This window comes from Saccharopolyspora halophila (genome assembly GCF_039531955.1).
GTDB classification, from domain to species: Bacteria; Actinomycetota; Actinomycetes; order Mycobacteriales; family Pseudonocardiaceae; genus Saccharopolyspora; species Saccharopolyspora halophila.
This window is the reverse complement of the sequence record NZ_BAAARA010000003.1, coordinates 285,944-341,026: the sequence shown is the minus strand read 5'-3', so window position 1 is coordinate 341,026 and position 55,083 is coordinate 285,944. Positions and strand designations below refer to the sequence as shown.

The 55,083-nt window shown below is 67.9% G+C and carries 59 protein-coding genes and 2 tRNA genes (1 of these 61 running past the window's edge); 25 read left to right on the top strand and 36 right to left on the bottom strand.

Annotated elements, in window-relative coordinates; genetic code table 11:
• The 4 genes from ABD289_RS06845 to ABD289_RS06830 form a co-directional block, all read left to right on the top strand.
• Nucleotides 1–27: the 3' portion of a hypothetical protein gene (locus ABD289_RS06845; RefSeq protein ID WP_344127797.1), read on the top strand. It extends 330 nt beyond the left edge of the window; only the last 27 of its 357 coding nucleotides appear in the window; the start codon falls outside the window, past its left edge; its stop codon occupies nucleotides 25–27.
• 303 nt (nucleotides 28–330) lie between these two features.
• Nucleotides 331–999, top strand: a complete 669-nt coding sequence (locus ABD289_RS06840; protein WP_344127795.1) for a hypothetical protein — start codon at nucleotides 331–333, stop codon at nucleotides 997–999.
• Between the two features lie 330 nt (nucleotides 1,000–1,329).
• Entirely contained in the window at nucleotides 1,330–1,692 is a 363-nt protein-coding gene (locus ABD289_RS06835) for an RNA polymerase sigma factor (RefSeq protein ID WP_344127793.1), read from the top strand.
• A gap of 185 nt (nucleotides 1,693–1,877) precedes the next feature.
• Complete coding sequence (locus ABD289_RS06830; protein WP_344127791.1) at nucleotides 1,878–2,606, top strand: class I SAM-dependent methyltransferase; 729 nt, start codon at nucleotides 1,878–1,880, stop codon at nucleotides 2,604–2,606.
• A gap of 74 nt (nucleotides 2,607–2,680) precedes the next feature.
• Here the strand turns inward: ABD289_RS06830 and ABD289_RS06825 are convergent, their stop codons facing one another.
• The gene (locus ABD289_RS06825) at nucleotides 2,681–3,871 is read right to left on the bottom strand and encodes a glycoside hydrolase family 64 protein (RefSeq protein WP_344127789.1); all 1,191 of its coding nucleotides are present in this window, start codon (nucleotides 3,869–3,871) and stop codon (nucleotides 2,681–2,683) included.
• Between the two features lie 512 nt (nucleotides 3,872–4,383).
• Nucleotides 4,384–5,826 (bottom strand): rhodanese-like domain-containing protein, encoded by a 1,443-nt coding sequence (locus tag ABD289_RS06820; RefSeq protein WP_344127787.1) that lies wholly within the window; start codon nucleotides 5,824–5,826, stop codon nucleotides 4,384–4,386.
• 531 nt (nucleotides 5,827–6,357) lie between these two features.
• Here ABD289_RS06820 and ABD289_RS06815 point away from each other — a divergent pair.
• Both ABD289_RS06815 and ABD289_RS06810 read left to right on the top strand, forming a co-directional pair.
• Nucleotides 6,358–6,918, top strand: coding sequence for a helix-turn-helix domain-containing protein (locus tag ABD289_RS06815; RefSeq protein ID WP_344127785.1), 561 nt, complete (start codon nucleotides 6,358–6,360; stop codon nucleotides 6,916–6,918).
• A 97-nt stretch (nucleotides 6,919–7,015) separates the two neighbouring features.
• On the top strand, nucleotides 7,016–7,840 hold the full coding sequence (locus ABD289_RS06810) for a class I SAM-dependent methyltransferase (protein ID WP_344127783.1): 825 nt from the start codon (nucleotides 7,016–7,018) through the stop codon (nucleotides 7,838–7,840).
• Between the two features lie 465 nt (nucleotides 7,841–8,305).
• Here ABD289_RS06810 and ABD289_RS06805 read toward each other — a convergent pair.
• The 5 genes from ABD289_RS06805 to ABD289_RS06785 all read right to left on the bottom strand — a co-directional run bounded on the left by ABD289_RS06805 (nucleotide 8,306) and on the right by ABD289_RS06785 (nucleotide 12,419).
• Nucleotides 8,306–8,378 (bottom strand) — tRNA-Ala (locus tag ABD289_RS06805).
• A gap of 87 nt (nucleotides 8,379–8,465) precedes the next feature.
• A complete protein-coding gene (sepX, locus tag ABD289_RS06800; RefSeq protein WP_344127781.1) occupies nucleotides 8,466–9,356 on the bottom strand; it encodes a divisome protein SepX/GlpR in 891 nt (296 codons plus the stop codon).
• A gap of 204 nt (nucleotides 9,357–9,560) precedes the next feature.
• Complete coding sequence (locus ABD289_RS06795) at nucleotides 9,561–10,226, bottom strand: GNAT family N-acetyltransferase (protein WP_344127779.1); 666 nt, start codon at nucleotides 10,224–10,226, stop codon at nucleotides 9,561–9,563.
• Between the two features lie 7 nt (nucleotides 10,227–10,233).
• Entirely contained in the window at nucleotides 10,234–11,457 is a 1,224-nt protein-coding gene (gene glp / locus ABD289_RS06790; RefSeq protein WP_344127777.1) for a molybdotransferase-like divisome protein Glp, read from the bottom strand.
• Nucleotides 11,458–11,516: 59 nt separating this feature from the next.
• A complete protein-coding gene (locus ABD289_RS06785) occupies nucleotides 11,517–12,419 on the bottom strand; it encodes a UTP--glucose-1-phosphate uridylyltransferase (protein ID WP_344127775.1) in 903 nt (300 codons plus the stop codon).
• A 37-nt stretch (nucleotides 12,420–12,456) separates the two neighbouring features.
• Here ABD289_RS06785 and ABD289_RS06780 point away from each other — a divergent pair, with 37 nt between their 5' ends.
• The 4 genes from ABD289_RS06780 to mscL all read left to right on the top strand — a co-directional run bounded on the left by ABD289_RS06780 (nucleotide 12,457) and on the right by mscL (nucleotide 14,687).
• Nucleotides 12,457–13,053 carry a 5-formyltetrahydrofolate cyclo-ligase gene (locus tag ABD289_RS06780; protein ID WP_344127773.1) on the top strand — a complete coding sequence of 199 codons (597 nt, stop codon included), beginning with the start codon at nucleotides 12,457–12,459 and terminating at the stop codon, nucleotides 13,051–13,053.
• 96 nt (nucleotides 13,054–13,149) lie between these two features.
• Nucleotides 13,150–13,494: an FmdB family zinc ribbon protein gene (locus tag ABD289_RS06775; protein ID WP_344127771.1), complete on the top strand. Its 345-nt coding sequence runs from the start codon at nucleotides 13,150–13,152 to the stop codon at nucleotides 13,492–13,494.
• A 205-nt stretch (nucleotides 13,495–13,699) separates the two neighbouring features.
• Complete coding sequence (locus ABD289_RS06770; RefSeq protein WP_344127769.1) at nucleotides 13,700–14,155, top strand: hypothetical protein; 456 nt, start codon at nucleotides 13,700–13,702, stop codon at nucleotides 14,153–14,155.
• Nucleotides 14,156–14,243: 88 nt separating this feature from the next.
• On the top strand, nucleotides 14,244–14,687 hold the full coding sequence (gene mscL, locus ABD289_RS06765; protein ID WP_344127767.1) for a large conductance mechanosensitive channel protein MscL: 444 nt from the start codon (nucleotides 14,244–14,246) through the stop codon (nucleotides 14,685–14,687).
• A gap of 28 nt (nucleotides 14,688–14,715) precedes the next feature.
• Here the strand turns inward: mscL and ABD289_RS06760 are convergent, their stop codons facing one another.
• Nucleotides 14,716–14,910, bottom strand: coding sequence for a hypothetical protein (locus tag ABD289_RS06760; protein ID WP_344127765.1), 195 nt, complete (start codon nucleotides 14,908–14,910; stop codon nucleotides 14,716–14,718).
• A gap of 73 nt (nucleotides 14,911–14,983) precedes the next feature.
• On the opposite strand from ABD289_RS06760, the gene ABD289_RS06755 reads away from it, so the two are divergent.
• Entirely contained in the window at nucleotides 14,984–15,322 is a 339-nt protein-coding gene (locus ABD289_RS06755; protein ID WP_344127763.1) for an antitoxin, read from the top strand.
• 64 nt (nucleotides 15,323–15,386) lie between these two features.
• Here ABD289_RS06755 and ABD289_RS06750 read toward each other — a convergent pair whose 3' ends face one another.
• The 9 genes from ABD289_RS06750 to mrf form a co-directional block, all read right to left on the bottom strand.
• Nucleotides 15,387–15,887: a MogA/MoaB family molybdenum cofactor biosynthesis protein gene (locus tag ABD289_RS06750; protein ID WP_344127761.1), complete on the bottom strand. Its 501-nt coding sequence runs from the start codon at nucleotides 15,885–15,887 to the stop codon at nucleotides 15,387–15,389.
• A gap of 279 nt (nucleotides 15,888–16,166) precedes the next feature.
• A complete protein-coding gene (locus ABD289_RS06745; protein WP_344127759.1) occupies nucleotides 16,167–17,573 on the bottom strand; it encodes a trypsin-like peptidase domain-containing protein in 1,407 nt (468 codons plus the stop codon).
• Nucleotides 17,574–17,695: 122 nt separating this feature from the next.
• The gene (gene galT, locus ABD289_RS06740; RefSeq protein WP_344127756.1) at nucleotides 17,696–18,769 is read right to left on the bottom strand and encodes a galactose-1-phosphate uridylyltransferase; all 1,074 of its coding nucleotides are present in this window, start codon (nucleotides 18,767–18,769) and stop codon (nucleotides 17,696–17,698) included.
• Nucleotides 18,766–19,563, bottom strand: coding sequence for a DeoR/GlpR family DNA-binding transcription regulator (locus tag ABD289_RS06735; RefSeq protein ID WP_344127754.1), 798 nt, complete (start codon nucleotides 19,561–19,563; stop codon nucleotides 18,766–18,768). The genes galT and ABD289_RS06735 overlap by 4 nt, the downstream gene beginning before the upstream one ends.
• 107 nt (nucleotides 19,564–19,670) lie before the next feature.
• On the bottom strand, nucleotides 19,671–21,098 hold the full coding sequence (locus tag ABD289_RS06730; RefSeq protein WP_344127752.1) for a HAMP domain-containing sensor histidine kinase: 1,428 nt from the start codon (nucleotides 21,096–21,098) through the stop codon (nucleotides 19,671–19,673).
• 11 nt (nucleotides 21,099–21,109) lie between these two features.
• On the bottom strand, nucleotides 21,110–21,805 hold the full coding sequence (locus ABD289_RS06725; protein ID WP_344127750.1) for a response regulator transcription factor: 696 nt from the start codon (nucleotides 21,803–21,805) through the stop codon (nucleotides 21,110–21,112).
• Nucleotides 21,806–21,934: 129 nt separating this feature from the next.
• Complete coding sequence (gene rpmF, locus ABD289_RS06720) at nucleotides 21,935–22,087, bottom strand: 50S ribosomal protein L32 (protein ID WP_344127748.1); 153 nt, start codon at nucleotides 22,085–22,087, stop codon at nucleotides 21,935–21,937.
• Nucleotides 22,088–22,104: 17 nt separating this feature from the next.
• Nucleotides 22,105–22,356 carry a type B 50S ribosomal protein L31 gene (locus tag ABD289_RS06715; protein ID WP_344127745.1) on the bottom strand — a complete coding sequence of 84 codons (252 nt, stop codon included), beginning with the start codon at nucleotides 22,354–22,356 and terminating at the stop codon, nucleotides 22,105–22,107.
• Nucleotides 22,353–23,582 (bottom strand): ribosome hibernation factor-recruiting GTPase MRF, encoded by a 1,230-nt coding sequence (gene mrf / locus ABD289_RS06710; protein ID WP_344127743.1) that lies wholly within the window; start codon nucleotides 23,580–23,582, stop codon nucleotides 22,353–22,355. The genes ABD289_RS06715 and mrf overlap by 4 nt, the downstream gene beginning before the upstream one ends.
• 98 nt (nucleotides 23,583–23,680) lie before the next feature.
• Here mrf and rpmB point away from each other — a divergent pair, with 98 nt between their 5' ends.
• From rpmB to ABD289_RS06670, 8 genes are all read left to right on the top strand, one after another.
• Nucleotides 23,681–23,917 carry a 50S ribosomal protein L28 gene (rpmB, locus tag ABD289_RS06705; RefSeq protein ID WP_344127741.1) on the top strand — a complete coding sequence of 79 codons (237 nt, stop codon included), beginning with the start codon at nucleotides 23,681–23,683 and terminating at the stop codon, nucleotides 23,915–23,917.
• On the top strand, nucleotides 23,917–24,084 hold the full coding sequence (gene rpmG, locus ABD289_RS06700; RefSeq protein ID WP_344127739.1) for a 50S ribosomal protein L33: 168 nt from the start codon (nucleotides 23,917–23,919) through the stop codon (nucleotides 24,082–24,084). Before rpmB ends, rpmG begins: the two co-directional genes overlap by 1 nt.
• Nucleotides 24,085–24,098: 14 nt before the next feature.
• Nucleotides 24,099–24,404 (top strand): 30S ribosomal protein S14, encoded by a 306-nt coding sequence (gene rpsN / locus ABD289_RS06695; protein WP_344127737.1) that lies wholly within the window; start codon nucleotides 24,099–24,101, stop codon nucleotides 24,402–24,404.
• 5 nt (nucleotides 24,405–24,409) lie between these two features.
• On the top strand, nucleotides 24,410–24,634 hold the full coding sequence (gene rpsR / locus ABD289_RS06690; RefSeq protein ID WP_344127735.1) for a 30S ribosomal protein S18: 225 nt from the start codon (nucleotides 24,410–24,412) through the stop codon (nucleotides 24,632–24,634).
• 103 nt (nucleotides 24,635–24,737) lie between these two features.
• Nucleotides 24,738–25,418, top strand: coding sequence for a 5,6-dimethylbenzimidazole synthase (bluB, locus tag ABD289_RS06685; protein ID WP_344127733.1), 681 nt, complete (start codon nucleotides 24,738–24,740; stop codon nucleotides 25,416–25,418).
• A 60-nt stretch (nucleotides 25,419–25,478) separates the two neighbouring features.
• Nucleotides 25,479–26,960 (top strand): GGDEF domain-containing protein, encoded by a 1,482-nt coding sequence (locus ABD289_RS06680; RefSeq protein WP_344127731.1) that lies wholly within the window; start codon nucleotides 25,479–25,481, stop codon nucleotides 26,958–26,960.
• 53 nt (nucleotides 26,961–27,013) lie between these two features.
• Nucleotides 27,014–27,086, top strand: a tRNA-Arg gene (locus ABD289_RS06675).
• 178 nt (nucleotides 27,087–27,264) lie between these two features.
• Nucleotides 27,265–29,913 (top strand): tetratricopeptide repeat protein, encoded by a 2,649-nt coding sequence (locus ABD289_RS06670; protein ID WP_344127729.1) that lies wholly within the window; start codon nucleotides 27,265–27,267, stop codon nucleotides 29,911–29,913.
• Between the two features lie 123 nt (nucleotides 29,914–30,036).
• Here the strand turns inward: ABD289_RS06670 and ABD289_RS06665 are convergent, their stop codons facing one another.
• From ABD289_RS06665 to ABD289_RS06615, 11 genes are all read right to left on the bottom strand, one after another.
• On the bottom strand, nucleotides 30,037–31,182 hold the full coding sequence (locus ABD289_RS06665) for a site-specific integrase (RefSeq protein WP_344127727.1): 1,146 nt from the start codon (nucleotides 31,180–31,182) through the stop codon (nucleotides 30,037–30,039).
• Nucleotides 31,183–31,365, bottom strand: a complete 183-nt coding sequence (locus tag ABD289_RS06660) for a helix-turn-helix domain-containing protein (RefSeq protein ID WP_344127725.1) — start codon at nucleotides 31,363–31,365, stop codon at nucleotides 31,183–31,185.
• Between the two features lie 2 nt (nucleotides 31,366–31,367).
• Nucleotides 31,368–32,774, bottom strand: a complete 1,407-nt coding sequence (locus ABD289_RS06655; RefSeq protein WP_344127723.1) for a replication initiator — start codon at nucleotides 32,772–32,774, stop codon at nucleotides 31,368–31,370.
• Nucleotides 32,775–32,840: 66 nt separating this feature from the next.
• The gene (locus tag ABD289_RS06650; RefSeq protein ID WP_344127721.1) at nucleotides 32,841–33,740 is read right to left on the bottom strand and encodes a hypothetical protein; all 900 of its coding nucleotides are present in this window, start codon (nucleotides 33,738–33,740) and stop codon (nucleotides 32,841–32,843) included.
• Between the two features lie 11 nt (nucleotides 33,741–33,751).
• On the bottom strand, nucleotides 33,752–33,937 hold the full coding sequence (locus ABD289_RS06645; protein ID WP_344127719.1) for a hypothetical protein: 186 nt from the start codon (nucleotides 33,935–33,937) through the stop codon (nucleotides 33,752–33,754).
• A 12-nt stretch (nucleotides 33,938–33,949) separates the two neighbouring features.
• Nucleotides 33,950–34,606, bottom strand: coding sequence for a GGDEF domain-containing protein (locus ABD289_RS06640; protein WP_344127716.1), 657 nt, complete (start codon nucleotides 34,604–34,606; stop codon nucleotides 33,950–33,952).
• A 9-nt stretch (nucleotides 34,607–34,615) separates the two neighbouring features.
• On the bottom strand, nucleotides 34,616–36,031 hold the full coding sequence (locus ABD289_RS06635; protein WP_344127714.1) for an FtsK/SpoIIIE domain-containing protein: 1,416 nt from the start codon (nucleotides 36,029–36,031) through the stop codon (nucleotides 34,616–34,618).
• 167 nt (nucleotides 36,032–36,198) lie between these two features.
• The gene (locus ABD289_RS06630) at nucleotides 36,199–36,378 is read right to left on the bottom strand and encodes a hypothetical protein (protein ID WP_344127712.1); all 180 of its coding nucleotides are present in this window, start codon (nucleotides 36,376–36,378) and stop codon (nucleotides 36,199–36,201) included.
• The gene (locus tag ABD289_RS06625; RefSeq protein ID WP_344127710.1) at nucleotides 36,375–36,620 is read right to left on the bottom strand and encodes a hypothetical protein; all 246 of its coding nucleotides are present in this window, start codon (nucleotides 36,618–36,620) and stop codon (nucleotides 36,375–36,377) included. Before ABD289_RS06625 ends, ABD289_RS06630 begins: the two co-directional genes overlap by 4 nt.
• Nucleotides 36,621–36,826: 206 nt before the next feature.
• The gene (locus tag ABD289_RS06620) at nucleotides 36,827–37,063 is read right to left on the bottom strand and encodes a hypothetical protein (RefSeq protein ID WP_344127708.1); all 237 of its coding nucleotides are present in this window, start codon (nucleotides 37,061–37,063) and stop codon (nucleotides 36,827–36,829) included.
• 208 nt (nucleotides 37,064–37,271) lie between these two features.
• Nucleotides 37,272–37,625, bottom strand: a complete 354-nt coding sequence (locus ABD289_RS06615; protein ID WP_344127706.1) for a hypothetical protein — start codon at nucleotides 37,623–37,625, stop codon at nucleotides 37,272–37,274.
• Nucleotides 37,626–37,753: 128 nt separating this feature from the next.
• Here ABD289_RS06615 and ABD289_RS06610 point away from each other — a divergent pair, with 128 nt between their 5' ends.
• The 3 genes from ABD289_RS06610 (at nucleotide 37,754) to ABD289_RS06600 (ending at nucleotide 40,032) form a co-directional block, all read left to right on the top strand.
• On the top strand, nucleotides 37,754–38,089 hold the full coding sequence (locus ABD289_RS06610) for a winged helix-turn-helix domain-containing protein (RefSeq protein WP_344127704.1): 336 nt from the start codon (nucleotides 37,754–37,756) through the stop codon (nucleotides 38,087–38,089).
• Between the two features lie 176 nt (nucleotides 38,090–38,265).
• Entirely contained in the window at nucleotides 38,266–39,045 is a 780-nt protein-coding gene (locus ABD289_RS06605) for an aminotransferase class IV family protein (protein ID WP_344127702.1), read from the top strand.
• Between the two features lie 51 nt (nucleotides 39,046–39,096).
• A complete protein-coding gene (locus tag ABD289_RS06600) occupies nucleotides 39,097–40,032 on the top strand; it encodes an SUMF1/EgtB/PvdO family nonheme iron enzyme (protein WP_344127699.1) in 936 nt (311 codons plus the stop codon).
• 12 nt (nucleotides 40,033–40,044) lie between these two features.
• Here ABD289_RS06600 and ABD289_RS06595 read toward each other — a convergent pair whose 3' ends face one another.
• Nucleotides 40,045–40,230, bottom strand: coding sequence for a helix-turn-helix domain-containing protein (locus ABD289_RS06595; protein ID WP_344127697.1), 186 nt, complete (start codon nucleotides 40,228–40,230; stop codon nucleotides 40,045–40,047).
• Nucleotides 40,231–40,325: 95 nt separating this feature from the next.
• On the opposite strand from ABD289_RS06595, the gene ABD289_RS06590 reads away from it, so the two are divergent.
• Nucleotides 40,326–40,505 carry a hypothetical protein gene (locus tag ABD289_RS06590; RefSeq protein ID WP_344127695.1) on the top strand — a complete coding sequence of 60 codons (180 nt, stop codon included), beginning with the start codon at nucleotides 40,326–40,328 and terminating at the stop codon, nucleotides 40,503–40,505.
• 1,081 nt (nucleotides 40,506–41,586) lie between these two features.
• On the opposite strand, the gene ABD289_RS06585 is transcribed toward ABD289_RS06590, so the two are convergent.
• Together ABD289_RS06585 and ABD289_RS06580 are read right to left on the bottom strand one after the other, a co-directional pair.
• Nucleotides 41,587–42,297, bottom strand: a complete 711-nt coding sequence (locus ABD289_RS06585; protein ID WP_344127693.1) for a hypothetical protein — start codon at nucleotides 42,295–42,297, stop codon at nucleotides 41,587–41,589.
• Nucleotides 42,294–42,482, bottom strand: coding sequence for a hypothetical protein (locus ABD289_RS06580; RefSeq protein WP_344127691.1), 189 nt, complete (start codon nucleotides 42,480–42,482; stop codon nucleotides 42,294–42,296). Before ABD289_RS06580 ends, ABD289_RS06585 begins: the two co-directional genes overlap by 4 nt.
• Before the next feature lie 1,148 nt (nucleotides 42,483–43,630).
• On the opposite strand from ABD289_RS06580, the gene ABD289_RS06575 reads away from it, so the two are divergent.
• On the top strand, nucleotides 43,631–45,907 hold the full coding sequence (locus ABD289_RS06575) for an EAL domain-containing protein (RefSeq protein WP_344127688.1): 2,277 nt from the start codon (nucleotides 43,631–43,633) through the stop codon (nucleotides 45,905–45,907).
• 1,134 nt (nucleotides 45,908–47,041) lie between these two features.
• Nucleotides 47,042–47,362 (top strand): hypothetical protein, encoded by a 321-nt coding sequence (locus ABD289_RS06570; RefSeq protein ID WP_344127685.1) that lies wholly within the window; start codon nucleotides 47,042–47,044, stop codon nucleotides 47,360–47,362.
• 7 nt (nucleotides 47,363–47,369) lie between these two features.
• Here ABD289_RS06570 and ABD289_RS06565 read toward each other — a convergent pair whose 3' ends face one another.
• The 5 genes from ABD289_RS06565 to ABD289_RS06545 form a co-directional block, all read right to left on the bottom strand.
• A complete protein-coding gene (locus tag ABD289_RS06565) occupies nucleotides 47,370–48,998 on the bottom strand; it encodes a helix-turn-helix transcriptional regulator (RefSeq protein WP_344127683.1) in 1,629 nt (542 codons plus the stop codon).
• A gap of 553 nt (nucleotides 48,999–49,551) precedes the next feature.
• Nucleotides 49,552–50,652: a flavin-containing monooxygenase gene (locus ABD289_RS06560; RefSeq protein WP_344127681.1), complete on the bottom strand. Its 1,101-nt coding sequence runs from the start codon at nucleotides 50,650–50,652 to the stop codon at nucleotides 49,552–49,554.
• 377 nt (nucleotides 50,653–51,029) lie between these two features.
• On the bottom strand, nucleotides 51,030–51,443 hold the full coding sequence (locus ABD289_RS06555) for a hypothetical protein (protein ID WP_344127679.1): 414 nt from the start codon (nucleotides 51,441–51,443) through the stop codon (nucleotides 51,030–51,032).
• Between the two features lie 172 nt (nucleotides 51,444–51,615).
• Nucleotides 51,616–52,452, bottom strand: coding sequence for an undecaprenyl-diphosphate phosphatase (locus ABD289_RS06550; protein WP_344127676.1), 837 nt, complete (start codon nucleotides 52,450–52,452; stop codon nucleotides 51,616–51,618).
• Between the two features lie 427 nt (nucleotides 52,453–52,879).
• Entirely contained in the window at nucleotides 52,880–54,928 is a 2,049-nt protein-coding gene (locus tag ABD289_RS06545; RefSeq protein ID WP_344127674.1) for a putative bifunctional diguanylate cyclase/phosphodiesterase, read from the bottom strand.
• Nucleotides 54,929–55,083 lie beyond the last annotated feature (155 nt).

Genomic DNA, 55,083 nt, shown 5'->3' with positions numbered 1-55,083 from the left:
TCGACCTGGCTGGCCGTCAGCGCGTGAGGACTCGGAGGCGACGCAGCCGGAGTTGATTCGAGGTGGGCACGCCCACCCCGGGCCTGCTCCGGCTGACCACAGCCCCCGTCCCGGCCCGGTGCGCGGTAACACCCCCCATTTGCGGCCGCACGCCGGACCGGTGCTCCCCGAAGAGGAGGTCGGGTTCCCGCGGGACCCCCGCCGCGGGAACCCGACCTCGGATCTCAGCTGCGAACCGCCCGGCGTCGTTTCAGCGCCGGGCGGTACTTTTGCCCGCCGCGGTGCGTAATCTGAGTGCTCCGGTTCCCAACCGTTGCGGGGTTTTTCAACGTGAGCGAGTACCAGTACCACGAATTCCGGGCGCTGGAGCGGCCGCTGGACGACGAAGGGCGCGCGGAGCTGCGCGAACTGGATCCCGACGCGGCGATCTCCGCGCTGCGACTGATCAAGTCCGAGGGCGATCTCCACGGCGATCCGGACGTGCTGATGGAAACCCGCTTCGACGCGCACCTGAACCTGACCGCCTGGGGAACCCGCAGGCTGATGCTGCGGCTGCGTCGCCCGGAACCGGACCGGGTGCAGCCGTTCTCCGTGCCCGGGCTGGTCGAGGCCTGGACCTCCGAGGATTTCGTGATCCTGGACCTGACCAGCGAGGACGAGACCGACGAGGCGCTCGGGGAACCCGATCTGCTCTTCGACGAGCTGCTGCCGCTGCGCGACGAGCTGCTCGCGGGTGACCTCCGGCCGCTCTACCTGGCCTGGCTGGCCGCCTACGGCACCTGGGAACGCGACGAACTCGCCTTCGAGCGGGAAGCCGACGAGTACGTCGAGCCACCGGTTCCGGCCGGTTTGGGCGAGCCGACCACGGCTCAGCGCCATCTCGCCGAGTTCCTGCGCCTCGATCCCGATCTGCTGGCCGAAGCGGCGACGAGCGCTCCGGCCTCCCGCACGGTCGGAGCACTGCTGGACGGAGCCGCGCGCAGGCGCGCGGGAAGCTGATCGAGCTCGCCGACAACCTTCCGCGGCTTCGGATGGCGCCAACCAGCAGCCGGGCCGCAGGGAGGACGACGGAGCCGATGGGTGCGAGATCCGGCTCGGTACCGAATCCACCCAGCACGTGACGTCGGGAGCCCGGTGGCTGCGCCTTTCTGCTGTGCGGGGATTGGCATCGCGCCGATGACCTGACGCGGACCAGTCGCGAAGCTCTGCACCAGCTGGCACCGCGCGCAGCGCGCGGACGACTTCGACGGCAGCGCACCGGCTGGCGCGGGCTCGTCGACCTGGACCGCTCGGCGAAGGAACCGGTCGCCGGCGCCGACGCGCGATGAAGTGCTCGACCTGCGCGAGGCGTTGTCGGAGCTCACGCCGAAGCAGCGGGCGGTGATCGTGCTGCGCTTCTCCTACGACCTGTCCATCGACGAGGTCACCGCGCACGTGGAACGTCCGCTGAACGCCGATTCGGCGAGGCTCAAGACGTCACTCGTCTACGTGTTCAAGGGTTCTTCGGTGACCATCGCCCTCGGCGAGGGCGCCGAGGCGAAGCAGCAGGCGGATGCCCGCACGACCGAGAACGGCATGCAGGCCTGGGTGCCCGCCTTCCTCGATTCCCGCCCTGTGCTGGAGACCCCGAAGGCCTCCTCAACCGAGTCCGCGCCGTCGGTTACGACCGGTCCGAGTGGACCACCCAGGTGATCGGGTAGCCCTCGCCTTCTCGCGTCAGCCGAAGGAATGAACTGGTTTTGGGGTCTGCCACCGATGCGCGAGCGCCGGATGGTCTAGATCGTTGGCCGCGACGATCCAGGTCTCGCGGCGCTGAGGGTGTTCCGGGGCTCGCGCCGAGGCCGGTCGGCCCGTCCAAGCTGACAACAGGAGAAGCCGTGACCGAGGAACAGCAGGGGGAAGGCGCGTTCAGCGCAGCAACCGGCCGTGGGCTGGAGAACGATGGCGGCAAACCGCGCTACATGGCCTATCAGCGCGAGCTCATCGCAGCGCACTGCGGCCGTTCCGTCTTGGAGATCGGCGCAGGGCTCGGCGAGTTCGCCGAGGGGTTCACCAGCCGTGACCGCTACGTGGTCACCGACGTGGACCCGGAAGCCGTGCGCCGGATGAAGATCCGATTCACCAACCGCGTCGAGATCGAGTCCCAGCAGTTCGACATCGACGCCGGATCCGTGCTCGAGGAGCCGGTGGAGTCGCTGATCGCGATCAACGTGCTGGAGCACATCGAGGACGACGCGGGCGCGTTGCGCTCGCTGGCGACGTCGTTGCAGCCGAACGGCAACGTGATCCTGTTCGTGCCCGGCTACATGCGGCTCTACGGGGAGTTCGACCGCAAGGTCGGGCACTACCGCCGCTACACGCCGGCGACGCTGCGCGACGCCTGCGAACGCGCGGGGCTGACCGTCGAGGTCGCCAAGCCGGTGAACTTCCTCGGAGCCTTCGCCTGGTGGGCAGCGGTCCGCAAGGGCGGCGCTGGCGCCCCGAACCCGAAGCTCGTATCGATCTACGACCGCTTCGTCGTCCCGGTCACCAGGTTCATCGAGAAGCTGGTGCCGGTCCCCTTCGGGCAGTCGGTGCTCTGCGTCGCGCGCAAGCCCGGCGCCTGACCACCCGCGCGAACGCGAACGGCGACCAACTCACGTCGCACGCGGGTTGGTCGCCGTTCGTTCGTTCAGCAGGGTCAGCGCGCGGCGCCGAGGGTCAGCGTGAACACCTCGGGCTCGCCCGCGTTGACCTTGCCGCTGTGGTCCTCGCCCGCGTTCGAGCTCACGTCGTCGTAGGCGAACGCGTAACCCTTGCCGTCGGGCAGGTTCTCGTGCACCACGCGCGCGTAGTGGCTGGTCACGTCGTGCTGGTAGAAGGTGGCCGGGTCCTCTCCGTGCGGCTGCTCGTTGTTGATCAGCATCGTGCTGCGGTTGAACGCCGCGGCCAGCCGCGGCACGATCGCCAGCCGCTCCTGCGAGTCGCTGCCCGGGTTGTTGGCGAACGGCCCGCTGTTGCAGCTGAAGATGTCGATCGTGGACGGCTTGGCGAAGCGCTCCCCGCCGAAGACGAGCTCGTTGCCTTCGACCCGGCCTTCCAGGACGCCGAGGTCGTCGCGCTGGGTGTCGACGAACAACGGCTCGGCGGCGTACTTGGAGTACACCTCGTCGACGTAGGGCTCGTAGTAGCCCGCGAAGTCATCGCCCCGGTGCATCGGGCTGAGCACGCGCACGACCCTGCCGTTCGCCTCCTGCACCAGGTTCGACCAGTTGCCGCCCTGGTCGCGCAGGCCCTGCGCGACGCTGTCCAGCCCGCCGGTGGGCATACCGGGAACGTTCTGCTCACCGCTGGCGGCCTTGAGGTGCAGCGAGACCGGCGCGGCGACGAAGTCGACGTAGCTGATGTTGGCGTAGAGCTGCTGCTCGTTGAGCGTGAACTCGGCGAACGTCCAGTCCTTGCCGAAGTTCGAGTCGCTGTCCGAGACGAAGTTCGGATGCACGATCGAGGTCGTGCCGTCGGCCCCCTGCACCGCCTGGAAGTCCAGCTTGTCGTTGGTCACGAAGTAGACCCGCGAGCCGTACATGCGCGGAACGGTGACCTCGACGGTGCCGTCCACCGGGATGGACGGGTCCTCGCCCAGCGGCTGCGGCTCGGGGCCACCGGCCTCCGGGAAGTACGAGGTGCCATCGGGGCGGATGAACACCGCCTTGCCCTCGGCGCCCGAGAACCCGGCGATGTAGGCGTTGGCCGGGGAGCCCGAGTCGTTCTTCAACACGAACTTCAAGCTCTCCGGGGCTGCCGAGGCGAACGGGGCGCTGATCGCCTGGGCCCAGAACGGAGAGGTCAGGGCCGCTGCGGAATATCCGAGAAACCGCCGACGAGAAACCATGGGGATACCTCCTGAGACAACGAGACCACCTCGAAAGGCGGCTGATCCTCTCGTGATCGATCACGAAGTCTGCCGGTGTAGACCTATCTGCCATACCCCCAAAAGGACCGAAATCATCACACCCGAACACCAATAAACTCAAACGCACACGAAGTCCGAGAAAGCAAGCAGCGGACCACATTCAGCCACAGAACTGGGAAACGCCGCCGATAACCCAGGATCAACGGCTCCCGCAGAACCTGTGGTCCGCGCAAGATCAGACGAAAGTCGGTGTGGACGATCCCGCCTTCAACGGCTTTTCCACAGCTATTCCACGGAATTGATGGATTGCCCGATGACGAGGTGCGCATCCCGGGTGTGGTCAGCCACGCGACGGCTCTGGTGACAGTTTTGCCTAAAACTGTGAGCCTTCGGCACGCCGCGCCACTCAAGGAGCGGATCCCGCAGCCACGCGGCGCGTCAGCTTCCGCCACCCGCACCGGCCACGCAAAGCCCCGAGTTGAAATACCGCCTCAGGAAGAACTGCTGCTCTCGCCCGGCTCGGTCATCGGCACGCCCGCCGCTGCAGCGGCGTCGAACGTGTCGTCCACGAGCACGACCGTGCGGCCTGCGGCCTCCAACAGCGAGGTCGCCGCGGTGGCCCGGTAGCCGCTGCCGCAGTGCACCCACACCGCGCCTGCGGGTGCTTCGCCGAGCCGGTCCTTGAGCTCGTAGAGCGGGATGTGCACCGCGCCGGTGATGTGGGACGCGGCGAACTCCTTGTTGGTGCGCACGTCGAGCACCACCTCGGGTGCCGGGAACCCGTCGGAGTCGCCTGCCAGCGCGGCCGCCAGGTCGGAGAAGGTGGCCGTCGGCGTGCTGCGCAGCTGACTCCGGTCGGCGGCCAACTCCTCCGGGGTGCCCGCGGCAGCACCGGCGAACTTGTCGATGCCGATGCGGGCGAGCTCGCGCTGGGCCGCGCCGACCTCCTCGCGGGACTCCCCGAGCAGCGTGATCGGGGCGCCCCAGTCGATCATCCAGCCGAGCCAGGTCACCATCGGTCCGTCCAAGCCGAGGCTGACCGTTCCGGCGAGGTGCGAGACCACGTAGGCCTTGCGGGAGCGCAGGTCCACCACCCACTCCCCATGATCCAAGCGGCTCCGCAACTCCTCGGGTTCGGCGCGCACCGGCTCGCGCAGGTCCAACGGCTCCGGGCCGGTGGTGTTCTGCACGCCCATGTGCGCGTAGTACGCCGGGTAGGCGTCCAGTCCGGCCAGCGTCTGCTCGACGAAGTCGCCCTCGGCCAACGTCAGCGCCGGGTTGATCCACTTCTGCTCGCCGAGCGTGGCCGAGTCGCCCGTTGCCTGGGTGGCCGAGCAGAAGCTGCCGAAACCGTGGGTCGGCCAGATCTGCGCGCCGTCGGGCAGCATCGAGGCCAGCTTCTGCGCCGATGCGTGCTGGTGCCGGGCCAGCTCCTCGCTGTGCTGCTGCCCCAGCAGGTCGGTGCGGCCGGTCGTGCCGAACAGCAGCGATCCACCCGTGAACACGCCGACCGGCCCCTCCGCGCCTTCCAGCGCGTAGGACAGGTGGTGGAAGGTGTGCCCCGGCGTGGCCAGCGCCCGCACCCGCATCCGCGGCGACAGCTGCACCACGTCGCCATCGGCGAGCGGACGCCGTTCGAACGGCACCTCGTCGGCGGCGGCCAACCCGTACTCGGCACCGGTCAGGCGGGCCAGCTCCAGGCCGCCCGAGACGTAGTCGTTGTGCACGTGCGTGTCGAGCACCAGGGCGATCCGCACGCCGAGCCGTCCCGCCACCGCGATCACCCGGTCCACGTCCCGCTGCGGGTCGATCACCACCGCCACTTCACCATCGCTGACGAGGTAGCTGCGGTCCCCCAGCGAGGTCGTCTCGATCACCTCGACGACCAGGCCGCCGGCCTGCCGTTCGTCCTTCACCGCGTTCGTCGCCGTCACCACGCGCACCCCTCTCCACCTCACGTCCGACCTCGCCCAGCCGATACCGGGCACCGGGGCTGCGAACGCACGGCTCGCGAACACCGCGCCGAGAACCGGGCTGGCAAGCCAGCGTGGCAGCACCGCGCAGCCGTAGCGAACCGAAGAACTCACAAAGGCCAAATCAGGCGAGAACACGCCAAGAACAGCCACCCACAGGGCACCTGCCCAGGTCCGACCTAGCCCGCGAAGACGCTCGCGCCCCGCGAGCACGAGCCCGCCTGCTGATCGAGCAGAACGCGCACCGCAGCCTCGCGCTCACCGACATCGCCGAGGCGGCGGGCATGGGCTGCCGCACGGTCACCCGCTGCACCACCGAGGCGATCCGGCACGCCCAAGAGCTGCTGAAAGCTCCGTTCACACCGTCGAGCGGATCGCGGCCCAGACCGGGCTGCCCACGACCAGCAACTTCCACATCCGGACCGTGGGCGTCAACCCCGGCAGCCATCGCAGGATCTTCCGGGTCCAGGCCGCGGCTATAGCATCGCGGGCATGGCGCAAGACGAGCTGGACGGACTGGTGCGCAGGCGGATCCGCGCGCTGCGGGTCGCGCAGGGCTGGTCGTTGGAGGAGCTGGCCGGCCGGGCGACGATGAGCCCGTCCTCGCTCAGCCGGATCGAGAACGGCCAGCGGCGCATCGCGCTGGACCAGCTGGTCACGCTCGCCCGCGCCTTGGACACCTCGCTGGACCAGCTGGTCGAGACGGACACCGACGACGTGATCAGCAGTCCGATGATCGACGGGGCCCACGGGGTGCTGCGGTGGGCGATGAAGGCGGAGCCCGGCATGTCGGTCATGCGCCACCGCATGACCGATCCGCCACCGGACAACCCGGCGCGGATGCGCGCGCACCCGGGGCACGAGTGGATCGTCGTGCTCTCGGGGACTGCGATCCTGATGCTGGGCGATCGGCGCTTCCGGGTGGAGACCAACCAGGCCGCGGAGTTCCCGACGATGCTTCCGCACGCGATCGGCGCGGCTGAGGGGCCGTGCGAGCTCCTGGGCATCTTCGACCGGGACGCCCGCCGCGCGCACTCGCCCGAGAAGTCCTGACCTGGTTCGTTGCGCGTCCGGGCAACGGAACGACGACCTTCTTGCGTTGCAGGCAAAATGCTGTGCTCGCAAAGCACAGTCGGCCTAGCGTGGCGTCATGAGCCACGAATCCCGCAACCACCAGCACTCGCACGGTGACATCCTCGACCTCGACGCGGAGGTGCTCGGCGAGCACAACGCCGACATCGTCGCCTGGTTGCCCGTGCAGACCCCGCCCCGGCATGTCATCGACCTCGGCAGCGGGACGGGCACGGGCACCTTCGCCCTGCTCGCCCGATTCCCCGAGGCGCAGGTGACCGCCGTGGATTCCTCCGCCGAACACCTGCAGCGATTGGCGGTCAAGGCCGACGAGCTCGGTCTGACCGACCGCGTGCGCACCGTCCAGGCCGATCTCGATGCGACGTGGCCCGAGCTCGGCGAACCCGACCTGGTGTGGGCTTCGGCCTCGCTGCACCACGTCGCCGAACCCGAGCAGGCGCTGCGCCGGATCCACGACCTCCTCGCTCCCGGCGGAGTGCTCGCCGTGGTGGAGCTCAGCGGATTCCCCCGGTTCCTGCCCGCCGACGGCCCCGCGCACCAACCGGGCCTGGAGGAACGCTGCCACGCCATCACCGACCGCCGCGCCAACGAGCGCCTGCGGCACCGCGGAGCCGACTGGGGATCCGTGCTCGCCGGCACCGGGTTCACCCTCGCTGGGCAGCGAGCGCTGACGATCGACATCGAGGCCGCCCGCTCGGAGGCGGTCGGGCGCTACGCCTTGCAGAGCCTGCAGCGCATCGGCCGGGCGGTCGCCGAGGAGCTCTCCCCCGACGACCGCGCGGCGCTCGATCAGCTGCTCGACGCCGAGAGCCCGAACCACGTGCTGCGCCAACCCGGTCTCGCCGTGCGCACCGAGCGCACCGCCTGGGCGGCTGCGCGGTAGAAGCTGCGCGCAGGTCAACGGTCAGCCGGGGCGTGCTGGCGCGCGCAACCCCGGGAGTCACGCGGCCTTCGGTGGCGATGTCGTCGTGATGCTCGGGCTCGCCGTCGAAGACGGTGCGGCACGCGTGGTTGAGCGCGTCCAGCACGGTGTCAGCGGATCGACCGGTTCGGCACGGGTCATGGCGCACGTGCCACAAGGCGGTGGCCGCGTCCCGGATCATCGTGCGGTCGTCGTAGTACCTCTAACCGTCCTCGCCGACCAGCGGACCGCAGCCGCGGAGGAACTCCCCCACCCGACGCCGAATCCGGCTCCGACTGCGAACCTGTTCCGCTCCACGACCAACGCGCCCAGCTCGCCAACCCATCGAGCCAGCATCGCGGAGCTCGCGGCGGGATCGGCTCCCGCAATGGATACGCGGAACACAAAAAGGCTCGTGCTCTCCGCGAGCACGAGCCTTTTATTGGGTGGAGCTGAGGGGAATCGAACCCCTGACCTTCTCGATGCGAACGAGACGCGCTACCAACTGCGCTACAGCCCCTCGCCGGATCGCTCCGGCTTTGTTGTGTCGATAGCTTATCAACCGGGGATCGGGCCTTTCGCAGCACCCCCCGAATGGCGGTTGGGGCTACTCCCCGACCGCGCGCCGGTAGGGCTCCCAAGTGCGTTCGTCGAGGTCGTCGAACATGGGGTCCTCGTCGTCGATCTCGACGCGGACACCGCGCTGCACGGGCGGCCGGATGTCGGCGGCCCGGTCTTGGGCGCCGAAGTGGCGATCCAGGTGCGCCTCGGGCTCCATGTCGAACTCGGCGTCGAAGTCGTAGTCGTCCTCGAACTCGTCGAGCTCGGGAACGCGCTCCGCGCGCGGGTAATCGGCCCGGGCTTCGCGGTCCTGCTCCTCCGGGTACTCCTCCTCGTACTCCGGCTCGGCCTCGACGTCGTGTTCGCCGTTGAGCCGGGCGAGGCGGCGAGCGCGGATGTCCTCCTCTATCCGGACCTGCCGACGCAGGTACGTGAGGTATCCCACCAGCGAGAGGTCGACGGCCGCGTGCAGCCACCACAGCACCGAGGTCACCAGAGCGGCCAGGATCCCGGTGGTCACCGCGAGCAGGAGCATGGTCAGCACGATGCGCTGCCTGCGGGCGTACTTGGCGCGAGCGGCCAGCGCGGCCGCCTCCGGGTCGTAGCCGCCGCGGCCGGGGCGGTAGCGCCGGCCCGCGCGGGCGTCGTCGCTGTTCACCGGGCGCCAGTCGGCGTCCTCCGGTTCCTGCTCGGTGTCCAGCTCGGCGTCGATGTCGGCCTGGTCCTGCTCGGTGTCGGGCATGCCGTACTCCTCCACCCGGTCGATTGTCGCGGCTCCGGAGCGTTCCGGTCGCCGATCGCTACCCCGCCGCACGACGCGTGCGGCGAGCGCGGAGTCGGTGGTCTTGGACACTTCCTGCCTGCGGCGGGCGAACATCGGCACCAGGACGACCAGCCATGCCGCCGCCAACGCAGCGAAGATCAATGAGCTCGGCATGCTGCGCCACCTCCCCCTGGCCACCGGCAGTACACAAATCTGCGACCGCCACGCTAGTCACAACCGTCACTCCTGTCTCGCTGCCACGCCGAGCCACACCCGCCTCAGGTCAAGAGAACCGCACCGACCCGCCGATCGTCGGCACCCTCGGCCCCGGCGTGTCGGATTCCGGCCCCGAACGAGCGGCCGGCCGGCGGGGAGCGCTCAGGGACGGCTCGCGCCGCCGGCGCGGATCAGCCGGAACACGGCGCCGTCCGGAACGTCCTCGGTGGTCAAGCCGTAGACGTAGTGATCGCGCCAGGCTCCCGCGACGTCGAGGTAGCGCTTGAACAGCCCCTCGTGGCGGAACCCGGCCTTCTCCAGCACCCGCACGCTGCGGTCGTTCTCCGGGCGCACGGTGGCCTCCAGCCGGTGCAGACCGACGCGGCGGAAGCAGTGATCGGTGGCCAGCGCCACCGCGGCCGTCGCGATGCCGCCGCCAGCCTTGTCCTGCGCGACCCAGTAGCCGATCCAGGCCGAGCGCAGCGCGCCGCGCACGATGTTGCCGACGGTGAGCTGGCCGGCGAACGCACCGTCGACGGTGATCGCGAACGGCAGCATCTGCCCGCGCCGGGCCATCCCGCGCAGCGCGATCCACTGCGCGGGCCAGGCCATTCGCGAGTTGCGCTCCTGCCAGCCGCCGAACGCGGTGGGCTCCCACTCCTGCAGGTAATCGCGATCGCTGAGCCGGGTCCTGCTCCACGCTCCGGCGTCGGCCAGCCGGGGCGGCCGCAGAGCGACCGATCCCCGAGCCGTGATCAGCGGGCCGAGCCGGGCGGGCCACCCGGGGTGGCGGCCGATCGGGAGCCCATCAAGGTCGGTCGGCTGCATCGACGGCTCAGGCGCGCTGCGAGAGGAACCGAACCTGCACGTCCTCGCCCGCGGCGACCTCCGTGGTGTGCTCGTCGATCACGATCAGGCAGTTGGCCTCGGCCAGCGAAGCCAGCAGGTGCGAGCCGGACGTACCGAGCGGCTGCACGAGGTAGGAGCCGTTGTTCGGATCGCGCACCAGCTGCCCGCGCAGGAAGCCCTGCCGGCCGGAGGTCGCGGTGATCGGGGAGAGCAGCTCGGCCGACACCGTGCGCCGGTGCGGGTTCTGCTTGCCCAGGGCGGAGCGAATCAGCGGCCGGACCAGCACCTCGAAGGCCACCAGCGCGCTGACCGGGTTGCCGGGCAGCACGAAGGTGGGAATCTCGTCCGGGCCCAGGCGCCCGAAGCTCTGCACCGAGCCGGGCTGCATGGCCACCCGGTCGTCGTCGAGTTCGCCCAGGTCGGCCAGCGCGGAGCGGACCTCGGCGCCCGAGGCTCCGCCGACGCCACCGGCGATCACCACGATCTCGGACAGCAGCAGCCGCCCCTCGACGACCTCGCGCAGCCTGCGCGGATCGCTGTTGGCGATGCCGACCCTGGTCACCTCGGCACCGGCGTCGCGAGCGGCCGCCGACAGCGCGTACGAGTTGACGTCGTAGACCTGGCCCTGGCCGGGCGTGCGGTCCACGTCGACCAGCTCCTCGCCGAGCGAGATCACCGACACGCGGGGGCGCGGGTGAACCAGCACCTTGTCCCTGCCGACCGCGGCGAGCAGCCCGACCTGCGCGGAACCGATCGGGGCCCCGCGGCGCACCGCGACGTCACCGGTCTGCACGTCCTCACCGGTGCGGCGTACGAACGCCGCCGAGGGCACCGGCTTGCTGAGGGTGACCTTGGCCGGGTGCTGGTCGGTGTAGTCCAGCGGCACCACGGCATCGGCCAAGGTCGGCAACGGCGCGCCCGTGGCCACCTTCACCGCCTGGCCGGGCTGGAGTCTGCGCGGCTGGCGAGATCCGGCCGGGATCTCGCCGACCACGGGCAGCACGGTGGTCTCCTCGTCGGCGGCCTGCACGTCCACGCTGCGCACCGCATAACCGTCGACGGCGGCCTGGTCGAATCCGGGCAGCGCCCGCTCGGCCACGACCTCCTCGGCGCAGAGCAAGCCCTGCGCCTCGGAGATCGCCACGCGAACCGGTGCGGGCCGGACGGCGGCCTGCAGCACTCGTGCGAGCTGCTCGTCCACTGACCTCATGGCTGTTCGCCTTTCCCCGCTGCATCGCGCCGGGACACCGCGTTCCTGGCGCGATCGCCTCAGCTCCTGTTGATCCGCTCGGCGAGCCAGTCCCGCAGGTCCGGCCCGTACTCGGGATCCGCTAGCGCGAAGTCCACCGCAGCTTTGAGGAAACCGCCAGGATTTCCCAAGTCGTGTCGCCCACCGCTGTGGACCACGACGTGAACCGGGTGTCCCTCGGAGATCAGCAACGCTACGGCATCGGTGAGCTGAAGTTCGCCACCGGCGCCGGGCTCGATGCGGCGCAGGGCGTCGAAGATGGCCCGGTCCAGCAGGTATCGACCCGCGGCGGCGAAGTTCGACGGCGCGTCGGCGGGTTTGGGCTTCTCCACCATGCCGTGCACCCGCTTGACGTCATCCTCACCTGTATCGGTGACGTCGAAGATCCCGTAGGAGGGAATCTTCTCGTCCGGCACCTCGAACGCGCACAGCACGCTGCCGCCGTGGTGCGCGCGAACCTCGGCCATGCGCCGCAGGACGCCGGTCGGCAGCACCAGGTCGTCGGGCAGCAGAACCGCGACGGCCTCGTCGGAGTCGGTGAGATTCGCCTCGGCGCAGCCGACGGCGTGGCCGAGGCCGAGCGCCTTGTCCTGCAGCGCGGTCTCGGCGCTGATCAGCTCGGGCGCTCGCTGCACCTTGCGCAGCAGGTCGTCCTTGCCGCGCGCTTCGAGGGTTTGCTCCAGCTCGGGGCTGGATTGGAAGTATTCCGTGACCGCCTTCTTGTCCGGCGAGGTCACGATGACCAGGCGGTGCGCCCCCGCCTCGGCGGCCTCCGCGGCCACCAGCTCGATCCCTGGGGTGTCGACGACCGGGAGCAACTCCTTGGGCACCGCTTTCGTGGTGGGCAGGAATCTGGTTCCCAGGCCTGCCGCAGGCACGATGGCGGTCCGGAACGCGGTCGGCGTGCTCGTCGGGCTGCTCATAACGCCGCAGCTTATCGGGGAGCCCTACAGTGGAGCTGTGAGCACACTGGATGAATTCCGTACGTCCAAATCGCAGTGGCGCGACCAACTGTTGCAGCAGCGCCGTGGGCTCGAGAAATCTGTCCGCGCGGCCGATGACGAGCGACTTCACCCGGTGCTGTCCGGCTGGCTCGGCGAACGCGGGGTGAACACGGTCGCGGCCTACGTGCCGGTCGGCGGCGAACCGGGCGGGGAGCTGCCCGCCGTGCTGCGCTCGGCGGGTCTGCGGGTGCTGCTGCCGATCGTGGTCGATCGCGCGTCTCCGCTGGACTGGGCCGAGTACACGGGCCCGGACTCGTTGCAACCCGCGACCTACGGGCTGCTGGAACCGGCCGGCGATCGACTCGGCGCGTCGGCGATCGCGCAGGCCGATGCGGTGCTGGTGCCCGCGCTCGGGGTGGATCACCGGGGCGTCCGGCTGGGACGTGGCGCTGGTCACTACGACCGCTCGCTGCCGCTGGCGAATCCGGACGCGGCGCGCATCGGCGTGGTGCGCGAGGCCGAGTTCGTGCCCGAGCTCCCCGGAGAATCGCACGACGTGCTGATGACCTGGGTGATCACGCCCAGCGGCGGGGTGCGCGAGCTGCCGATGTGACGCAACGAGGTTTGCGCTGGGTAGTCATCCTGACGCATTATTCTATTAGCACTCCTGTAGTTCGAGTGCCAAGCCTAGTTTCGGAGGTTCGCGGCCGTGCCCACCTACCAGTACGCCTGCACCGCATGTGATCACCGCTTCGAGCAGGTGCAGTCGTTCAGCGAGGATTCGCTCACCGAGTGCCCGCAGTGCGACGGCCGACTCCGCAAGCTGTTCAACGCCGTCGGCGTGGTGTTCAAGGGCAGCGGTTTCTACCGCACGGACAACCGCACCTCGTCGTCGAACTCCAACGGGTCGAGCTCCAACGGCTCGTCCGGGTCGAGCGGCGACTCGGGCAGCGGCTCCGGCAGCGGTTCGAGCGACTCGTCGGGCAGCTCGTCCGCGTCGTCGAGCTCGTCGGCCTCCTCGAGCAGTTCCTCGAGCGCCCCGGCGGCTTCCTGATCGCAGCTCTCCCCCATCGCCGACCGCTCGGACGAGCGGTCGGCGATTTTCGTCTGCGCCGAGCACCCGGCCGTCCACCGGAGGTGTGAGGCGAGTTATCCACACCGGGCCGGTTCATCCACAGATTCGCGGTTCGTCCTTCCCGCCCGCCATCGGCACTGCCTAGCTTCGCCGGAACCGATCCGCCGAACCCGGGAGTGCGCCGATGGTCCGCGAACTCAACGCCAAGTTGCTCGACCGCCTCGTCGCGCTGCGCGGCAGGCGCGGGGCCCTACTGGCCCGGCGCGTCGTCGCCGCTGCGCTGTTGCTGCTGGCGGCCGCACTGGCGATCGGCCAACGAACCGCAGCACCGGACCAACGGGCGGACGCGGCGCCTGCGCACGAGCCCGCGCTGGTCGCGGCGCCGATACGACTGGCCGATCCGGACATCGCGAAGTTCCTCCGGCCGGGCAGGCGGGTGGACATCGTCACGGAGCCCGCAGCATCGGGCGAAGGGTCCGTGCTCGCGACCGATGCGGCCGTGGTTTCCGCTCCGGAGGCCGGTCCCGGCGGCACCGGCCCCGAGCGGGGCGGCGTGCTGTTCGTGAAGCTGCCGGAGCACTCGGCCGCCAAGGTGGCGGCGAAATCCTTGACGCAGCAGGTGACGGTTACGCTTCGCTGAGCATTCGGCTAGCGCAGGTCACCCGGTATCGCGGTTCGTCGCCTGACCGGGGTGGCCCACGGCCCATCACGCGGAGAGGAGCTGCAGCGTGCTCAGCGGATTCAAGGACTTCCTGATGCGCGGCAACGTGATCGAGCTGGCCGTGGCCGTGGTCGTCGGCACGGCGTTCACCGCCCTGGTCACCGCCTTCACCAGCAACATCGTCAAGCCGTTCATCGCAGCCTCGGGCGGCGACAACGTGCACGGGCTCTCCTACCAGCTGGTCGAAGGCAACCCGGCGTCGATCATCGACTTCGCCGCGGTGATCAACGCTGTCATCACGTTCCTCATCACGGCCGCGGTGGTGTACTTCCTGTTCGTCGTGCCCCTGAAGAAGATCTCCGAGCGACGCGGGAAGGACACCGAGGCCGGGCCCGCCGAGCCGACCGAGGTGGAGCTGCTGCTGGAGATCCGCGATCTGCTCCGCCGCGAGCAGGGTCCGCCCGAGGTCGACGGCCGAGCCGGGAGCCCGGTGCCCGACAGCAAGAGCTGACCCTTCCGCCGCGAGTGCGGGGCGGTCGTCAGCCGTGATGCGGCGGGCGGTTCTCCTCGTACCACCGATCGCCGCGCGCCTGCCCCGGATCGGGCCGGTCGTCCGAGGTCTCCTCCGGCAGGACGTCGCCGAAGATCTCGGCGAGCCTGCGCTTCCTGGCTCGTTCGTCGGTGTCCGCGCTCCGGGCCGCCTGCCCGGAGCGGGGCGCTTCTTCGCTGTTCACACCTCCATGGTCCCGCTGGCCACGGGTTCGACCAACAGGCAGGCGTCAACCGCTGTGACTTCCGTTACCCTTGGTGGTGCAGGCATGGCTCAATCCGATGCCGCTGGAGGCGATTATGGGTTTCCTGGACAAGGCCAAGGGGCTGGCGGACCAAGCCAAGGGCAAGGCCGGTGAGCTGGCCGAGAAGGCGGGTCCCGGTGCGTCCAAGGGCATCGACGCGGCCAAGGAACGCGTCGACAAGGCCACCGGTGGCAAGTACCACGACCAGATCGAATCGGTCAGCAACAAGGTCGAGGGCGTCATCAACAAGGACCAGAACGGCCAGTCCCCCAAGGGCGACGAGGGATCGGGCTCCGGCAACGCGGATTCGACCGGGAAACCGGACGACCCGAACGCGGGCCCGAAGAACTGACCGAAACAAAGCGGCGGGGGGCCCGCTCGGGCCGCCGCCGCTGCGTTTCGTCAAGGGCGACTCGTCAGGGAGCGTCGATTCCGGAGAGCTGCTCGATGACGTGTGCCACCAGCGGGGTGAGCGTGGCCATGCCGTCCCGGACGGAGGCCCGCGAACCCGCGAGGTTGACCACCAGGGTGCTGCCGGAGACGCCGACGAGACCGCGCGAGACGCCCGCGTCGACCGCCCCCGCGGCGAGCCCGGAGGCGCGCAGGGCCTCCGCGATGCCCGGGATCGGCCGGTCCAGCACGCCCGCGGTCGCGTCCGGGGTGACGTCCCTCGGGGACACGCCGGTGCCGCCGACGGTGATCACCACGTCCACACCGCCGATCACCGCGGTGTTCAGCGCGTTGCGGATGTCCACTGTCTCGCCGGCGACCGCCACGGCGCCGTCGACGATGAATCCCGCCTCCTCCAGCAACTCGGTCACCAGTGGACCGATGTTGTCCTCCTGCTCGCTCTGAGCGATCCGGTCGTCCACCACGACCACCAGAGCCCGTCCCAGCCGCTGCGCGCTGCGTTCCATGTCGCTCACCGTAGTGCCAAGGTCGGCTTCGGTCAGGTCAAGGGAGTCGGTGAGATCCACCAAATTCGGCGTCCCGCTCGCGGTGACGGTGCTCGGCTTGTCGAACATGGGTTCCTCCGAGTTGCGAAAGTGCGCCCGGTGCACGGGCGCAGCGCCGGCCGGGCCGCGACGCAGGAAGGGGGCAAGCCCGCGGCCCGGCCAACGTTGCGAGCACGACCGGAATCGGCCGTGCGGTCTGAGCGATCCCGCGACCTCGCGCGAAGTCGCGGGACGCGCGGGTCAGCCCGGCTGGCCGGTCAACGTCACCTCGACGGTGCGCTCACCACCGCCGCCGTTGAGCGTGACCTCGACCTTGTCGCCCGGGTTGTGCGAGCGAACCGCCGCGACCAGCGAGTCCGGGTCCTCGATGGCCCGGTCGCCGAACTTGGTGATCAGCTCGCCCGGCTTGATGCCCGCCTTCTCGGCCGCCCCACCGGGCGAGACGCTGCGGACGAGCGCGCCGGGCCGGTCACCGGGCATGATCACCACGCCGAGCGTGGTCTGCGAGGCCTGACCGGTGTTCTTCAGCTCGGTGGCGATGCGCCGGGCCTGGTCGATCGGGATCGAGAAGCCCAGGCCCACCGAACCGGACTGCTGCTGACCCGATCCGGGGCTGTAGATCGCGGAGTTGATGCCGACCACGCGGCCGTCCATGTCCACCAGCGGACCACCGGAGTTGCCCGGGTTGATCGCGGCATCGGTCTGCAGCGCGTTGAGCACGGTGTCCTGGCTGCCGGATTCGCCGCCCGCGCGCACCGGGCGGTCCTTGGCGCTGATGATGCCGCTGGTCACGGTGCCGGAGAGGCCGAACGGCGAACCGATGGCCACCACCGGCGCCCCCACCGGCAGGTCGTCGCTGCGCCCGAGTTCGGCCGGGGTCAAGCCGGTGATGTCGGCCTTGACCACCGCCAGGTCGGACTTCGGGTCGGTGCCCACGACCTCGACCGATGCGGAGCGGTGGTCGTGGAACATCGCCTTGATCTGACCGCCCTGGCCGCCTTCGACGACGTGGTTGTTGGTCAGGATCAGCCCGTCGGAGCTGAGCACGATGCCCGAGCCCTCACCGGAGCCCTGCATGCCTTGCACCTGCAGCTGGACCACGCTGGGCAGGACCTTCTGCGCTACCTGCTGCACGGAACCGGCCGGTGCGTTGCTGGCGCTGCGGGCGGGCGGGGACTGCTCGAGCGCGGTGTTGTTCGAACCGCCGCTGCCGCTGAGCTGGTACCCGATGACGCCGCCCGCGCCACCACCGACCAGGCCGCACACCAGCGCCAGCACCGCCACGCCCGCAACCATGCCGCGGCGCTTGGGCTTCTGCCGCTGGGCCGGAGCGGCCCCGTAGGGCTGCTGCCACGGCTGCTGGAACTGCTGGGTCTGGTGCTGCTGCTGGCCGTAGAACGGCGGCGGTTGCTGGGCCGCGTAGGGCGGCTGCTGACCGGTGTAGGGCTGCTGCGAAGCGTGCGGCTGCTGCGGTGACTCCATCTTGTCCGTCGACTGCTGGCTCAGCGGCGTTGACTGCGGCTGGTCACCCGATTGCGCGGGCTGCTGCGGCGGCACCCCGGCGCTAGGTGTGTCGCCCGCATCCGCGCCCTCGCGCGGCTTGGGTTCGTCCGGCTTGTCGCCGGGTTCCGGGGTGTGATCGGTCATGGTTCTACTCTGCTCCCGGCGTCTGAGAAGTGCCTGAGATCCGGCTGTGGCCACGGATGATAAGTCCCGGAGATTCCGAGTGATCTTCCTCCCGCGCCACCTGCGACCTGTCCTCGACCACCTCAGCGCAAGCGATCGGCGATCTGTTCCGGGGTGACGTCGTTGATCCAGACGGCCATGCCGGACTCCGATCCGGCGAGGTACTTGAGCTTGTCGGCAGAGCGCAGCACGGAGAACACCTCGAGGCGCAGCCAGGACAGATCGCGCCCGGTGTTGACCGGGGCCTGGTGCCAGGCGGCGATGTAGGGCAGCGGGCGGTCGTAGAGACCGTCGAGCCTGCCCAGCACGTCGAGGTAGACGTTGGCGAAGTCATCGCGTTCGGCGTCGGTGAGCGCGGCGATGTCGGGCACCTGACGACGCGGAACCACGTTGACCTCGACGGGCCAGCGGGCAGCGGCGGGCACGAACGCCGTCCAGTGCTCGGAGTCGATGATCACCCGCTCGCCGCTGGCGCGCTCCGCCTCCAGCACGTCGCCCATCACGTGCCTGCCGTGCCGCTGCAGGTACTCCTCGGCGGTGCGCAGCATCTTCTCGGTGCGCGGCGTGACGAACGGGTAGCCGTAGATCTGGCCGTGCGGATGGTGCAGCGTGACGCCGATCTCCTCGCCGCGGTTCTCGAAGCAGAAGACCTGTTCCACCCCGGGCAGCTCGCCGAGCGCGGTGGTGCGGTCGGCCCAGGCGTCCACCACGCCGCGCACCCGCTCCGGGCTCAGCGCGCCGAACGAGGAGTCGTGGTCGGAGGTGAAGCACACGACCTCGCACCGCCCGCTGGCGGGCGCCGACGGAACCATCGGCATCCCGGGCACGGTGGACTCCCCGACCGCGATCCCCTGCGCGAAGGACGGGAACTGGTTCTCGAAGACGGCCACCTCGTAGTCGGGCTCGGGGACTTCGGTGGGACGCTCCGGCGTGCTCGGGCACAGCGGGCAGGAACCTGCCGGCGGCTTGTACGTCCGCGACTGCCGGTGCGCGGCGATGGCCACCCATTCGCCGGTGAGCGGGTCCCGGCGCATCTCCGAGGCGGGTTCCTGCGGCGGCAGGTCCCGGGCGTCCTCGGCGGTGCGGTCCGGTGCGGCGTCGCTGTCGAAGTAGACGATCTCTCGCCCGTCGGCCAGCCGACGCGAGGTGCGCTTCACTGTTGTTCTTCCTCCTCAACACCCTGCTGATCGGCCAGCTCCAGCTCCAAGTGCTCGCCGAGCTCGGCACGCGCGTCCTGCGGCAGGCCCTCGTCGCTGATCAGCAGGTCGACCTCGTCGAAGTCGACGATCGTGGAAATTCCGATGGTCGACCACTTGGAACTGTCGGCGACGACCACGAGACGGCTCGCGGCCTGGGCGAACGCCCGGTTGGCTTCGCTCTCGTCGAGGTTCGGCGTGGTGAACCCGGCGCGCGGGGCCATCCCGTGCACCCCGAGGAAGACCACGTCCAGGTGCAGCGAGCGCAGCGACTGCACCGCCACCGGCCCGACCAGCGCGTCCGAGGGGGTCCGGACACCGCCGGTGAGCACCACCGTGCGGTCGACGCGCCCGCGCTGCTGCAGCGCATCGGCCACCCGCACCGAATTGGTGACCACGGTCAGGTCGGCGACGTCGTCGAGGTGCCGGGCCATCGTCCAGGTGGTGGTCCCGCCGGAGAGCCCGATCGCGGTGCCGGGCTGGACCTGCTCGGCCGCCAGCCGCGAGATGGCCTCCTTCTCGGCCAGCTGGCGCACCGATTTGACCTCGAAGCCCGGTTCGTCGGTGCTGCGCCCGACGGTCGAGGTGGCGCCGCCGTAGACCTTCTCCACCAGGCCGCGGCGGGCCAGCGTGTCCAGGTCCCGGCGGATCGTCATGTCCGAAACGCCGAGTCGCAGCACCAGGTCACCGACCTGCACGGCACCGGTCCGGCGCACCTCGTCCAGGATCACCTCCTGGCGCTGTCGCGCGAGCACCGCCACCCCCTCTCGCCAGAGCACATCAAGTCAACACAAAACAACATTACCTGACGCAATAATGGCAATGAAGGTGAAAGTTCGCGGCAGCGGGTGCTAGTTGATGTTCATTGCTGTTCGGTGTTCGGCGGGTTCCCGGGAAGTGACATGTGCAGCAACGCGCCCCCTTCGGGAGCCGCCCCGGCCCAGACCGAACCGCCGTGGCGCTCGGCGACCTGCTTGACGATCGACAACCCCAGCCCGGAGCCGGGCTGGGTCCGGGCATCCGAGGAGCGGTAGAAGCGCTCGAAGACGTACGGCCGGTCGGCCTCGGCGATGCCCGGCCCGCTGTCGGCGACCTCGAACGCGGCCATCCCGGTGCTCTCCTCGACGAAGAGCTCGACCCGGACCACGCCGCCCTCCGGGCTCCACTTGGCGGCGTTGTCCAGCAGGTTGAGCGCCGCGCGCTCCAGCGCGGTCGCATCGCCCATCATCGTCCACGGCGTGGTGCGCACGGTGAACTCCACGCGCGGCGCGCGCAGCCGGGCCCGGCTCAACGCCCGCTCGATGACCTCGACCAGCTCCAGCGGCTCGTGCACGGCCTGCGGCGCGTCCTCCCGCGCGAGCTCGACCAGGTCGCCGACCAGCGCGGAGAGCTCCTCCACCTGGGCCTGCACATCGGCGAACATCTCGTCGCGGTCCTGCTCGGACAATTCCGGAGCGCCCGGCTTGGCCGAGGCCAGCAGCAGTTCCAGGTTGGTGCGCAGCGAGGTCAGCGGGGTGCGCAGTTCGTGCCCCGCGTCGGCGACGAGCCTGCGCTGGCGCTCCTGCGACTCGGCCAGCGCCGAGAGCATCCCGTTGAAGCTCATGGTCAGCCGGGCCAGCTCGTCGTCACCGGTGACCGGGATCGGACGCAGATCACCGGTGAGCGCGACGCGCTCGGTGGCGGCGTTGAGCCGCTGCACCGGCCGCACGCCCGCGTGCGCGACGGCGGTGCCCGCGGCGGCGGCCAGCAGGATTCCCGCGCCGCCCATGACCACCAGCACGAAGCTCAGCCGCGCGAGCGTGCTCTGGGTGGGCTTGAGCGAGGTGGACATGACCAGCGCGGCGCGGTCGCCGCTCGGCACCGCGATCACCCGGCTGTTGGTCGCGTGATCGGTGCGCAGCGAGCGCTGCGACTCGCCCTTGGCCACCGCCAGCTCGGCGTAGCTCATCGGCGGACGGCGGTCTGGCCCGACCGCGGTGCCGTCGGCGGAGAGCACGTTGATCTTGAAGTTGCTGGCCACGAAGAACGCCACCGGCACCTGCTGCAGGTTGTTGGTGCGCACCAGCGGGCCGTTCGCCGCGTCCACCGCGCGTTCGGTGAGGCTGTCGTCGAGCTGCTGGTACAGGCTGTCCTGCACGGTCACGAAGGCCGCGACCGACACCAGGGCCACCGCGCCCGCCACGCAGACGGCGGCGAGCCAGGTGACCCGGTTGCGCAGCGAAACGCGCTGGAAGCGGCTGCGGCGCACCGGCTGTTCGAGTTCGGGCGGTGGTGGGGCGGAAGCACTCATCGAGTCGTCCATCACGGGGGTGTTTCGCGGAGCACGTAACCGACGCCCCGGACGGTGTGGATCAACCGCGATTCGCCCTCGGCCTCGGTCTTCCTGCGCAGGTATCCGACGTAGACCTCCAGGGCGTTGCCGGAGGTCGGGAAGTCGTAGCCCCAGACGTCCTCGAGCAAGCGGCTGCGGGTCAGCACCTGCTTGGGGTGGCTCATGAGCAGTTCCAGCAGCGCGAACTCGGTGCGCGTGAGGCTGATCGGGCGTTCGCCGCGGCGGACCTCGCGAGTACCGGGGTCGAGCTCCAGATCGGCGAAGCGCAACGCCGCCGGGTGCGAGTCCGGGCCGGTCTCGGGCGGGCCGGTGCGGCGCAGCAGTGCGCGCAACCTCGCGAGCAGCTCCTCGAGCGCGAAGGGCTTCGGCAGGTAGTCGTCGGCGCCGGCGTCGAGCCCGGCCACGCGGTCGGAGACCGCCTCCCGCGCGGTGAGCACCAGGATGGGCAAGTCGTCACCGGTGCTGCGCAACCGCCGGGCGACCTCGAGACCGTCCAGCCGGGGCATCATCACGTCGAGGACGATGGCGTCGGGCCGGTTCTCGACCAGGTGGTCCAGGGCCTGTTGACCGTCCGCTGCGAGCTCGACCTGGTAGCCGTTGAACTGCAGAGACCTCCGCAGCGACTCACGTACGGCACGATCGTCGTCGACGACGAGGATGCGCATGGGCACAGTGTTGCGCGTAGCCCTGAGAACGAGCTGAGAACCCCCGCCCCCTCCGCGCGTCGCGGTGACCTCGCTCACCACGACCGGCGCGCGCCGATCACTCGCCGTGACGGCGCGCGCCGGATCGCGTCAGGACCGGTGGAAGTGCCGGATCAGCGCGCGCGGCACGAGCTTGCGCTCGCCGTCGACCACGATCGGCACCAGATCGGGTGCCGCGGCCTTCCACTGCGACCGACGGGTGCGGGTGTTGGCCCGCGACTTCTTCCGCTTGGGAACCGCCATCGCTGCCTCCGTTTCGCTCAGCGGGTGCGGCCGCCGTAGCGGCGGTGGAACTTCTCGACTCGGCCCTGGGTGTCCAGGACGCGCTGGTTACCCGTCCAGAACGGGTGCGAGTACGCCGTCACGTCGACGACGATCAGCGGGTAGGTGTTGCCGTCCTCCCACTCGACGGCGTCCGCGGAGGTGGCCGTCGAGCGGGTCAGGAAGCTCCGACCTGTGGCGCGATCGCGGAAGACCACCGGCCCGTACTCGGGGTGGACATCTGGTTTCACTGGTTTCCTCCCATTTCGGATTCATCGAGCTCGCGAGCCCCGGAGGACTCGCACGGATCGCGGTGGAACTCGGCGAACGGATCGTCGTAACCGGCCCAGCTCTGCCGGCCCGCGGCGAGTTCGTCGTCGGTGAGCAGCGCGCGCAGCAGGGCCTGGGCGATCTCGCTCGGATCGGCCTCGTGGGCGATCACGACGAGCTCCTGGGCTCGGTCGCCGTAGTGGTCGTCCCAGTTCAACGCGGCCCGCAGCCGCCGTTCGTCGGCGATCCCGGACCAGTCGCCCTGCGCGGCCAGCCACGGCCCGGCGTGCCCGACGCCGAGCCCACCGCCCGCCGACTCGATCCACAGGGCGTCGTCCGGCCGGGTGGCCACCCAGATGCGGCCGCGAGTGCGGACGACGCCCTCCAGGAGCACGTCGATGGCCTCGTGCAGGCGTTGCGGGTGGAACGGGCGGCGCTCCTCGAACAGCAGCGTGGTCACGCCCGCGTCGGTCTCCAGCGGCGGCTGACCGCGCAGCAGGCGGCCGTGCGGCCCGTCGACCTCGCCGCGCCGGGCGTAGTCGGGGATCTCGGCGAGCAGCCGCGCGATGTCGTCGCGAGTTCCCCACGGCGCGGATGGGGCGAGCCGGGCGAGAACCGCCTCGGTGCGAGACCGGGTCCAGCGGTCTTCGGCGGCCCCGGCCAGCACGATCGCGTCGGCGAACTCGACCTGACCGACGGCGACCTGGGCGACGGTGCGCTCGTCGTCGGCGCTGCCTCCCATGCCGCGCTCGACCAGCTCCTCGTCGCCGGTGGCGTCGCGCAACCAGGTCCGCTGGTCGACGGTGGTCAGCACCGCTTCGATGTCGATGTCATCGACGAGCGGACGGCCGTCCAGCTCGACGTGGCGCAGCGCCCAGCAGATCGTCTCCGGCTCCAGGGCGATGTCCAGGCGCACCACTACGCGCCGCACGTCCGGGCGTTCCGCGAGCCGACGCAGCAGCGGCAGCATGTCCTCGCGCAGGGTGCACGACACGCAGCCGTGGGCCAGCTCCAGCACGTGCGCGTCGGACTGCGACCCGTGCCGGGTGTTGCGGCTGACCACGCCCCCGGCGACCGCGCGCAGGTCGTGGTGCACCAGCGCGGTGCCCTGCGGATCCTGCCGCCACAGCGCCTCCGAGGCGTCTGCGACCTGCTGCTGGTCGATCCCGGCCACCATGATCAGCGGGGTCCGCGAGTCGGTGTCCATGCTCACCTCTATCGACAACGGTTTTCATTATCTCCTGCCGCACGCTACCCTGCCTGGCGACATTAATGAAAATGAGTTCCATTATCGAGAGGTAGGTCATGTCCTTTCGCTGCCAGGTGACCGGTGCCGAGCCCGGCTACGGCAACCAGGTCTCGCACTCGAACCGGCGCACCCGGCGCCGCTGGCTGCCCAACGTGCAGAACAAGCGCTACTGGCTGGCCGGCGAGAACCGCTGGATCCGCCTCCGGGTGTCCGCCAGGGGAATGAAGACGATCAGCAAGCGCGGCATCGAGCCGGTCGTGGCCGAGATGCGCGCCCGAGGGGAGCGGATCTGATGGCCAAGTCCACCGACACCCGACCGGTGATCAAGCTCCGCTCCACCGCCGGCACCGGCTTCACCTACGTGACCACCAAGAACCGCCGGAACACCCCGGATCGGCTGCGCCTGAAGAAGTACGACCCGGTGGCTCGCCAGCACGTCGAGTTCCGCGAAGAACGCTGATCGGAGAGGAAACCGTGGCCAAGAAGTCCAAGATCGCTCGTAACGAGCAGCGGCGCGAGATCGTACAGCGCTACGCCGCTCGGCGCGCCGAGCTGAAGAAGATCATCGCGTCCCCGCACAGCGAGCCCGAGGAGCGGCTCGCCGCGCAGCACGAGCTGCAGCGGCAGCCGCGGGACGCCAGCGCGGTGCGGCTGCGCAACCGCGACAGCGTCGACGGCCGCCCGCGCGGGTACGTCCGCAAGTTCGGCCTGTCCCGGGTCCGGCTGCGCGAATTGGCGCACGCCGGGGAACTGCCGGGCGTGACGAAGTCGAGTTGGTGATCACGATGCGAAACAAGCCCGTCCGCCGCCCCAAGCCGAACCTGCTGCGCCGCGAAGGCGTCGTGGAGGTCGACTGGAAGGACACCGCGCTGCTGCGCAAGTTCATCTCGGATCGGGGCAAGATCCGCTCCCGCCGGGTCACCGGGCTCACCGCCCAGGAGCAGCGCGAAGTCGCCAAGGCGATCAAGAACGCCCGCGAGATGGCGCTGCTGCCCTACTCCTCCCGCTGAGACCGGCGGGCCGCGCGAACCCGACCCCTCCCGCGCGGCCCGCCATCCCGTTACCCCGACCCTTAACCCGGTGACTCTGGGCATCCGGGCAGCATTGAGCCCGATGAAGACCGCCGGAAACCGCCCCAGCCTGACCGACTCCGCCCCCGCTGCCGATCTCTACGAGGTCATCAACCGCCGCCGCGACGTGCGCCGGGAGTTCTCCGGTGAGGAGGTGCCCGAGAAGGTGCTGCGCCGGGTGCTGACCGCCGCGCACACCGCGCCCAGCGTCGGCCTGTCGCAGCCCTGGGACTTCGTGCTGGTGCAGGATCCGAACACCCGCCGCGCGTTCCGCGAGCACGTGCTGGCCGAACGCAGCGTGTTCGCCGCGCAGCTCGACGGGGAGCGGGCCGAGACCTTCAGCAAGATCAAGGTCGAGGGCATCGTGGAGTCCTCGCTCGGCATCGCGGTCACCTACGACCCCAACCGCGGCGCCCCCGAGGTCCTGGGCAGGCACGCGATCGCCGACGCCGGGCTCTACTCCGTATGCCTGGCGATCCAGAACCTGTGGCTGGCCGCGACCGCCGAAGGTCTCGGCGTCGGCTGGGTCAGCTTCTACCGCGAGGAGTTCCTCAACCGCCTGCTCAGCATCCCCGGTGACGTCCGGCCGGTCGCGTGGCTGTGCCTGGGCCCGGTCAAGGAGCTCGCCGACACTCCCGACCTGGAGAAGCACGGCTGGCGAAAGCGGATGCCGCTCGACGACGTGCTGCACTACGAAGCGTACGGGCGCAGCCGCTCGCGGTAACCTTTGTGGCGAAGGCGCCGTCACCGGTGGCGGCGAAGACGCGCTCACGGCGAGGTCGCGGTGCAGCTCGACGACCAACTGCTGGCTGGCCACATCCCGGCGCAGGACCGCCGGGTGCGATTGCTGCTGGACTCGGGCCGGTTGCAGGAAGCCGAAGCCGCCTTCGACGAGTTGGTCGCGGTCGGATCGGACCTGGTCGACTCCCAGTGGTGCCGATCAGCGGTGCTGGTGCACCGCGCCTCGCTGGCCTGGCGACTCGGCAGGCTGTCGCTGGCCCTGGAACTGGTCTCCGAGGGCTGGACCGAGATGGACGTGCAAAGCCCGTCCGGCGCCTCCGCGGCGTACACCGTCAGCATGCTCGGCTACCTGCTCGAAGCCGTCGGCCGCCGCGGTTCCGCCCGAACCCTGTTCGCGCTGTCCATCGAAGTCGCCCGCAATTCCGAGGACTCGGACGCGCTGGCGTACTGCTTGGGCAGCGCGGGAATCGCCCGGGGATTCCACGCGGACGACAGCGGCGACCGCGCGGACTTCATCGCCGCCCGCGATCTCTGCGCCGAAGCGGAATCGGTCGCCCGGGCGGGTCGCATCCAGCGCAGTTCCAAGGCCGGCAAGGCCAGCGCCCTGGCGGGCCTCGGCGAGCAGGAGGACGCCGAAGCCGCCGCTCGGGAGGCCCTGTCCCAGGCCAGCCGCGCTCAGGACTACTTCACCGCCGCGCTGGCCAACAGGGTGCTGTCCGGGCTGCGCCGCGAGCAGCACCGGCTCGAGGAAGCCCGCGCCCACGCGCACAACGCCCTCGACGGCGCCCAGATGGTGAACGCCACGAGTCTGACGATGCGGTTCTCCTGGTACCTGGCCACGATCTGCGCCGAACTCGGCGACCCGGCAGCCGAGGCGGCCGCCCTGCGCGTGTCCGTGCAAGCCGGGCAGACTTCGGTGAAGCTCCTCTCGGAGAGCCTCGGACAGGCCCTCGAGCAGCGGCGCGTCGCGATCCAGGCCCGGCGGATGGCCCTGGAAGCGCAGGAAGCCGCGCTGCGCGACCCGCTGACCGGCCTGATCAACCGGCTGGGCCTGGAACGCCTGGCACCACCCATGCTCGACCGGTGCGCCACCAACGGCCGCGCCCCGTGGCTGGTGCTGCTCGACGTCGACTGGTTCAAGGACGTCAACGACATCGCGGGGCACCCCGTCGGCGATGTGGTGCTCCAGGAAGTCGCCAACCTGCTGCTCCGGGAGTGCCGCTCCGGCGACCTGATCTGCCGCTGGGCGGGCGACGAGTTCGTCATCCTGCTCGTCGACGAGTCCGAGGACTCCCGCGGTGCGGGCCCAACCGTGGCCGAACGCATCCGCGCCGCCGTCGACTCCCACGACTGGCGCCTGGTGCTCGGCGGCGTGACCACTCCCCCGACGGTCAGCATCGGCATCACCCGCGGCCAATCCGACCTCCAGCAACTCTTCGCCAACGCCGACATAGCCCTCTACCAGGCAAAACGAGCAGGCCGAAATCGCGTCGCGAGCATCCCGAACAGCGGCGCCCCGAACTGACGACCACCACCTGCCGCCCGAGGTCGATCACCGCCCGGGTACCCTTGCCGCAGGCCCTCGTAGCTCAGGGGATAGAGCACGGCTCTCCTAAAGCCGGTGTCGCAGGTTCGAATCCTGCCGGGGGCGCATCTTCCCAGGTCAGCAAAGTGGGGACTGACCTAGTTCAAGATCAACCCCCACCTTACCCCCACTTTTTGCGTCGGCCGCTGAGCTGGAGTTTGTCGCGCGCTCCGCCGTCGAAGTGCTCTCAGGCGATGTGCCAAACGCGTTCCGACCGTGAGCGTGATACGCGATCATGACCGCCATGAGGTTGGGTGCCCTGTTCCGGTTCGTTTGGTATGCCCTGCTGACAGGCGTGGCGGGATGGGCCGCTACAGGGGCATTTTCCGAGGGCTGGAAACCGTGGGGACCCATCGTGGCCGCTGTGGCGGCTGGTGCCACCGGCACCTTTGTCGGCGAGGCGATCAACGCCCGCCGCAAGTTCGTCGAAGACAAGAGAGCTCACCGCCAGACGCTGTCGGAAGCACAGGCGCACCCGGCGGCGGATCTACGGAGCAAGGCGGCCTTGCTGCGGCCGGAACGTGCTGTCGTGGGGTTCGTTGGCCGTAAGGACGAGTTGCAACAGTTGAAGGCCTGGTGCGGCGACGAGTCTGGCAGTCCGTCGTTGTTGATGGTCGGCGCAGGCGGTGTGGGTAAGACGCGGCTAGCCAAGGAACTCACCGATACGCAGAGCAGCCGAAAATGGACGTGCACCTCGATCAAACCCGAGAAGTCCGTTGTCGAGGCGGTGAATGCGGCAGCCGCGACGAACAAACGCCAGCTACTGGTGATCGACTACGCCGAGACCCGTACGGATCTGCACGCGATGCTGGCTGAGCTCGCGGCTCAAGAAGCTGCCGGGAAAACCGGGAAACTACGGGTGTTGCTGATCGCCCGACACGCGGGTGAGTGGTGGGACGATCTACGGACGACCGACTCAGACGCCACCCGGTCGCTGGTCACGCGCACCTCGATCATGCGTTTGGAACCCGAACTAGACGCGGATCACGACAACCGCCGCACCATCCAGGAAGCCATGCCGTACTACGCGAAAGCGCTCGGCCGGCCAACCCCTGACTTCGAGATCGGCCTTGCGGAAGCCGAGCCCCTACCGGTGCTGGTGTTGCACACGGCAGCGCTAGTTGCCGTCCTCGACGACGCGGAGGGCACTGGTTCGGCCACCCTCTACGCCGATAACGGCGTGTTGGACCGTCTTCTCGGCCACGAGCGCGCACTCTGGAAAAGCAGCGCTCGTCAGGTCGGCATTGCGATCCGACCACTCATCTTGGAGCAGGTCATCGCTGTCATAACGTTGATCTTCGACTCGTCTTCGGACGAAGCAGCGGTTCGAGACGCGCTCCGACGCGTGCCCGAGTTGACCGATTCCGACGAATCAACCATCAGGGCTTTGGAAAGCTGGCTACACCAGCTATATCCCGGCGCAGATCACACGGTCGACCGGTTGCGTCCGGACCTGGTCGCTGAACGTCACGCCGTCACGCAAATGCACGCAGCCCCCGAATTGCGCCAAACATGTTTCGCCAATCTGCCAGATACGCAGGCTACGCAGGCTCTGACCGTGCTCACCCGTGCCACCAGCCACCACCAACGGGCTCGCGATATCCTCGCCCAAGTACTCCGCAACAATCTTCCAGGACTGGCCAGTCCAGCGATTAGTGTGGCCGTTCGCACGGGAACTATTCTCGGTGACATTCTGGCCTCTAGTGCGGCCGATGCTGAGCTGAGCATCGACGAGCTCCGTACGCTCCACGCTAAAATCCCTAATCTCACGGTGGCGCTATCAACAGCCAATGCCGTCGTTGCGCAGCGAATCTGTAACAGCCTTCCCGGCGAGACCACGAGCCATGAGGTCTCATCATGGAAGACCACTTTCTCAGTGGCGCTGGCTGGAAACGGTCGGTGGGAGGAAGCGCTGGAAGCAATCACAGAAGCAGTCACAATCCGACGCGATCTGGCCAAGCAGCGCCCAGAGACCTTCCTCCCCGACCTCGCGATGGCACTGAGCAACCAATCCGCCGACTTGGCAGTTCTAGGTCGACGTGAGGAAGCCCTGGAGGCAAGCACCGAATCAGCCAAAATCTACCGCAACCTTGCCACACAACACCCCGACTCCTTCCACGCCGACCTCGCGATGGCACTAAACAATCAAGCAAACCAAATGGCGAATCTGGGGCGGCGCGAAGAGGCCCTACAAGCAAGCACCGAAGCAGCCGACATCAACCGCGAACTGGCTACACAACACCCCGACGCATTCCTCCCCGACCTCGCAACGACGCTAAACACCCAATCCCTCCAGTTTGCAAGTCTAGGCCGACGGAAGGAATCCCTAGAGGCAATCACCGAAGCAGTCACAATCCGACGCGACCTTGCCAAAGAACGCCCCGACGCATTCCACAGCAGCTTGGGGGGCGCGCTGAGTAACCAATCCATTCAATTAGAATACCTCCGACGCAACGAGGAAGCCCTAGAGGCAATCACCGAAGCTGTTAACATTTTCCGCGACCTTACCAAACAACGCCCCGACGCATTCCTCCCCGACCTCGCAACGACACTGAACAACCAATTGCGACCGTTAGCGCTATCCGGCCGACGGGAAGATGCCCTGGAGGCAATCACCGAAGCAGTCAAAATCCGACGCAAGCTGGCCACACAACACCCCGACGTTTTCAACCCCGACCTCGCGATGTCACTGAACAACCACGCGAGCCTGTTGGCGGCATTGGGTCGGCGAGAGGAAGCCCTGAAGGCAGCCACCGAAGCAGTCAAAATCCGACGCAAGCTGGCTGCGAAGTGGCCTTACGTTTTCAACGATGACCTCGAAAACTCACTGGCTCTGCTGCGCAAAATTCAGGAAGTCGACTCGCAAACCAACCCACACCCTCCGAATCAATAGTCCAATCGGTTGAGCAATACAGCCCCACTAAAGGCTGTAGCACCTCGGCCACGGCCGCAACATCTGCCCTCCAACAGGAAAAGCGGGGACTGATCAATGTAACGATCAACCCCCGCATCACATTCAGCCGAGGACCTGTACGTTCGCCAGCGCCTCGGCTGCCGAGCTTCCCCGCGACTTGCGGGTCATGTAGACGTCTTGGGTCATGCTGACCCGCTCGTGTCCGAGGTAGTCCGCGATCTCTCGGGCGCTGAGCCCGGCAGCGTCAAGCATCGTGGCCACCAGGTGCCGAAAGGCGTGCGGGTGCAGCCCCTCCCACTCGGTCCCCTTGAGCGCCGCCCGCAGATCAGCTCTGGCGTTGTCGGCATCGCGCAACGTCCCCGAAGTCGTCGGAAAGACCCATTCCGAGTCCGACTCCTGGTATCGCCGCTTGAGCATGTCCATCAGCCACGTCGGCGGCTCAACCGTGCGCATCCCGGCATCCGACTTGGTATGAGCCTGCACGAACAACCCCGTACCGGTAATTCGGATGACCGTACCCTCGATCGCGATGGTGCCCGCGGCGAAATCGATCTTCGACCAGTCCAACGCCAGCAACTCGCCAATACGGCAGCCGAGGCCAGACAGTGCGTCCACGACATCTGGCAAATCGCGACGAACGGCCTTGTTGTTCTTGCGGAGGCATTTCCGCAATCCCGGAAGTTCCTCGGGAGCCAAATGCATCCGCGCCTCCGCGGCCTTCCGGCTTGTCTGCGGTAGGACAACCTCGCGGATCGGGTTGGATTCCAGTGCGTCATGTCGGACGTACAAGCCCATGATCCCGCTCAGCACGACCTTGGCGTGCTTGGCGCTTCCTGGCCCGGCCGATTCGTTGATCGAGCGCAGGGCCCGAGTCGCCAGCGAGACCGTGACCTCATTCCCCCGCAGCTGAGCAACGACAGGACTGACATCGCGCGTCCAGCTCTCGTGGTATGTCCGTTTGGTTCGCAGGGCCTTGCTCGACTCATCCAGCTCACGGAGCCACATCTCGGCAACCACCCCGACACGAGTTGACGCGGTGACCTCGTCGCCAACAACGGCGCGGGAACGGTCTCGCAATGCCCCGCGCAACTTGTTAGTGGCTGCGCCCTTGCTCGACCCGTATCGCTCAACGGGTCGGACCTTGCCGTCGTAGTCGCGGTACAGGGTGCGAGCACGCCATTTCTTCGGCCCGACCTGGTAAGCACGTATCTCACCGTGTGTACCCAGCGGCAGCGGAGGGCGCCCCAATCAGACCACCCCCTCAGACAGGCCATCGAACCAGCGTTCCACGTCGTCGGGCTTGTAGCGGACGTGCTTGCCGACGCGCCGACCAGGAGGGCCATCTCCGCGGCTTCGCCATTGGTAAATGGTGCCGATCGGAACGCCGAGAAAGTCGGCGACGTCTTGGGGTCCCCAGAGGTTGCGGATCATGGTTAGTCCTTCCTTTCCGTCTCGTAGCGGTGTTGGCGGGCGGCTCGTTGGCGTTCGGCGATGGCCAGGGCGAGTTCCTGCTCTTCGGGTGATTGGTGACCGACGCTGGTCATCTGCCAGTCGTTGATCACAGCCACCGTGTCGGCGGTGGCGCCAATTTCGGCGAGGTTTTCCTCGAGCCGGTAGGTCTGCCGGTCTCCCCGGATGCGCTTGAAGGTGGTCGAGTAGCGCTGGGACTTGCTCAGGAAGTGGCCGCGGAAGGCGAGCATGTGGCACCAGCGCCGCAGGTTGAGCCCGTCGAGTTCGTCGAGGTCGCCGAGGTCCCAGGCGGTGCGCATGATGCGCTTGTGGTGCTCGCTGACGTCGAGGTAATCGATGTGGTCGCGGGAGCGCACCGGGCGGTCGGCGGCTTCAGATTTGCCGGTTCCCTTGGTCGCGTACTTGGCGACGTAGGAGGCGAGCCGGTCGTCGGTGATCACGCCCTGGCCGTCCTCCACCTGAGGAGCGTCCGCGGTCCGGATCGGCCGGATATCCAGTTGCTCACCCCAGGCCAGCAGCCGATCGGTCCCGTCGATCTCCGGTGCCTCGACCCCGGTTGCCTCGTGTGCGGCCTGCACGGCGTCGGTCAGCAGCTCCGCAGTGGCCCACGCGGGCGGGGCGTCGTGGGCGCCTTCGGGGCCGTCGAGGCGGATCATGGCGTGGAAGTGGATGATGCCGCGCTTTTGGAACTCGGCGACCTTCGCGTAGGACAGGCGCGCGTGGTCTTTGAACTCTTTGACGGTGAGGCCGGCCGCGCGGGCGAGGTGGCGGCGCAGGTAGATGGTGAAGCGGTTCCACAGCTTGCTCGCGTGGGCTTGCCAGAGCACGTGGCCGGTGTAGTCGTAGCGCGAGGGATTGAGCGGCTGTCCCAGCAGTGCGTCGTACTCGTGGTGGGTCTGCCCGCAGCGGCACGGGATCGGCTTCCCAGCGGCAGAGGTGCGGCGGTTGTGCACCGGGCCGAACGACGGAGCGGTCAGGGTCACGAACAGCCGCGGCTTGTCGGCGACCGTGGTGGGCACGTCTTTGGAACCGCCGGACATCCCGGCGCGCACGAGGTGGAAGGCGTCCGCGGCATAGCGGTCCGAGCAGGCGGGGCAGACGCTCTCGCGACGGTTGCCGCACGGGGCGAACAGCTGGCCGGACTTCATCGCCGGGGTGCCGTCGGGCTTGGTGAGCACGGCCCCGGTGGTCTTGTCGGTGAGCATCCAGTGGCCGGAGAGCCGGACGGGGTGGGCACATCCGCCGGTGGCCTCAACTTTTTCGCGCCACTTCTGATAATCCGGGGACTGAATCCGCCGTTGCAGCCGGTCAATGGTCGGGAGCTCGGGTAGCGCCAAGGCGACCTCCAGGAACACGGGCGCGGCGGACACCCGGCCGAGGTCGTCCCGTGCCCGGTGGGTGTCCGCCGAGCAGGGTTGAACTTCGGTATGCAGTTGTCAGGCGAAGGCGTGGCCGTTGTTGACCTGCAGATCAGCGAGGATCTGCGCTGCCATCGGTTCCGGGACGCGTGTGGCCCGGCGGATGTCAGCCGTGGTGATCTCGCGCCCCTCGTTCTTCGCCCTCTCCCAGGCGTCCGACACCGCTTGGACCATCTCCGCCGGGAGCTTCGCCGCCGTCCCCTTCGGCTCTGGTTTCGGCCGGGCCGGAGGTGGTTCCGGGGTGACCGCAGGCATGGTCACTGTCCGCTCGACGTCGGGTTCCCGTTGCGATTCGGGTTCGGGCGGTGTGGCTGCGTCGGAGGCTTCGTAGGCGGCGAGGATGACCTCGCGTTGCCGGGCTTGGATGACAGGGATGACTTCGGCGATGCCGTAGACGATGACCGGGATGATCGCGTGCACGGCCGCCGAGCCCAGGTTGAACGCCTCCCACCGGCCGGTGGCCAGCGGCATGATCTGGGGGATGACGTTCATGGCCATCGTGGAGGCCAGCAGCACGTGCTTGAGCCGTGACCACCACTCGTGATCGGGCTGGATGCCGTGGGAGAGGATCACGGCTTCGAAGTTGAGCAGCACGATCAGCAGGCCCGCGAACATCGGCTCGACGGTCCAGGCGGCCCACCACAGCGGCTCCGCCATCGTGGCTTTCCCGGCGAGGAAGCGCTGCACACCAGCGGTGGTGAACACCAGCCCCAGGCTCAGGAAGAACCACAGGCCGATCAGGGTGCGCCGCCCGTTGCGTTCCATCTCCACGGCTTGCAGGTCCGGGTCGCGGATCAGCCCACGCAGGTGGCGGGCCTCGGAGATGCGGTCTCCGAGCTTGCGCACCCGCCGTGTGTGCCCCTTGTCTGCCTCCGGCTTTTCGGAGCCGGGCTGGTCGGGCTCGTTGGGTTCGGACACGCCAGCCTCCCTTACTCGGCGGGCTTGAACAGCGTGATCAGGCCGCGCACCAGCAGGATTAACCCGATGCCGATCCCGATCGACACGGCCGGGCTGATCACCAGCCACACCAGCGCCAAAGCAGCGATCACCGTCGCCAGAACGGCGATGCTGACCAGGACACCCTTGCCGGAGAGTTCAACGTGGACGATGTGCATGCGTGGATCTCCTTACTGTGCTTGCGGAATCAGAACTTTGGAGCAGTGGTCCGTGTGCTTGTCGCCGTACATGCGGTCATCGGCCGACCCGAGCAACGCGCCCAGATCCGCGGTTTCGGCCGGTGCGGTCATCACCCCGAGCGCCATCGCGACCTCCACGGGCTGACCGTCCACGCAGGTGACCGAGGCAATAGCGGCTTGGAGCTCACGGACCCGGTGTTCGGCGGTGCGGGCGCTGGCCACGTTGGTGAGCAGGACGGCGAACTCGTCGCCGTGCAGCCGTACCGGCATCTCGCCGCGGCGGGTCTCCCGTCGCAGTGCGTGAGCGGTTTCGATGAGGACGCGGTCGCCGAAGCGGTGGCCGTGGGTGTCGTTGAGTGCCTTGAACCCGTTCATGTCACCGACGGCGACTGCCACCAGGCCGTGCTTGGCGCGCCTGCGGAACGCCAGTTCCAGGGCGGTGCGGTTGCCGAGGCCCGTCAGGGGGTCGGTGCGTAACCGGCGGGAGAGCCGCCAGGCGCATCCCGCCGTCGCGATGGTGCTCACGCTGGTGACGCTCAGGGCGAGTTGTGCCAGCATGGTTTTTGCCTCCATTCGAGGTAAGGCCCGCCCGGCTCCGGCAAGAGCTTCCGGGCGGGCCGTTTCATTTCCGCTGGTCATCAAGGCCATACGGCCCGGTTAGGCGATGTCTTCTTCCTCGTCGTCGCCTTCGAAGTACTCGACTTCTTCGACCTCGTCGACGTTCTGGCCGTCGTCTTCGAAGTCCTCGAAATCGACCTCGTAGGGGTTGCTGCTGGTGCCGTCCGGTAGCTCGATCTCCGGGCGGATCGGGGTGACGTTGCCCAGCTCGGTGCAGAAGGCCACCAGCTCGGCGATGTCGTCGTCGGTGGTGAAGGCCGCCCGTACCCGCCGGGGTTCCTTGCGGCCGTCGGTCTTGGCGTAGGCCACGCCGGGCAGGTAAGCCGGAATCTTGTCCGCGAACGCGCCGAGGTCGCGCATCCCTTCGCCGAGGCACATGTCCACGTACGAGGCGGCATCGACACGCAGGGAGATCTTGGTCGGGAACAGCCCGCGCATTGGGACGACGTCCTTGGTCGGCTCCTGCGTCGCGCCGATGATCCGGCCACCCACGGCGCGGTACTGGGTGAGTGCCTTGGACAGCAGCTGGTGGAACTCGACCCGGATGTCGCGGTCGGTGTAGGCGGTCATCGCCGCCAGCTCATCGCAGATCAGCACATCCAACGGGGTTTCCCGCGACGGAGTGGCCGTGCGGATGCCTTGGCGTCCGAGCTCGAACTTGCGCTCATCCAGCGTGGCGACGTACTTGCGCATCAGCCGCAGGCCGTCGCGGTCGCCGTCGGCGAAGTCGTGGAACATCTCCCGCCCGGAGCCGAACTCCATGCCGCCCTTGGGATCGATGACCCACAGCCGGACGTGCCCGGCCCGAATCATCGGGGCCAGTGCCCGCAACAGCGACCACAGCCATGACCCCTTGCCCGCGCCGGACTCCCCCGCCAGCAGCACGTGCAGATCTCGCTTCGCGAGGTCGAGGGAGAACGGCCGACCGAATTCGTCCCGTCCGATCTCGAGCTTGCGCAGGTCCACCCCGGCGATCGACTCCGGCATCGCGGGCAGCGGGATCGGCATCTCGTCGAACGGTTCGCGGCGCTGGAAGTCCAGGGCGATCTTGCCGGGCTTGAGCACCCGAATCGACGCGGCCCGTGCCTTGAACGAGTTCGCCAGCCGGTCGAGCGCCTGCCCGTAGTCCTCCGCGGTTTGGCCTTTGGCCATGCGGATGTGCAGCGAGTCCCACACCCAGCTCGAACGCACCGCGACCAGCTTGGGGACCAGCGCCTCACCGTGGTGATCGGTGGTGGACAGCCCGCAGGCGCTCACTACCCGGAGCCATTGCCTCTGGTAAATCGCCCAGCGTCGCCACCAGGCCCGAAGCAAGCGCCCCGCGAACCGGTCGAAGGTTGGCGCGTCCAGCAGTCGCCAGGAAGCTCCGGCGAGTACCGCGATGCCAGCCGCGAGGAGCACCGTCTGATAGCCCAGCATCACCGTCGTCGGGGTCATCGTTGCCGTAGTGGTCATCGACCGCGGGTGCCGTGCGGCAAACCGTGCTGCCGTGCGCACCGGAGTCCGTTCGGTACCAACTCGCGTGTCCCGCATCGCCCTGCCTACCTTTCGACGAAAGAAGAGCGCCGGACTCCCGTGCTGGGGGGAATCCGGCGCTCTGCCGTGCTTGGTTCGTGGGTGGGTCAGCTTCTGCGCTGCGACATCTCCAAGTGCGCCACCAGATCGCCCACCGCGCGCTTGAGCCCGTTCAACGGGCCGCCGAGGCCCTTCGGGACGCCGAAGTTGGTCACCGTCTTGGTCAGCTCCAGCATCGTGGCGTCGATCTCACGCACCGTGCCGGTCACACCATCCGAATTGCTCACTTCTTGTACTCCTTCGCAACACTCGATCCACCGTGTTCAGCGATGCCTTCCCGCACCGCGTCCGCCGCGGTGGCCACGAACTGGGCCAGTTCCTGGGCCTCCGCGAAGTGCCGGTCCTCGACGAACTCGCCGTCGAGGAACTCGACCTTGCTCACGTCCCGGTTCAGCTGATCCATCAGCGAACCGATCTCCGACAGCCGCTTGACCCCGCGCGAGTTGCGTCGGAACAGCTGCTTGGACATCTCCACCTGCCATCACCTGCTTTCCCAACAACCTCGGGAACGCCCCGAGGAAACTTGTCAACGCCCGCCGAGGCAGCCCGCCCCGTGAAAGCCGAAACCGTCCATCACGCGCCCCCGTGCTCCTGGTAGTACTTGCAGTTCTGATCCTTCGAGTGCCCGTAGAGCCACCGGTCGCAGTGACAAGCCGGGCAGTACGCCAGAGACATTCAGAAACTCCCTTCCACGATCGGAAAGACCCGGTAGGACGGACACCGGATCAACTCGCCCCACGCGTTGCGGTGCGGATCCCAGCTCCCGCAGAACCGGCACGGCAGCACCGGCGGGAGTTCACTGGACAACCCGCACCAGCCCATGTCACCGCCGTGCAAGGCGACAACGACCACGGCGTCACGCCCGCAGGTGCACAACTCACCCGGCACCGCGTCACGCTCCATGCCTTCCATGCGAACTCCCTCCGCTCGCGGAAATGACGGCCATAAAGACCCCCGGAACACCCACAGATGGCCGGGGGCCAATAAGGCCCTCCCCGGCGGATTTACCGCCGGTTTTAGGCATAGCTCGGCCCACTCTGGAATTCTCAAACAGCAAGCAGCCTGAAAAGGCTTGAAAGAAACGTGAATTGAAAGGCTCAGTGTCGAAATGCGCTGCGGGTCAGGCCGCGCGCTTGATGCCGGTCGCCTTCCAGGACAGACCCGACATCTTCCGGCCGTTGATGTCGTTCTCCCAGTGGGAGACCCGAGGGTTGTGCAGCTCGACCACCGCACCGTCGGTGACGTCATCGTCGGGCGCGGTCTCCAGCGTCACCCGGATCTCCTCACCCTTGCCGGGACGCTGACCCTCCTGCGGACGAGCCTTGACGAAGAGGCTCACCACGAACTGCTGGGCTCCCTGCCAGTCCGTCACCGGCACGATCTCCCCCGTCTCGTTCTCGCGGGTCTTCACGACCGGCTCCTCGGTGACCTGCATCTTGTAGTGGCTCATCACGACCGGAATGTTGCGCAGCATCTCTACCTCCGTTGTGTGCTTCTGTGTCGCCGTCCGACATAAACCAGACTATGTCAGTCTATGTCGGTTTGCAAGGGCTCCGCCCGGACGATCTATGTCAGATTGAGTCGGACCGATAGACTCGCCGTATGGAGCAGTCGAAACCTGGGCTAGCCGCCTACCAACGCGTGGTCGAGTCGATCAAGCGCGATATCCGCGCCGGAACGCTGGCGCCTGGTGACCGCTTGCCCGGGAATCGAGCACTGGCGGAGAAGTACGACGTCGCGCTCGCCACCGCCCAGAAGGCCCTTCGGGTGCTCCAGGACGAGGGCTGGCTGACCGCGACTCCGGCAGTTGGGGTTTTCGTCAGCAACGAGACCCCGCCCCGCGAAGAGGACTTCGACGTCCCCGCAGCTCTTGCCGAGCTCAGATCGCAGGTCGCCGAACTCTCCAAGCGGGTCGAAGACCTCGAAGAGCGTTCGTAGCGGTCCGCCGTACTTCCTGCCGTCATGTCTCCAGACTGCGGCACGCAAGCACCGAAGAGAACTGAAGTTGGTGCACTTAGCACCGAAGTTCCGCTGAAGTGCGGGCACTGAAGTTTCACTGCAGTTCGGTGCAGTTCGGGTTCAGCGCCGGAATGGAAAGTGGGAGGCTGCCAGACATGCAGCTGAACGGCACGCCTGCGAACATCGATCAGATCAAGGCGCTAGCGCTCACGAACTTCGGCCACTTCACCTCGATGCTGGTCGAAGACAACGGCGTGCGCGGCTTGTCGCTCCACCTGGAACGGCTGGCGAACGACTGCCGGCACCTGTTCGACGTCGAACTCGACACGGACCGCGTTCGCGCAGATGTGGTGAAGGCGCTCGACGGGAGCGATCAGCCCACCGTCGTGCGCGTGACGATCTACGACCCAGCGCTGGACCTCGGGTCGATCGGGTCCGATGCGGAACCGTCCATCCTCGTGACCACGCGCTCCGCGGCTTCCAGCCAGCCCGCACCGTGGCGACTGCAAGCGGTGTCCTACCGGCGGGACGATCCCGCGGTGAAGCACATCGGCCTGTTCGGCGCCATGATGCAGCGCCGGTCCGCCCAGCGCGAAGGCTTCGACGACGTTCTCTTCCTGAACCCGGACGGCACGATCTCGGAAATCGCCACTTCGAACATCGGCTTCGTCCGCGGAGGCCAGGTCATCTGGCCCCGTTCCGAGTGCCTGCCCGGCGTCACGATGCGCCTGCTCCGCCAGGCCCTCGACGAGCCGGTCACCACCGAGTCGCTGACCCTGTCGGACCTGCAGGGCATGGACGCCGCTTTCGCGACCAACGCGGCAACCGGCATACGGCCCCTGGCATCCGTTGACTCGACCGAGTGGCCGACCGAGCACCCGATGCTCGACGAGCTGCGGGGGCTCTACGCCGAGATTCCGCCCGAACAGCTGTAACGCTCTCGCCGCTGCAGTTAGGCTCGGGCTGAAGATCGTTAAGGGGGTCACGTGGCGACGGTTCAGACGTGGACAGGTGCCGAGATCAAGGGCCTGCGGATGGCCAAGCGGATGAGCCTGAAGGAGTTCGCGGCGCATCTCGGCATCAGCGAGCGCCAGATCTCGAACTGGGAGAAAGCGGGTGAGGACATCACGCCACGCCCCGTCAACCAGGCCGCGCTCGACACCTGCCTCGCGCGGAGCGACCCCGAAACGCAGGCGCGGTTCAGCCACCTCGTCGGCGAGTCCCTGGTCGCAGACGGCGAGCGTGAAACCACCATCGAGCCCATCGGCAGCAGCCAGGTCCAGCACCCCGCGGACGGCAGTGCGATGGTCAAGGTTGACGCCAGCGTCTTCCTTTCCGGGCCGAGCAACGAGCCCGTGTGGCTACCCAGCTTCCACATCGACGTCACGCCGGTCAGCAACGCCGAGTACTCCCTCTTTCTGGCCGCGACCGGCCACGAGCCGCCTCAGCACTGGGAGGACGGGAAGTACCCGGACAACCTCGCGCATCACCCGGTGGTCTTCGTAACCTGGAAAGACGCGGCCGCGTATGCCGAGTGGGCGGGTAAGTCGCTGCCGACCTCAGCGCAGTGGGAGAAGGCGGCCCGCGGCACCAGGGGCAACGTCTACCCGTGGGGTGACCAGCCGACCCCGGCCAAGTGCAACGTCCGCGAGAACGGCGTCGGCTCGACCACGCCCGGCGACTGCTACCAGAGCGGCGTCAGCCCGTACGGCGTCTACGACCTCTGCGGCAACGTCTGGGAATGGTGCTCGACCGAGACGCGCCCTGGCAGGCACGAGCTGAAGGGCGGCGCCTGGACGAGCCCGTTCAACCGGGCAACCCCGTCTTCGTTCAACGATGCCGCCGAGTCAATGTGCGATGACGACACCGGTTTCCGCTGTGTCGTTCCCTCTGACGAGATCGAACGTCTTCTGCAGGGGTAGCCGCGGAAGAGCTCAGGAGTCCGGTCGGCGATTCTTCCGCAGCTGGTCCTTCAGTTCTTCCACGTCCCACCGTTGATGACCGCCGGGCGTGACCAACGCGGGTTCCACGACGCCCTCTGCCGCCCAGCGCTGCAGCGTCCGCCGGTCAACACCGATCGCCTTCGCAGCTTCGCCGGTCGATACGTACGCAGGGGCCATTCGCCTACGTTCGCCCGCGGTTAGACGTTAAGCCAGCCGAATGTCGCGCCTACCTACCTATACCCGCGTATGTCGCGTTTGCGTACGATTGCCGCATGGCGGAGGTCGAGGTTCGGGGGAAGCGGATCATCCTCGAAGTCGCAGTGATCAACGCGCAGGCATGGCTTATCTGCCCGATCGCGGGGGAGCGCTGCGGCATGGTGAAGGCTGAACTCGGAGCTATCGCTGTCGACTGCATGGCCTGGCACCTCGAGCACGCCCATCCAACGCTCTGACCAGCAGATCCAGAGTGCGTGTTTAGACTTTCTCTTCTTCATCAAGGGCGGCCCCTGCGGGGCCGCCTGCCTCCTGTATGCGAGCCCGGCCTAGCTCGGACGCCGGGCGTGCGGCTGACGCCGGTCCCGGCGCCGACGGCCGGGCGCGAACGGAAGGCAGGCGACCCCGCAGGAGCACGCCGGAGAAGGGCAACGTAACCGCGGACTGCCACCCACCTGGGCACGCTCCAAGCCAGTGCTGGGCGCGTTGCTAAGGTGGTCGACTCACCACTCCAGATTGCACCGACCCGCCCCTTTCGACGTGGTCACCTGGTCGTGGTCAATTTCCCCGACGCCCTCGAACCTGTATGCGGCGCGACCCTGTGGATACAAGCTGCAAAAGCAAACCAGCCACCACAAGGATCACCGCTGTTGTCCAGCTTTCAGCAAGTGCGGCCTCGACGAATCCACCGAGCAGCACATGGAAGATATCTGATTTATCCATAAATCGAGATATACCGGAGGAAATCAATCACGTGAAATACGTATCATCTGTACTATTGGCGTCGCCCTGCGGGAATAGCATCTGCAAATGCGCGCAAAATCTGACGTTTCCGCAGGGCATCGCCCAACCTTGAGACTCCCCGCGTGATGTACGTCTCGCCATTCTTCCTTCAGGGGCACCACCAGCCTCTGCGCGACACGGGTCGGTCGCTGCACGCCTGGCCGACCCGATCAACCTTCAGTCGGAGTAGGCGCCACGCGGGGAATGAAGACGGCGGGGATTGGCAGAACACACGACAACGGCTGTGCACCCGCACCCCATCTGGGCCAGCTCACGAGGCACCCCGGCCACGGCAGCAACTCCGCTCCGCGTTCGAGCGTGCACTAGCAACGTCGCCTCGACCGCTCCTGCTTGCTTCGCATCAGCCGTATCGGCGAGCAACCGACACGGCAAGCACGCGTTGGTCTTGACTCAGCTCGGCCCCAGCGAACACTACGCCAGGGTACGACGGAGAAAGCCAACGAATTTGCCTTCTCAGGGCAAGTTTGTAGTTGCTCCAGGGACACGTCACCCGACAGCACCCTAAGTCACGCAAATCTAATATCGTTGAAGATTGCTGTTCTTTGATTCACGCACTTCCGAAGATGGAGGCGATATTTCATATCCAAGACCGGCGAGAATTTCCATAGCATCTTCGGGTGAGTCTCGAACAAGTGCGCGTATTTGCGTCCTACGCCACATTTCGCGCCCCTCGGCAAGCGCAAGCTCTTTTCCGATGTTTCCATCGAAATTGAAATCCTCGAACAGCATTTGAAGGAAATCTTCCAAGCATGGCCTATGGCGCGTGCCCCCTACTGGAAGGTGCACACGTGAAATATCCAAGGGCTTTCCCTTTTTCCTGCTTGGCCTTTGTTTGAGCAGAGGTGCGAGCTCTTCTCGTTCCGCATGAACATTCCAATGCGCGCACGGAACCTGGCGGGCATCCTTCAAAAAATCCAGCCGGAGCAATGGGGCACCCCCGGAAGCGGGAGTCAATTCGAACTTCGATTCCTGTACAGCTGAAAACTTCCGCTCACTGTCGTGAGTCAGCTTGTAAGAAAGAAACAAATAGGCGCGATGCTCACGCCTATAAAACAAAGGTATCAGCTTCGGCTGCTGTTCCTCGCCAGGATGAACTAGGATGTGCCGTTTAGCATGCACCGCACTTATCGGCATTTCCGCAAGCGAATCTAACGGAAGCACGCGAACCAAAAGGTCATTAATTTGATTCGCGAACTTCCATGCCGCCGATTCGAGGTCGAAGGTCATTCCTCCTCGCTAAGCAGGAAGTCGATTCCATCGATCTCCCGCCAGGCCCGCCATTCCAGCGGTGTTGCGTCCCAAGACTCGATGCGTTCCCGAAGTTCGTCGGCCGAGACACCAACCTCGGCAAGGACATCCTCACGACGCGCTCGTAGCATCTCCGGCTTCGCCTCGACGACGACGACGTTCATGACGACCTCCCCATGACCTCGGTGCATGTGTGGGACACCAAGGGAGTCAGCTTACGGTGGCCCGAGACGAAGGGCAACCGCGCTTGCCTTGCGCCGTGGCCCGCCTACCCGACACCCAGGGCTCAGTAGCAGCCGTAAGCACCGCAGCACCCCCATTTTACCCCCACAAATCATCCGCATATGACCATAAACATCCCCCGCCAACCAGCGCTTGCATCCGCACTCATTGCTGCACAATAGGAATATCGGCAGAAACTCACAAGCAACGAGAAGTGAGTTCGGCTAAAGCCGGTGTCGCAGGTTCGAATCCTGCCGGGGGCGCTTTTCCAGGTCACAGACTTGACCCTTGGCTACGATCAAGATCAACTCATTGTTTGCTCATTACTTTGAGTCCTCAGGGCGGCTACCGCGGCCACCTACTCGCCCAGCTCCATCCGGCTGAGTGCGTCTTCCAGTCGAGGGACAACCTCCTCGGCGTCGGCGCTTACGACGAACGGATCGAAACAGATCTCTACGCTGCAGCGGGCGAATTGGCAGAGGTGGTCGGCTGGCTGGCGTACGACGCTGAACAGCACGACCTGGTTCGAAGAATGAACCAAGAATCGCTGCACTACACGCGACTAACAGGCGACAGGACTATCGAACTCCTGACCATGCAGAACGCGAGCATGCGCGCCGGAGCGATGGGCCGCCCCCCGGGAAGCACTCCTACTAGCCCGGTCCGTACTCGAAAGCGGAACCAACCTGTCACCGCGCGTGCGCGCGCTTTTCCCACGACTACCGGATCCGACGGTCTCGGCGGCTCGGACCGAGCAGCATCGATGATCTCGGCACTCGGGGCGGCCCGGCGGCCCTCGGTCAGCCGTGCTCGGTCTCGCAGAACGTCGAACAGGTCTTGGCCCACGCCAGCGTCCTCCCAGGCGGCGAAGTGGTTGGGGATGCCGCCGGTCGGTGGCCCGCTCGATGTGGTGTTCAGAACTGCTGGGCGCCGCCGGTGTGCGTCGTGCTCGAAAGCGGTGTCGTGCCGATTTGCGCAGGTGCGGCGGCGAGGGCTTGATACTGGACAGGTGCCTCCGCTGGTTGAATGATGGAACGCATCCTTTCGTGGCAGTCGCGTTGAGGCGTGGGAGATCGAGGACCCGGAGGCGATGATGCCGGCTCGCAGGGAATCCGTTGACCTGGCACGATACGGTCCGAGGTCGCCTGCGGCCGGGGAGGTCGACTACCGGGGGGTGTTCCAGGCTTCCTCCTCGCCGGCGATGGTGCTCGACACCAACCTGATCATCCGCGATGCCAACCCCGCGTACCTGCGGGCCACCGGTCGTGGGCTCGCTGACCTGGTCGGGCGCCATATCTTCGACGCGTTTCCGGACAACCCGGATGACCCTGACGCGAACGGTACGGCCAACCTCAATGCTTCTCTGCAGGCCGTTCTGGCCACCCGAGCTGCGCAAAGCATGGGCGTGCAGAAGTACGACGTTCCGGACTCGGGCTCGTTCGTCGAGAAGTACTGGAGTCCGGTCAACAGTCCGATCTTCGCTGAGGATGGAGAACTGGTCGGGATCTTGCACCGGGTCGAGGACGTGACCGAGTTCCGGGACGATCTCATTCGAGCGCTGCGATACTCCAGCACCCACGGTCGCGTCGACCCCAGCACAGACGTGGAGGTGAACCGGCGGTTCACCGAGTACGCCGCGGCGGCGATGGCCAACACGCGGCTGTACGGGGAGCTGGCGAGCAAACTTGGGTGGGCCAGCCAAAGGTTCGCAGACTTGTTCGACCTCGTCCCGGTGGGGATCGGGGTGCTTGACGAGACCGATCACCTCGTGGACGCCAACAGTTCGCTGTGCGAGTTGCTGGGCACCACCCGGGCGGACCTCGTGGGCACGGCGGGCCGGGAGCTGCTGTCCGGAGACGATCCGGGCACGATCATCCCAGGCGCCGACGCCCGGCCGGAAGAACACGCCCGGGAGCGGATGCTGCAGGGCGCCGACGGGCTATTCGTGCACTGCAAGATCCACTGCGCGGTGTCGCAGCACGATCGCGGGGACCGTGCGTGGCTGGCGGTGTTCCAGGACATCACCGAGCAACAGCGCCGCGCCGAGGAATTGCACTACCAGGCGACCCACGACAATCTCACTGGCTTGGTCAACCGCCAAGGCATCACCGAGTTCCTCGACGAGGTGTGTCGGAACCCAGGACTGGCGGTACTGCTCTGCGACGTCGACAACTTCAAGCGGATTAACGACTCCCTCGGCCACGCCGCAGGCGATGAACTGCTGGTCGCCCTGGCGCGCCGACTTCGCCGCAGCCTGCCTGCGGGAGTGTTGCCGGCGCGGTTGTCTGGTGACGAGTTCCTGGTGATCTACCCGGAGGTGGAGCGGCATGGGGACCTGCGCGCGTGTGCGGATGTGGTGCGCGATCTGCTGAGCACAGTGGTACCGGTTCGCGGGCAACGCCTAGGCGTGTCCGCCGCGGTGGGGGCGGCCGTCGTGACGGAGGAGGCCAGCAGTGAGGATCTACTGCGGTTTGCCGACGCCGCCCTGTTCGAGGCCAAGCGCCGCGGCCCAGGACAGGTCGCGATCGCTGAACCGGCCATGACCACGTCGGTCACCGAGCGTCTGTATCTGGAGGAGGAGCTGCGCACCGCACTCGAACGCAACGAGCTCGCCCTGCACTACCAGCCGATCGTCGACCGCAACGGCGATGTGATCATGGCGGAGGCGTTGCTGCGGTGGCCGCACCCAGAACGCGGCCTGCTCATGCCGAACATCGTCCTGCCTGTGGCCGAGCAGGGTGGGCTGCTGCCAGCGTTGGACCGCTGGGTGCTGCGAACTGCCTTGACCGAGGCCGCCAGCTGGCATACGCCCCAGCACCCAGCCGTGGGCATTACGGTGAACCTCCTCGGCCTGAGACCCGGGGACCCGTCCTTTGTCGAGCAGGTGGCCGACATCGTCGAGGCCAGTGGGATCGATTGGGACCGCGTCGTTCTCGAACTCTCCGAAGCGTCGTTCGTGGATCGCGACAACCAAACCCGCCACGCCTTCAGCGCGATCAACGCCCGAGGCGCGCGGTTCGCGGTGGATGACTTCGGCACTGGCTATTCCTCGCTGGCCCGCCTCAAAGACCTGCCCGCGCAAATCATCAAGCTCGATCGGCAGTTCACAGCCGACGTCCACACAGATCCGGCTGACCGCAGCATCGCCGGTGCCGTCGCGGACATGGCACGCGCCATGCACCGGGACTGCATCGCCGAAGGAGTGGAGACCTCCGAACAACTGGCCCAGCTCGACGCCGTGGGTCTACAAGCCTTCCAGGGCTGGCTGTTCGCCCCTGCAATTCCCCCGGAGCAGTTCCGCGCGCTGCTCACCGAAGGCCGCTGCCAACGAGTAGGTTCCGCAGCAACGGCCCAAGTCCGGCCCTGAGAAGCTGTTCCTGAACTGATCTTGGCCGGACGGGTGTTTCGGAGATCGGCATCAAGTGGCGTTCCCTACCAGGGGATTTCCCACCATGGTCAACTGTGTGCAAGCACTTCCCCGCGTGGGAACGCGCGGTGCGACCCAACACTTGTTCGACGCTCTGCGAGACCGAGCACGGCTGACCGAGGGCAGAAGCGTCCGCACCTAAGGGCTCCATCCGCCACCTTTAGCCCTGAGATCGCCACAACCGGCCGCTCGGCGACCCGTCGGCCTCTAGGGCGAGCGCGCAGACCGCCACCCTGAGGACCTTCAGGCTGATGGTCTGCCTACTCCGCCCATGATTTACCCACGAAGTTCGATCGCAGACGACGGCAAACAACCAAGGCTACGGATGTTTGCGAAAGCTAAGAGCACAGATCCAGGCGCATTCAGCAACGGGTGCGAACCATGCGAGCCGATCTTTCTTAAAGCCGGTGTCGCAGGTTCGAATCCTGCCGGGGGCGCTTCTCTTGGCCATGGATAACCAGCTATGACCTGGAACGACGGTGGACGGCGGGCTGTTCTGTCAGTCACTGTCCGCCATCCTCGGCCGCAAACAGCCGGCACCTACGGGCGATTCAGGGGCGAAGCCTCTTTCCATGTCCTCGTTGTCCTCCACGTGTGCAGAACTTCAGCCATTTCCAAGAGGTCGGTCCCCAGTGGGTGCCCCGTGGCGGGATGTGCCTGAGCACTACGGGCACTGGCAGTCGGTATATGGCCTGTCCCGGCGGCGGCAGCGTCACCGGGCTCGGCCGCGGATCGTGGCGCTGTTGCGGGCATTCGCGGATGCGGCCGGGTTGATCACGTGGCAGGTGTCCGTGGACTCGACGATCAACTGGGCTCATCAGCATGCTGCCGGTGCCAGGCGTTGCCCGGTTCGGCAGGTTGAGCCATCCGGCGAACGGGCCGATCATGCGCTGGAGCGCTCCCGGACGGGCTGGCCACGAAGATTCATCTGGCCTGCGAGCCGGGCCGCGAGCCACTGCCGGTCGTGCTCACCACAGGCCAACTCGGGGACAGTCCGCAGTTCGTGCCGGTGCTGGAGGGCATCCGCATCGCCCGGTGCGGGCCCGGGCATGCGCGGACCCGTCCAGACCAGTGGTGGCGGACAAGGCCTGCTCCGGGCGGGGCCACCATGACTACCCACGTCGCCGCCAGAACCGAACCACGATCCCGATCAAGACCGACCAGCAGGCTCATCGTGCGGCGAAGGGCCAAGGCCGGTGGACGCCCGCGTTCGACCCCGACCTCTACCGGCAGCACCACGCCGTGGAACGCGGCATCGACCTGCTCAAACACCACCGCGCGGTTGCCAACCGCTACGACAAGCTCTGCCCGCGCTACGGAGCCACCGCGCACGTCGCCACAATCGATGTCCGGCTGCGCGCCCGCACCAGAACCAACTTCCCAAGCACGGCCTAGATCATCCTCAGCTCAGGTGGTGCTCGAACGCGAACGCCGCGGCCGCGGTCCGGGACCCGACGTCGAGCTTGGCGAAGATGTTCGACAGATGCCGGGCGACCGTCTTCTCCGACAGCACCAGCGCCGCCGCGATCTCGGGATTGCTGTTGCCCGCGGCGACGAGCCGCAACACCTCGACCTCGCGCGGACTCAAGCCGCCGGGCGCCCGCGCATCCCCCAGGAGCTTGGCGACATCGTGCTCGGCCGGTGCGGCACCGAGGCTCGCGAACGCCCGCCGAGCCTCGTCGAGATCGGCGGCCGCCGAGTCCGCGTCACCGAGGAGGCGCAGCGCTCGTCCGATCAGCACGCGGCACCGGGCCACCTCGTACGGTGCGGACAACCGGGACCAGCCGTCAGCAGCGCTCCGAGCGGCCGCGAGCGCGTCCTCGGCGTCACCGGCGGCGACGGCGACCGATGCGGTCGCGTACTCGCCGGCCGCTCGGAGCGCGGTGCAACCGAAGGCCGATCCGAACCCGCGGAGCTCGTCGGCCAAGGACGCGGCGTCTTCGACCTCACCCACGTCGGCCAGCACGTCGACGGCTGCCGGCAGCACTTGTGAGCGGTGCACCGGATCCCGCACCTCGACCAGCAGGCGGTGGATCGCGGCCGACGCCGCATCGGGCCGGCCACGAGCTAGCCACAGCAGCGCCCGGCCGGGCTGGGCCGGGTGCCCGTAGCCGGCAGCTTCCGCGTAGGCGGCCTCGGCCGCGTCGTGCTCGCCGCTGATGCGCAGCGCTTCGCCGCACTCGTAATGGGCCTGTCCGACCGCGGGGCTGCCCCCGGCCGCGGCGTACCGTCCAGCCGCGTTCTCGAGCTCGCTGATCGCGTCCTGGTAGGCGCCGTGCAGCCGCATCAACTGGCCGCGGTGGACCGCGCACTGGCCGGTGAACGCCACCAGGCCGGGCTGGCTCTCGCACCAGACGGTCAGCGCGTGGGTCCACTCGCTCATCCGGCCGAAGTCGGAGATCTGCTGGCAGGCTTCGACCGACGAGCAGTAGATGATCCCGGAGAGGATGGGAGAGACCTCCCCGGCCAGAATCGACACCATCGACTCGTCGAGGAGGCGCAGCCCGGCGGCGACCTCTCCCGAGAAGATGGTCAGCCGGCCCTCGGTGTGCAGGCCAATGGCGGTCAGGTCGGGGTCGCCGAAGCGCCGGCCGTACTCGGTCACCCTCGGCGCGGTGGCAATTGCTTGTGCGAACTCGCCCTCGGCGATCTTCCCGAACGTGGCCCGTTCGAGCAGGTAACCGCGCTCCACCACATCCCCCTCGACGCTCTCGAGCAGTCGCTCGCCCCGGGCCAGCCAGCCGCTGCCGATGGCGGCCTCCCCGCCCTGCCACAAGGCCAGCGCCAGCCAGTACGCCGCTCGGACGGCTCCCAGGATGTTGCCGTCCTCGAGCTCGGCCTGGTAGGCGCGCTGCCACGCCTGGACGCAGTCGTTGGGGCGGCCCAGCAGGAACGCGGTGACCGCCAGGGCGGCGAAGTCATCCGCCCGCAAGTGGGTGTCGTCCAGGTCCGACAGCGCGCGGTACGCAGCCACCCACTCGCGGCGCTCGTAGGCTTCCCGTGCCTGGTGCAGATCGTCGACCAAGCCCATCGCAGACCACCTCGACTCGAGGTTAGTCCTGCGTGCGTGAGGTGCGCAGCCGCGCGGCGCCGATAGCCACGGCCAATGGCAGCAGTGCCAGCATGTCGCCGCCGACCGCACGTGGACTGCACGACCCGACCGGGACCACCCGGGAGTCCGAAGACCACCGGGGCGCCGGCGATGATGTCCGTGAGGCTGCGGGCGAAACGCGTCGTGCGAGCGACGGCGACCGCGAACAGGAACGGCACCGCACCGCACCGCACCGCACCGCACCGCACCGGCGAGAATCGGCACGAACCACGACTCCAGAAGCGGTCAGGGGCGCCGCGAGGTCGGCTCCTGTCTCATGCGCCGCGACCGCGGCGAACTCCATGCGGAGGAGCACGGCCAACAGGACGCTCCCGATCGCACCGGCCAGAGCCCGACCGAGCCGGTCGGGCTCTGGCACCGGGCCGGCGGCGACGACCAGCGCTCTGCCTTTGACCCAAGGGTTCTCGTTCGTTGTTGGTCGGCTGGTGGGTGTGGCAGTTGTCGTCAGCTCCTTCGTACCTAGCAGGCGTCGTCAGGCGGCAACTGAGGCACTGGCGCCCGTCCGGGCCACGATCCGGTCGGCGAGGTACGCCGCGTCGCGGCCCACTCCGTTGACCTCGCCCGAGGCGAAGCAGTACTGGAAGGCCAGGCCGCAGAAGTAGAAGCCCGGTACCGAGTCGACGATGCCGCGGTATTCCACCGGCCAGCCGTCCTCGATCGGCAGAGGGAGGTCGATCCAGTCGTAGGCCTGCCGGAATCCGGTGGCCCAGACGATGCTCGCGACGTCGAATGTGCGCCCGTCATCGAGGCACGGCAGTCCCTCGGCAACGCCCACGACATGCTCGGTGATCCACTCCGCGCCCCGTGCGGCGAGGTGGTGGCGCTTGACGCGCAGCTGCGGGACACCGTGGTGGCGGACCTGCCGCATCGTCTTGCGTCCCATCGGCGTACGCCGGGTGAGTACGTGGCGGAAGGCGAACTCGATGGCCGGGAACATCATGCGGAATCGCCACGAGCCCCACTCGAGCGGAACGTTCCCGCGGACGGGTCCGACCAGGGTGGTGGAACGCGTCTCTGCCAGTTCGTAGGCGATGTCCAGCCCGCTGTGGGAAGCCCCGACGACCAACGCCGGCCCGTCGGGCAGCTGGGTGGGCCGGCGGTACTCACCGGAGTGGATCTGCCGGATCCGGGGATCGACCTCGCCGGCGAAAGCCGGGACCTGCGGCGCACGGCCGAAGGTTCCGGTGGCCACGACGACGTTTTCGCAGGTGATCTTCTCGCTCCCCAGAGTGGCGGTGAACCCGCCGCCCTCGCGCGCGGTCAGCCGGTCGACCCGGGTCCGCATCCGCACCGGGAGGTCGTGCTCGACGGCGTACAGCTCCAGGTACGCGGCGAACTCGTCCTTGCTCGGGAACGCCCACGGGTCGCCCGGGAACGGCATGCCGTCCAGGCTGTTGGCCCGCGCCGGGGTGAACAGAGTGAGGCTGTCGTAGTTCCGCCGCCAGTTGTCGCCGATCCGGTCGAGCCCGTCGACGATCAGGCAATCGCGGTCGCGCTGCTTCAGGTGGTAGGCGGTGGACAGGCCGGCCTGGCCGGCGCCGATGATCAGGGTCTCGATGTGCTGTGTGGTCATGCCGTTGACGCTAGGTATGGCGTGCCGCACCCCACATCGGTCAGCACTCCCAACCGCTCACCCATGCCGATGGGTAGATCCACCCATCGGCATGTGTAATTGATCAACAAGTGCGCCCCGGGGAGGGGTTCGAACCTGCGACCACGTCTACCTGCGCTGATGGCCCTACCGGTTGTGGACCCATGGTCGTGACCTTGCGGCCCGTTCATGGTGGCCGGAGCTCGGTCGACGGGGTGCCGCTCATCGCGCTTTGAGACCGCTTTGGAAGCGCTGAGAGACAGCGCCCGGAAGGGTTCGCCTGATCACCGTCGAGCCACGCGATCGCGAGCCCGAGCACCGCATCGTCCAGGTCCTGGCGCACCGCGAAACGAGACGCTTCAGTGCGGCATCGGGCGTCGATTGAGAGCCCGCTGCAACCACGCGGCGAGGACTCCGGTCACCGCGCCCCAGACAGCGTTGACCACCAGAGTGGCGACCACGCCGACACCCCACGGCGTGGTCAAGGGCCCTTGCAGCTGCCCCGTCAGCAGCAAGGAGCCGACCGCGCTCATCACCACGGCGAGCACGCCGTAGACCAGCCCCGCTGCCACGAGCGTGAGCACCGGATGCCGACCTCGCGAAACCCCCACGGCCACGATCCACACCGCTGAGATCACCGCGGTTGCCACGAGCGGAGCCACCGGCCTGCCCAGGTCGTCCATGACCCCGGCCATCGAAAGCAACGGTCGCACCAAGGCGAACGCGCCCAGCGCCAGGGCCAGCGGCCACGACACATCCTTCAACCGAGCCATGCCAGCAGTATCGCCGCGCAACACCGCCCCGCCATCCGGCAGCGCCCTGACGCTCACCCCGAGAAAAGCGGTCCCATCACCTACGAAATCGCTCACGTGAACGACACCTGCACCTGCCCTCACGAGCGCTCCCGGTCGCCTTCCGGCCTCCCCGCTCACCCAGCGGGTTCGGTTACGTGCTCGGTCCTGCAGCCGGGTCGAGGACGCCGGTGAACACCAGCGCGAGGATCAGCAGGCCGAGGACGACGCGGTAGACGACGAACGGCACGAAGGTGCCGCGCTTGATGTAGGCCATGAGCCAGGCGACGACGGCGTATCCGATCGCGAACGACACCACGGTGGCCACGAGAGTCGGGGCCCAGGCCGGGGCGTTCCCGTCGCCGATGTCGGTCAGCTTGTACAGCCCCGATCCGAACACCGCCGGGGCTGCCAGCAGGAACGAGTACTCGGCGGCGTCCGCGCGCCGATAGCCCATCGCGAGACCGGCCGTGGTCGTGCCGCCCGAGCGGGAAACGCCCGGGATGAGGGCGAGCGACTGCGCCAGACCGTAGGCGAGGCCGTGCGGAACGTTCAGGTCGTTGAGGGTGCGTTCCTTCCTGCCGCTGCGGTCGGCCCATCCCAGCAGCAGGCCGAAGCCGATCAGCACGATGGCGGTGAGCCGCAGGTCGCGGAAAGCGGAATCGATCGCTTCCTCGAAGAGGAGGCCGAGCACGACCACCGGAAGCGTGCCCACGATGATCAGCCACCCCATCCTGGCATCGGGATGGCTGCGGTATTCGGCGTCGTAGAGCGACCGGAACCAGTTCCGCAGGATCGAGCCGATCTTCTTCGCGAAGTAGGCGACGATCGCGAGCTCGGTGCCGATCTGGATCACGGCGGTGAACGCCGCTCCCGGGTCGTCCCACCCGGCGAACGCCGCCACGATGCGAACGTGCGCGCTGGAGGAGATCGGCAGGAACTCGGTAAGTCCCTGCACCAGCCCCAGCACGACGGCCTCGAACCAACCCACCCGGAACCCTCCGATCACGCACGGTGGCGGCACCCTAACCCAGGCTCATGGGGCGTTCGCTGAGAGTCAGCGCCACGGTCCGCGGTGGTCGCGTCCAGCGCCCGCGCGTCCGGTGTGACAGTTTTGCCTATAACTGTGCGGGGGTTGAGCCCGAAACATCCGGACAGTTATAGGCAAAACTGTCACCCGGCCAAGCCGCCGGAAAAATGGGCGGTTGGCCTCGGCCGGCCAACCGCCCATACCCCCAGTTCCCCAGTTCCCCCGGGTTCGGGGGAAGACGGAGCTCTCACCAGTGGGCGCCGGGGAGCCGCCTGCGATCGGCATGGCTCGTCCGTGCCTCCGCTGTGAAGGCTCGCGCCTTTCCATCCTGAAAGACGCGCGGCGCCGCGGGAGGTTCACCGGTTCCGCGGGATTTCCCACGTCCCGCTCAGCGGACCCGCTTTCCCGCCGAACGTCCGTTTCCGAGTTCGCTCGCCCGCTCGACGTAGGCGCGGAACTCGTCGGCGGGCAGCGGGTGCGTGAACAGGTAGCCCTGGTAGGCGTCGACTCCGACGGCGCGCAGCAGGTGGTGCTGCGGGTTGGTCTCGATGCCCTCGGCGATGCAGTAGCGGCCGAGGGTGCGGGCGAGCTCGGTGACGGCGCGGGTGATGCCCAGGTCATCGGAGTCGGAACCGACACCCGAGACGAACATGCGGTCCAGCTTGATGATCTGGGTGGGCATCTCCTTGATGCGCGCCAGCGACGAGTACCCGGTGCCGAAGTCGTCGACGGCGAACTGCACGCCCTCGTCGACCAGCGAGGTCATCGCCTGCCGCGGCTCGGGCCCCAGCTGCGCGAGCACCGTCTCCACCATTTCCAGCACGACGCGGTCGGCCGCGATGCCCGTGTCGTCGATCGCGGTGCGCACGATGTCGGTGAAATCGGGCATTTCGGGGCGCAATCCGGACAGGTTCACCGACACCTTCACCGGTTTTCCGCCGGAGGTCGGCCAGTCGGCGGCCTCCCGCAGCGCGGTGCGCAGCACGCAGGCGTCCAGATCGGCGAGCATGCCGCCCTCGGCCGCCACGTCCAGCACGATGTTCGGCGGCACCGCTCCCAGTTCGGGATGCCGCCAGCGCAACAGGGCTTCGGCGATGGAAACCGTGCCGTCGTTGGTGACCACCGGCTGGTAGTGCAGATTCACCCGGTCGTTGGCGATGTCTTCGCGCAGATGCTCCTCGAGGGCCAGTTGGTCGCGGTCGGAGCGCTCCGGGGCCTGCGGCACGCCGACCTGCCCGCAGCCCTTGATCCGGTCGTCGTGCATCGCGGCTTCCGCCGAGCGCAGCAGATCGGAGATCTTGGTGTCGGCGTCCGCGGACGTGGCGCCGACCGACGCGGACACCCGCACGGTGCGTTCGCGCAGCGGCACGTTCATCCGGAACAGGTCCGCGACCCTGCGCGTGAGCGCCGTGAGCTCCTCGTGGCCGTCGAGGTCGGTGCAGATGACGGCGAACTCGTCGCCGTAGAACCGGGCCGGTTCGCAGTTGCCGGGAAGCTCGCGCAGCCTGCGCGCCACGGCCCGCAGCAGCTGGTCGCCCGCCTCGTGCCCGAGCGCGTCGTTGACCCGTTTGAACTTGTTCAGGTCGCAGAACAGCACGCCGACCTGGCCGGGTTTCTCGGGCGGGAGCAGTTCGTCCAGGCGCTCCTCGAAACCGCGGCGGTTGAGCAGACCGGTGAGGTCGTCGTGGGTGGCCTGGTGCTGCAGCAGCTCGGCGTGCCGGATCTGCGCGGTCACGTCGTGGAAGATCACCAGCCAGGACCGGCGACCGTCATCGCCGACCGAGGCCGAGCTGTAGAGCTGGCAGCGCACCGGTTCGCCGTCGGAGCGCAGCAGCACCCGGTGCGGAATCGGCGACAGCGGAGTGCTGGCCAGCAGCGCTCCGCCGGGATCTGCGGGGTGCAGCACGTCCTCACCGGTGCGCTCGCGCAGCTCGGGCAGCCGGTAGCCGAGCATGCTGCACAGCGCGCCGTTGGCGTCCAGGAAGTTGCCCTCGTCGTCGAGCAGCGCGATCGCCGAGGGGGTCAGCTCGAAGAGATCGGCGAAGCGGCGCTGGCTGCGTTCCCTGCGGGCTTCGGCGGCGCTCTCGTTGCGCACGATCTTGATGAACCCGTCGAGGTCACCGCTGCGGCTGCGTTGCGCGGTGATCACCACGTGCGCCCAGAAGCGGCTGCCGTCCTTGCGCACTCGCCAGCCCCGGTCGACGAAGAAACCGTCCTCGGTGGCCTGCTCGAGCGCCCAATGCGGATAGCCGGTCTCGATCTGCTCGGGGATGTAGAACATGGCGAAGCTCTTGCCCACGACTTCGTCGCTGGAGTAACCGCTCAGCTCCGCGGCGCCGTCGTTCCAGCTGGAAACCCTGCCTTCGGCGTCCAACGCGTAGATCGCGTAGTCGCGCATGTCCTCGGCGGTGAGCATCTTCGTCGCCCCGTCACGCATCGCCCAGGGTTCGAGACTCTCAGATGCCCTCGGCTCGTGCTGCCCCATCATCTTCCCCCGAGGTTGCCCGGACATGTGGTTGTAGAGCCGCGAAACCCGGCAATCTCCGCCATTCCGGGCCGCCTCGCCGCTCACGGCGAGTGGCTGGTGACAAT

What these genes read in the sequence shown, in the direction of transcription:
- ABD289_RS06825 (WP_344127789.1), bottom strand. Translation starts at nt 3,871, where the DNA reads ATGGTTTCTCGTCGGCGGTTTCTCGGATATTCCGCAGCGGCCCTGACC.
- ABD289_RS06815 (WP_344127785.1), top strand. Translation starts at nt 6,358, where the DNA reads ATGGCGCAAGACGAGCTGGACGGACTGGTGCGCAGGCGGATCCGCGCG.
- ABD289_RS06810 (WP_344127783.1), top strand. Translation starts at nt 7,016, where the DNA reads ATGAGCCACGAATCCCGCAACCACCAGCACTCGCACGGTGACATCCTC.
- sepX (WP_344127781.1), bottom strand. Translation starts at nt 9,356, where the DNA reads ATGCCGAGCTCATTGATCTTCGCTGCGTTGGCGGCGGCATGGCTGGTC.
- ABD289_RS06795 (WP_344127779.1), bottom strand. Translation starts at nt 10,226, where the DNA reads ATGCAGCCGACCGACCTTGATGGGCTCCCGATCGGCCGCCACCCCGGG.
- glp (WP_344127777.1), bottom strand. Translation starts at nt 11,457, where the DNA reads ATGAGGTCAGTGGACGAGCAGCTCGCACGAGTGCTGCAGGCCGCCGTC.
- ABD289_RS06785 (WP_344127775.1), bottom strand. Translation starts at nt 12,419, where the DNA reads ATGAGCAGCCCGACGAGCACGCCGACCGCGTTCCGGACCGCCATCGTG.
- ABD289_RS06770 (WP_344127769.1), top strand. Translation starts at nt 13,700, where the DNA reads ATGGTCCGCGAACTCAACGCCAAGTTGCTCGACCGCCTCGTCGCGCTG.
- ABD289_RS06750 (WP_344127761.1), bottom strand. Translation starts at nt 15,887, where the DNA reads ATGGAACGCAGCGCGCAGCGGCTGGGACGGGCTCTGGTGGTCGTGGTG.
- ABD289_RS06745 (WP_344127759.1), bottom strand. Translation starts at nt 17,573, where the DNA reads ATGACCGATCACACCCCGGAACCCGGCGACAAGCCGGACGAACCCAAG.
- ABD289_RS06730 (WP_344127752.1), bottom strand. Translation starts at nt 21,098, where the DNA reads ATGAGTGCTTCCGCCCCACCACCGCCCGAACTCGAACAGCCGGTGCGC.
- ABD289_RS06725 (WP_344127750.1), bottom strand. Translation starts at nt 21,805, where the DNA reads ATGCGCATCCTCGTCGTCGACGACGATCGTGCCGTACGTGAGTCGCTG.
- rpmF (WP_344127748.1), bottom strand. Translation starts at nt 22,087, where the DNA reads ATGGCGGTTCCCAAGCGGAAGAAGTCGCGGGCCAACACCCGCACCCGT.
- mrf (WP_344127743.1), bottom strand. Translation starts at nt 23,582, where the DNA reads ATGGACACCGACTCGCGGACCCCGCTGATCATGGTGGCCGGGATCGAC.
- rpmB (WP_344127741.1), top strand. Translation starts at nt 23,681, where the DNA reads ATGTCCTTTCGCTGCCAGGTGACCGGTGCCGAGCCCGGCTACGGCAAC.
- rpmG (WP_344127739.1), top strand. Translation starts at nt 23,917, where the DNA reads ATGGCCAAGTCCACCGACACCCGACCGGTGATCAAGCTCCGCTCCACC.
- rpsR (WP_344127735.1), top strand. Translation starts at nt 24,410, where the DNA reads ATGCGAAACAAGCCCGTCCGCCGCCCCAAGCCGAACCTGCTGCGCCGC.
- bluB (WP_344127733.1), top strand. Translation starts at nt 24,738, where the DNA reads ATGAAGACCGCCGGAAACCGCCCCAGCCTGACCGACTCCGCCCCCGCT.
- ABD289_RS06670 (WP_344127729.1), top strand. Translation starts at nt 27,265, where the DNA reads ATGAGGTTGGGTGCCCTGTTCCGGTTCGTTTGGTATGCCCTGCTGACA.
- ABD289_RS06660 (WP_344127725.1), bottom strand. Translation starts at nt 31,365, where the DNA reads ATGATCCGCAACCTCTGGGGACCCCAAGACGTCGCCGACTTTCTCGGC.
- ABD289_RS06645 (WP_344127719.1), bottom strand. Translation starts at nt 33,937, where the DNA reads ATGCACATCGTCCACGTTGAACTCTCCGGCAAGGGTGTCCTGGTCAGC.
- ABD289_RS06640 (WP_344127716.1), bottom strand. Translation starts at nt 34,606, where the DNA reads ATGGCCTTGATGACCAGCGGAAATGAAACGGCCCGCCCGGAAGCTCTT.
- ABD289_RS06635 (WP_344127714.1), bottom strand. Translation starts at nt 36,031, where the DNA reads ATGACCACTACGGCAACGATGACCCCGACGACGGTGATGCTGGGCTAT.
- ABD289_RS06625 (WP_344127710.1), bottom strand. Translation starts at nt 36,620, where the DNA reads ATGTCCAAGCAGCTGTTCCGACGCAACTCGCGCGGGGTCAAGCGGCTG.
- ABD289_RS06620 (WP_344127708.1), bottom strand. Translation starts at nt 37,063, where the DNA reads ATGGAAGGCATGGAGCGTGACGCGGTGCCGGGTGAGTTGTGCACCTGC.
- ABD289_RS06615 (WP_344127706.1), bottom strand. Translation starts at nt 37,625, where the DNA reads ATGCTGCGCAACATTCCGGTCGTGATGAGCCACTACAAGATGCAGGTC.
- ABD289_RS06610 (WP_344127704.1), top strand. Translation starts at nt 37,754, where the DNA reads ATGGAGCAGTCGAAACCTGGGCTAGCCGCCTACCAACGCGTGGTCGAG.
- ABD289_RS06605 (WP_344127702.1), top strand. Translation starts at nt 38,266, where the DNA reads ATGCAGCTGAACGGCACGCCTGCGAACATCGATCAGATCAAGGCGCTA.
- ABD289_RS06595 (WP_344127697.1), bottom strand. Translation starts at nt 40,230, where the DNA reads ATGGCCCCTGCGTACGTATCGACCGGCGAAGCTGCGAAGGCGATCGGT.
- ABD289_RS06590 (WP_344127695.1), top strand. Translation starts at nt 40,326, where the DNA reads ATGGCGGAGGTCGAGGTTCGGGGGAAGCGGATCATCCTCGAAGTCGCA.
- ABD289_RS06585 (WP_344127693.1), bottom strand. Translation starts at nt 42,297, where the DNA reads ATGACCTTCGACCTCGAATCGGCGGCATGGAAGTTCGCGAATCAAATT.
- ABD289_RS06580 (WP_344127691.1), bottom strand. Translation starts at nt 42,482, where the DNA reads ATGAACGTCGTCGTCGTCGAGGCGAAGCCGGAGATGCTACGAGCGCGT.
- ABD289_RS06575 (WP_344127688.1), top strand. Translation starts at nt 43,631, where the DNA reads ATGATGCCGGCTCGCAGGGAATCCGTTGACCTGGCACGATACGGTCCG.
- ABD289_RS06565 (WP_344127683.1), bottom strand. Translation starts at nt 48,998, where the DNA reads ATGGGCTTGGTCGACGATCTGCACCAGGCACGGGAAGCCTACGAGCGC.
- ABD289_RS06560 (WP_344127681.1), bottom strand. Translation starts at nt 50,652, where the DNA reads ATGACCACACAGCACATCGAGACCCTGATCATCGGCGCCGGCCAGGCC.
- ABD289_RS06555 (WP_344127679.1), bottom strand. Translation starts at nt 51,443, where the DNA reads ATGGCTCGGTTGAAGGATGTGTCGTGGCCGCTGGCCCTGGCGCTGGGC.
- ABD289_RS06545 (WP_344127674.1), bottom strand. Translation starts at nt 54,928, where the DNA reads ATGCGTGACGGGGCGACGAAGATGCTCACCGCCGAGGACATGCGCGAC.